Source organism: Mesorhizobium ventifaucium, assembly GCF_935822925.1.
GTDB lineage: Bacteria > Pseudomonadota > Alphaproteobacteria > Rhizobiales > Rhizobiaceae > Mesorhizobium > Mesorhizobium ventifaucium.
In genome coordinates, this window is the sequence record NZ_CAKXZS010000024.1 from 155,633 (window position 1) to 212,660 (window position 57,028).

At 62.8% G+C, this 57,028-nt stretch carries 48 protein-coding genes and 3 pseudogenes (1 of these 51 only partly in view); 28 read left to right on the forward strand and 23 right to left on the reverse strand.

The window, feature by feature from the left end; genetic code table 11:
• Window positions 1-77: 77 nt before the first annotated feature.
• The gene (locus NMG70_RS21500; RefSeq protein ID WP_254026387.1) at window positions 78-710 is read right to left on the reverse strand and encodes a TetR/AcrR family transcriptional regulator; all 633 of its coding nucleotides are present in this window, start codon (window positions 708-710) and stop codon (window positions 78-80) included.
• A 121-nt stretch (window positions 711-831) separates the two neighbouring features.
• Between NMG70_RS21500 and NMG70_RS21505 the strand changes: the two genes are divergently transcribed.
• From NMG70_RS21505 to NMG70_RS33035, 3 genes and pseudogenes are all read left to right on the forward strand, one after another.
• The gene (locus tag NMG70_RS21505) at window positions 832-1,434 is read left to right on the forward strand and encodes an SDR family NAD(P)-dependent oxidoreductase (RefSeq protein ID WP_254026388.1); all 603 of its coding nucleotides are present in this window, start codon (window positions 832-834) and stop codon (window positions 1,432-1,434) included.
• A gap of 299 nt (window positions 1,435-1,733) precedes the next feature.
• Window positions 1,734-2,918 (forward strand): annotated as a pseudogene (locus tag NMG70_RS21510) (MFS transporter); the annotation flags it as partial.
• Window positions 2,919-3,180: 262 nt separating this feature from the next.
• Complete coding sequence (locus tag NMG70_RS33035) at window positions 3,181-3,378, forward strand: LysR substrate-binding domain-containing protein (protein WP_367185572.1); 198 nt, start codon at window positions 3,181-3,183, stop codon at window positions 3,376-3,378.
• A gap of 160 nt (window positions 3,379-3,538) precedes the next feature.
• On the opposite strand, the gene NMG70_RS21515 is transcribed toward NMG70_RS33035, so the two are convergent.
• The 4 genes from NMG70_RS21515 to NMG70_RS21530 all read right to left on the reverse strand — a co-directional run bounded on the left by NMG70_RS21515 (window position 3,539) and on the right by NMG70_RS21530 (window position 8,389).
• The gene (locus NMG70_RS21515; protein WP_091598255.1) at window positions 3,539-4,321 is read right to left on the reverse strand and encodes an ATP-binding cassette domain-containing protein; all 783 of its coding nucleotides are present in this window, start codon (window positions 4,319-4,321) and stop codon (window positions 3,539-3,541) included.
• Window positions 4,314-6,569, reverse strand: a complete 2,256-nt coding sequence (locus tag NMG70_RS21520; protein ID WP_254026389.1) for an ABC transporter permease — start codon at window positions 6,567-6,569, stop codon at window positions 4,314-4,316. Before NMG70_RS21520 ends, NMG70_RS21515 begins: the two co-directional genes overlap by 8 nt.
• Window positions 6,570-6,652: 83 nt before the next feature.
• On the reverse strand, window positions 6,653-7,735 hold the full coding sequence (locus NMG70_RS21525; protein ID WP_254026390.1) for a substrate-binding domain-containing protein: 1,083 nt from the start codon (window positions 7,733-7,735) through the stop codon (window positions 6,653-6,655).
• Between the two features lie 225 nt (window positions 7,736-7,960).
• Entirely contained in the window at window positions 7,961-8,389 is a 429-nt protein-coding gene (locus NMG70_RS21530; RefSeq protein ID WP_254026391.1) for a L,D-transpeptidase, read from the reverse strand.
• 225 nt (window positions 8,390-8,614) lie between these two features.
• On the opposite strand from NMG70_RS21530, the gene NMG70_RS21535 reads away from it, so the two are divergent.
• The 5 genes from NMG70_RS21535 to NMG70_RS21555 all read left to right on the forward strand — a co-directional run bounded on the left by NMG70_RS21535 (window position 8,615) and on the right by NMG70_RS21555 (window position 15,262).
• Complete coding sequence (locus NMG70_RS21535) at window positions 8,615-9,895, forward strand: acetylornithine deacetylase/succinyl-diaminopimelate desuccinylase family protein (RefSeq protein WP_254026392.1); 1,281 nt, start codon at window positions 8,615-8,617, stop codon at window positions 9,893-9,895.
• A gap of 125 nt (window positions 9,896-10,020) precedes the next feature.
• Window positions 10,021-11,496 carry an ABC transporter substrate-binding protein gene (locus NMG70_RS21540; protein ID WP_254026393.1) on the forward strand — a complete coding sequence of 492 codons (1,476 nt, stop codon included), beginning with the start codon at window positions 10,021-10,023 and terminating at the stop codon, window positions 11,494-11,496.
• A gap of 291 nt (window positions 11,497-11,787) precedes the next feature.
• Entirely contained in the window at window positions 11,788-12,735 is a 948-nt protein-coding gene (locus tag NMG70_RS21545; RefSeq protein WP_254026394.1) for an ABC transporter permease, read from the forward strand.
• A complete protein-coding gene (locus NMG70_RS21550) occupies window positions 12,732-13,601 on the forward strand; it encodes an ABC transporter permease (protein ID WP_254026395.1) in 870 nt (289 codons plus the stop codon). The genes NMG70_RS21545 and NMG70_RS21550 overlap by 4 nt, the downstream gene beginning before the upstream one ends.
• Complete coding sequence (locus NMG70_RS21555) at window positions 13,598-15,262, forward strand: ABC transporter ATP-binding protein (protein ID WP_254026396.1); 1,665 nt, start codon at window positions 13,598-13,600, stop codon at window positions 15,260-15,262. The genes NMG70_RS21550 and NMG70_RS21555 overlap by 4 nt, the downstream gene beginning before the upstream one ends.
• A 22-nt stretch (window positions 15,263-15,284) precedes the next feature.
• Here NMG70_RS21555 and NMG70_RS21560 read toward each other — a convergent pair whose 3' ends face one another.
• Window positions 15,285-15,716, reverse strand: a complete 432-nt coding sequence (locus NMG70_RS21560; RefSeq protein WP_254026397.1) for a TerB family tellurite resistance protein — start codon at window positions 15,714-15,716, stop codon at window positions 15,285-15,287.
• Window positions 15,717-16,155: 439 nt separating this feature from the next.
• On the opposite strand from NMG70_RS21560, the gene NMG70_RS21565 reads away from it, so the two are divergent.
• The 3 genes from NMG70_RS21565 (at window position 16,156) to NMG70_RS21575 (ending at window position 17,785) form a co-directional block, all read left to right on the forward strand.
• Window positions 16,156-16,326: a hypothetical protein gene (locus NMG70_RS21565; protein WP_254019239.1), complete on the forward strand. Its 171-nt coding sequence runs from the start codon at window positions 16,156-16,158 to the stop codon at window positions 16,324-16,326.
• A 101-nt stretch (window positions 16,327-16,427) separates the two neighbouring features.
• Window positions 16,428-17,261 carry a helix-turn-helix domain-containing protein gene (locus NMG70_RS21570; RefSeq protein ID WP_254026398.1) on the forward strand — a complete coding sequence of 278 codons (834 nt, stop codon included), beginning with the start codon at window positions 16,428-16,430 and terminating at the stop codon, window positions 17,259-17,261.
• 104 nt (window positions 17,262-17,365) lie between these two features.
• Complete coding sequence (locus NMG70_RS21575) at window positions 17,366-17,785, forward strand: VOC family protein (protein WP_254026399.1); 420 nt, start codon at window positions 17,366-17,368, stop codon at window positions 17,783-17,785.
• Between the two features lie 331 nt (window positions 17,786-18,116).
• On the opposite strand, the gene NMG70_RS21580 is transcribed toward NMG70_RS21575, so the two are convergent.
• Both NMG70_RS21580 and NMG70_RS21585 read right to left on the reverse strand, forming a co-directional pair.
• Complete coding sequence (locus tag NMG70_RS21580) at window positions 18,117-19,589, reverse strand: cobyric acid synthase (RefSeq protein WP_254026400.1); 1,473 nt, start codon at window positions 19,587-19,589, stop codon at window positions 18,117-18,119.
• Window positions 19,589-20,203 (reverse strand): dimethylsulfonioproprionate lyase family protein, encoded by a 615-nt coding sequence (locus tag NMG70_RS21585; protein WP_254026401.1) that lies wholly within the window; start codon window positions 20,201-20,203, stop codon window positions 19,589-19,591. The genes NMG70_RS21580 and NMG70_RS21585 overlap by 1 nt, the downstream gene beginning before the upstream one ends.
• Window positions 20,204-20,356: 153 nt before the next feature.
• Between NMG70_RS21585 and NMG70_RS21590 the strand changes: the two genes are divergently transcribed.
• Both NMG70_RS21590 and mmsB read left to right on the forward strand, forming a co-directional pair.
• Window positions 20,357-21,523 carry an isobutyryl-CoA dehydrogenase gene (locus NMG70_RS21590; protein WP_254026402.1) on the forward strand — a complete coding sequence of 389 codons (1,167 nt, stop codon included), beginning with the start codon at window positions 20,357-20,359 and terminating at the stop codon, window positions 21,521-21,523.
• Window positions 21,524-21,817: 294 nt separating this feature from the next.
• Window positions 21,818-22,702 carry a 3-hydroxyisobutyrate dehydrogenase gene (gene mmsB, locus NMG70_RS21595; protein ID WP_254026403.1) on the forward strand — a complete coding sequence of 295 codons (885 nt, stop codon included), beginning with the start codon at window positions 21,818-21,820 and terminating at the stop codon, window positions 22,700-22,702.
• 351 nt (window positions 22,703-23,053) lie between these two features.
• Here mmsB and NMG70_RS21600 read toward each other — a convergent pair whose 3' ends face one another.
• From NMG70_RS21600 to NMG70_RS21625, 6 genes are all read right to left on the reverse strand, one after another.
• A complete protein-coding gene (locus NMG70_RS21600; protein ID WP_254026404.1) occupies window positions 23,054-23,410 on the reverse strand; it encodes a hypothetical protein in 357 nt (118 codons plus the stop codon).
• Window positions 23,411-23,542: 132 nt separating this feature from the next.
• Window positions 23,543-24,922 (reverse strand): aspartate aminotransferase family protein, encoded by a 1,380-nt coding sequence (locus NMG70_RS21605; RefSeq protein WP_254026405.1) that lies wholly within the window; start codon window positions 24,920-24,922, stop codon window positions 23,543-23,545.
• 53 nt (window positions 24,923-24,975) lie between these two features.
• Window positions 24,976-25,098 carry a capsid protein gene (locus NMG70_RS21610; RefSeq protein ID WP_254026406.1) on the reverse strand — a complete coding sequence of 41 codons (123 nt, stop codon included), beginning with the start codon at window positions 25,096-25,098 and terminating at the stop codon, window positions 24,976-24,978.
• A 60-nt stretch (window positions 25,099-25,158) separates the two neighbouring features.
• Window positions 25,159-27,228: a prolyl oligopeptidase family serine peptidase gene (locus NMG70_RS21615; RefSeq protein WP_254026407.1), complete on the reverse strand. Its 2,070-nt coding sequence runs from the start codon at window positions 27,226-27,228 to the stop codon at window positions 25,159-25,161.
• 99 nt (window positions 27,229-27,327) lie between these two features.
• Window positions 27,328-28,488 carry an MFS transporter gene (locus NMG70_RS21620; RefSeq protein WP_254026408.1) on the reverse strand — a complete coding sequence of 387 codons (1,161 nt, stop codon included), beginning with the start codon at window positions 28,486-28,488 and terminating at the stop codon, window positions 27,328-27,330.
• A gap of 126 nt (window positions 28,489-28,614) precedes the next feature.
• Entirely contained in the window at window positions 28,615-30,483 is a 1,869-nt protein-coding gene (locus tag NMG70_RS21625) for a phospholipase D-like domain-containing protein (protein ID WP_254026409.1), read from the reverse strand.
• 227 nt (window positions 30,484-30,710) lie between these two features.
• On the opposite strand from NMG70_RS21625, the gene NMG70_RS21630 reads away from it, so the two are divergent.
• The 4 genes from NMG70_RS21630 to NMG70_RS21645 all read left to right on the forward strand — a co-directional run bounded on the left by NMG70_RS21630 (window position 30,711) and on the right by NMG70_RS21645 (window position 38,156).
• Complete coding sequence (locus tag NMG70_RS21630) at window positions 30,711-32,282, forward strand: trimethylamine methyltransferase family protein (protein ID WP_254026410.1); 1,572 nt, start codon at window positions 30,711-30,713, stop codon at window positions 32,280-32,282.
• 168 nt (window positions 32,283-32,450) lie between these two features.
• Window positions 32,451-35,036, forward strand: coding sequence for a GcvT family protein (locus tag NMG70_RS21635; RefSeq protein WP_254026411.1), 2,586 nt, complete (start codon window positions 32,451-32,453; stop codon window positions 35,034-35,036).
• 62 nt (window positions 35,037-35,098) lie between these two features.
• Window positions 35,099-36,811 (forward strand): ArnT family glycosyltransferase, encoded by a 1,713-nt coding sequence (locus NMG70_RS21640; protein WP_254026412.1) that lies wholly within the window; start codon window positions 35,099-35,101, stop codon window positions 36,809-36,811.
• A 25-nt stretch (window positions 36,812-36,836) separates the two neighbouring features.
• The gene (locus tag NMG70_RS21645) at window positions 36,837-38,156 is read left to right on the forward strand and encodes a M24 family metallopeptidase (protein WP_254026546.1); all 1,320 of its coding nucleotides are present in this window, start codon (window positions 36,837-36,839) and stop codon (window positions 38,154-38,156) included.
• Between the two features lie 5 nt (window positions 38,157-38,161).
• Here NMG70_RS21645 and NMG70_RS21650 read toward each other — a convergent pair whose 3' ends face one another.
• Together NMG70_RS21650 and NMG70_RS21655 are read right to left on the reverse strand one after the other, a co-directional pair.
• A complete protein-coding gene (locus NMG70_RS21650; protein WP_254026413.1) occupies window positions 38,162-38,962 on the reverse strand; it encodes a phosphate/phosphite/phosphonate ABC transporter substrate-binding protein in 801 nt (266 codons plus the stop codon).
• Window positions 38,963-39,045: 83 nt separating this feature from the next.
• On the reverse strand, window positions 39,046-40,056 hold the full coding sequence (locus NMG70_RS21655; RefSeq protein ID WP_254026414.1) for a fatty acid desaturase: 1,011 nt from the start codon (window positions 40,054-40,056) through the stop codon (window positions 39,046-39,048).
• 228 nt (window positions 40,057-40,284) lie between these two features.
• Here NMG70_RS21655 and NMG70_RS21660 point away from each other — a divergent pair, with 228 nt between their 5' ends.
• On the forward strand, window positions 40,285-41,127 hold the full coding sequence (locus NMG70_RS21660) for a helix-turn-helix domain-containing protein (protein ID WP_254026415.1): 843 nt from the start codon (window positions 40,285-40,287) through the stop codon (window positions 41,125-41,127).
• A 182-nt stretch (window positions 41,128-41,309) separates the two neighbouring features.
• Window positions 41,310-42,326, forward strand: coding sequence for a betaine--homocysteine S-methyltransferase (gene bmt / locus NMG70_RS21665; protein WP_254026416.1), 1,017 nt, complete (start codon window positions 41,310-41,312; stop codon window positions 42,324-42,326).
• Between the two features lie 113 nt (window positions 42,327-42,439).
• Here the strand turns inward: bmt and NMG70_RS21670 are convergent, their stop codons facing one another.
• The 4 genes from NMG70_RS21670 to NMG70_RS21685 all read right to left on the reverse strand — a co-directional run bounded on the left by NMG70_RS21670 (window position 42,440) and on the right by NMG70_RS21685 (window position 47,601).
• A complete protein-coding gene (locus NMG70_RS21670) occupies window positions 42,440-44,536 on the reverse strand; it encodes a VWA domain-containing protein (protein WP_254026417.1) in 2,097 nt (698 codons plus the stop codon).
• Between the two features lie 2 nt (window positions 44,537-44,538).
• Complete coding sequence (locus NMG70_RS21675) at window positions 44,539-45,099, reverse strand: RNA polymerase sigma factor (protein WP_254026418.1); 561 nt, start codon at window positions 45,097-45,099, stop codon at window positions 44,539-44,541.
• A 148-nt stretch (window positions 45,100-45,247) separates the two neighbouring features.
• A complete protein-coding gene (locus NMG70_RS21680; protein ID WP_254026419.1) occupies window positions 45,248-45,919 on the reverse strand; it encodes a hypothetical protein in 672 nt (223 codons plus the stop codon).
• Window positions 45,920-46,026: 107 nt separating this feature from the next.
• Entirely contained in the window at window positions 46,027-47,601 is a 1,575-nt protein-coding gene (locus NMG70_RS21685) for a trimethylamine methyltransferase family protein (protein ID WP_254026420.1), read from the reverse strand.
• A 270-nt stretch (window positions 47,602-47,871) separates the two neighbouring features.
• Between NMG70_RS21685 and NMG70_RS21690 the strand changes: the two genes are divergently transcribed.
• Window positions 47,872-48,570 carry a corrinoid protein gene (locus NMG70_RS21690; RefSeq protein ID WP_095494578.1) on the forward strand — a complete coding sequence of 233 codons (699 nt, stop codon included), beginning with the start codon at window positions 47,872-47,874 and terminating at the stop codon, window positions 48,568-48,570.
• 154 nt (window positions 48,571-48,724) lie between these two features.
• On the opposite strand, the gene NMG70_RS21695 is transcribed toward NMG70_RS21690, so the two are convergent.
• Both NMG70_RS21695 and NMG70_RS21700 read right to left on the reverse strand, forming a co-directional pair.
• Entirely contained in the window at window positions 48,725-48,958 is a 234-nt protein-coding gene (locus NMG70_RS21695; protein WP_254026421.1) for a hypothetical protein, read from the reverse strand.
• A gap of 248 nt (window positions 48,959-49,206) precedes the next feature.
• Window positions 49,207-49,347, reverse strand: a complete 141-nt coding sequence (locus NMG70_RS21700; RefSeq protein ID WP_254026422.1) for an EncA/B family entericidin — start codon at window positions 49,345-49,347, stop codon at window positions 49,207-49,209.
• 57 nt (window positions 49,348-49,404) lie between these two features.
• On the opposite strand from NMG70_RS21700, the gene NMG70_RS21705 reads away from it, so the two are divergent.
• Window positions 49,405-50,034 (forward strand): DUF1638 domain-containing protein, encoded by a 630-nt coding sequence (locus tag NMG70_RS21705; RefSeq protein WP_254026423.1) that lies wholly within the window; start codon window positions 49,405-49,407, stop codon window positions 50,032-50,034.
• A gap of 8 nt (window positions 50,035-50,042) precedes the next feature.
• Here NMG70_RS21705 and NMG70_RS21710 read toward each other — a convergent pair.
• Window positions 50,043-50,965, reverse strand: a pseudogene (locus tag NMG70_RS21710) (NAD-dependent epimerase/dehydratase family protein).
• 123 nt (window positions 50,966-51,088) lie between these two features.
• Here NMG70_RS21710 and NMG70_RS21715 point away from each other — a divergent pair.
• The 7 genes and pseudogenes from NMG70_RS21715 to NMG70_RS21745 form a co-directional block, all read left to right on the forward strand.
• Window positions 51,089-51,660: pseudogene (locus NMG70_RS21715) on the forward strand (DUF4893 domain-containing protein).
• A 288-nt stretch (window positions 51,661-51,948) separates the two neighbouring features.
• Window positions 51,949-52,860, forward strand: a complete 912-nt coding sequence (locus NMG70_RS21720; RefSeq protein ID WP_254026547.1) for a fatty acid desaturase family protein — start codon at window positions 51,949-51,951, stop codon at window positions 52,858-52,860.
• A gap of 241 nt (window positions 52,861-53,101) precedes the next feature.
• Window positions 53,102-53,404 (forward strand): virulence factor, encoded by a 303-nt coding sequence (locus NMG70_RS21725; RefSeq protein ID WP_254021933.1) that lies wholly within the window; start codon window positions 53,102-53,104, stop codon window positions 53,402-53,404.
• On the forward strand, window positions 53,397-53,996 hold the full coding sequence (locus tag NMG70_RS21730) for a methylenetetrahydrofolate reductase C-terminal domain-containing protein (RefSeq protein WP_254026425.1): 600 nt from the start codon (window positions 53,397-53,399) through the stop codon (window positions 53,994-53,996). The genes NMG70_RS21725 and NMG70_RS21730 overlap by 8 nt, the downstream gene beginning before the upstream one ends.
• Window positions 53,993-55,084, forward strand: coding sequence for a methylenetetrahydrofolate reductase (locus NMG70_RS21735; protein ID WP_254026426.1), 1,092 nt, complete (start codon window positions 53,993-53,995; stop codon window positions 55,082-55,084). The genes NMG70_RS21730 and NMG70_RS21735 overlap by 4 nt, the downstream gene beginning before the upstream one ends.
• Before the next feature lie 80 nt (window positions 55,085-55,164).
• Window positions 55,165-56,139: a methyltetrahydrofolate cobalamin methyltransferase gene (locus NMG70_RS21740; protein ID WP_202367176.1), complete on the forward strand. Its 975-nt coding sequence runs from the start codon at window positions 55,165-55,167 to the stop codon at window positions 56,137-56,139.
• On the forward strand, window positions 56,090-57,028 hold the start of the coding sequence (locus NMG70_RS21745) for an ASKHA domain-containing protein (protein WP_254026548.1). Its footprint extends 1,191 nt past the window's final position; only the first 939 of its 2,130 coding nucleotides appear in the window; it begins with the start codon at window positions 56,090-56,092; its stop codon lies beyond the right edge, outside the window. The genes NMG70_RS21740 and NMG70_RS21745 overlap by 50 nt, the downstream gene beginning before the upstream one ends.

A 57,028-nucleotide genomic window follows, 5' to 3' on the forward strand; every position in this document is an offset into this window, starting at 1 on the left:
TGACTCGAGGCGATGGCAGCCTGGCCGCCGATCGTCCGGAGCGCGCCGCCTCCCAAGGCCCTCTCATTTCGATAAGGCTACACGTCAGAGCCAACCGAAGGGGCGCAATAGCGAAGCCCATCCACCAGTAAGCCAACCATGCGTCGTGCTTGGTCGGGGCCGCCACCATAGTGGTCTGGTGAGCAGAGCCTGGCAATCGCGAACAATAATTCTTTAGCATCAACGTCCGAGCGAACATCGCCCGCTTCGGTCGCGGCATCCAGCAAGGTCTGCAGCGCGGGCCGAAGTTTCTCAAGAAAATACAGCGGCAAGGACTCATATGCCGGATCGCCTGAGGAGAAGGCCGCGGCGAGTCCACGCTTGGCAGCGATAAAGTCCACGTAACGCTGCATCCATCGGGCGAGCGCTGGCCCGGGTTGATATTCGGCCGCAATGGCAGATGCAGCATTTGCGCAGGCATCCACTTCGTTACGGAAGACCGCCACGATCAGGTCCGAGCGCTGCGGGAAATGCCGATAGAGCGTACCCACGCCAACGCCGGCTTTATCGGCGATCTCTCGCACCGGAGCATCGACTCCCGAAGCTGCAAACACTGCCATTGCTGCTTCGAGCAGCGCCTTGGAGTTGCGTTGCGCGTCCGCGCGCACGCGCCGATCCGTCGAGTTTAGGGGCTCCAGGCCACCACCCCGCTCCTCCGATTTGTCGTCCATGCTTTTTTCCACTTGATAAACGGAACAATGTTCCGTATAAAACGGAATGAGGTTCCGATTGGGAGAATTAGCACAGCATGGCGCCGTTGCCTACACGTCAATGCAAAAAGAGGAGATCACCATGCGGGTCAAACCCATTGCCCTAGTCACTGCAGCCACCAAGGGAATCGGTCTCCAAATCGCCAAGGATCTTGCGACGCACGGCCTCACCGTGCTCGTAGGGTCGCGCAACCTCGAGCATGCGGAGACGGCTGCAAAGAGCATCGGCGCGCATGCCCGCGCCTTCCAACTCGATGTCACGAACCAAGCCTCGATCGCCGCAGCGGCAAAGCGCATCCGTAACGAGTTCGGTCGCCTCGACGTCCTGGTGAACAATGCGGGCATGTCCCATGCGGGAAAGCAGGGCATCTCGCATGCGGCGTCCCTCGACGAGCTACGCTCGGTGTTCGAGACCAACGTGTTCGGCGTCGTCGCCGTCACGCAGGCGATGTTGCGGCTCCTTGGTGAAGCGCCAGCGGCACGCATCGTCAGCGTCGACCCGTCCAATCCACAGCGCGCATTGTTCGGCTCTGTTTGCAGCCCTTCGAAGACTGCCCTCGATGCGCCGACGCTCGCCTTCGCCATCGAATTTGAGGACGCTGGCGCCAACGCTGCCTGCCCCGGCTTCACTTCGACGAACCTCAACAACTTCGAGGGCACCCGCACGGCCGGACGCGCCGCGTGAGCCCTGCGCCTCGCGGTCCTCGACGCCAACGGTGCGATGGGCACGTTCCCGAACCAGGACGGGCCGTTTCCGCGGCGGTCTCGTCCCGACTGCGTGAAGTCTGACCAGGCAGCGCACTGACCGCCATTCACCGCCCGCGTAAAGCTGCGCTCCCGAGCGACCTCAGGGAAGGCTCGCATCTCGCTGAACTCGTCACGCGGCATTGGTGAGCTCCGTTCACTACGACATGCAGATTATAGCTGCTAGTCGGACAAGACCTGCCCGGCTACCTAGTCTGGCAACGGACAGGAGCGCACGGAATGGCCATCGACCTGACACTGGATGACACGCTGGCGGCTGAAGGGGCGGTAACGCCATGGGCCGCCGTCACCTGCCTCTCGCTTTTGACCTTTCTCCTGGTCGGCTTGGAATTCATGCCGGTGAGCCTGTTGACTCCGATTGCGCAGGACCTGGCCATCTCGGAAGGCCAAGCCGGACAGGCGATCGCCGTGTCGGGGCTCTTTGCCGTGATCACGAGCCTGTTCGGCAACTCGCTCCTCGCCAAGCTCGACCGGAGAACGGTCGTCCTGCTCTACACGACAGTGCTGGTCGCATCGAGTTTGGCCGTTGCCCTCGCTCCCAACTTCTTGGTTTTTCTGGCCGGACGGGCCCTGGTCGGCATCGCGATCGGCGGCTTCTGGTCGCTCTCCACGGCAATTTTGGCGCGCCTGGCCTCAGGCTCCGACCTGCCCAAGGCGATTGCCCTGCTGCAGGGTGGAACGGCATTCGCGATCGTCATCGCCGCGCCGCTCGGAAGCTTCCTCGGCGAACTGATCGGGTGGCGGGGCACTTTCTTCGTCACAGTCCCAATCGGCCTCGCGGCGCTCATCTGGCAGTTCGCCGTTCTGCCGAAGATGCTGCCGATGGAGGCCGTTTCGGTATCCAGCATGTTCCGTCTGCTGCGCAATCGGACATTCACCATCGGCATGGCCGCAACTGGGCTCGCATTCATGGGAATGAATTCGCTGTCGATTTACCTGCGCCCATTCCTGGAAGGGGTCACGGGCCTCGACGTGAACGTCCTGTCGCTGGTGCTCCTTGGCCTGGGCTTAGGAGGCCTGGCGGGACTGTCCATCGCCGGCTTCGTTCTCCGGCGAAACCTCACCGCCGCGCTGATCGGGCTGCCGAGCGCGCTTGCGCTCCTCGCCCTGCTCCTGATCGCAGTGGGACCGGTGCTTTGGGCCACGGCTGCGCTTCTGGTTCTTTGGGGGCTGTTTAACACCCCGATTCCGGCGGCGTGGGGTACATGGATGGCTCAGATCATTCCCGACGATCTTGAAGCTGGAGGCGGGCTGCAGGTCGCATTGATCCAGTTCGCCATCGCCGGCGGCGCTTCCGCGGGCGGCATGCTGTTCGACGCTGCCGGCTGGTGCAGCGCCTTCCTTTTCGCCGCCGTCCTGCTGGCGGGCTCCGCCCTGCTCGCCGCTGCCGCCAGCCCTCGCGCTGCTGCGGTGCAGAACCTTTTGATCGCGGAGGGACAGCGCCCAGGACAGCGCCCCCCTCTGTCCTGCCCTCTTTGCCAAGACTCGGCATCTCCCCCACAAGGAGGGAGATTGGCCTTCATCACTGATTTCGCCGACCACCAGCCTTGCAAAAAGGACGCTGTCCGCGAAGCTGCCGATCTCCCCCCAAGTGGGGGAGATGTCCGGCAGGACAGAGGGGGCGAAGGATCACTACAGAGCGCTTTTATTCTGAACCGCCGCATTCTTGGCTGGGCTGGGCATTGCTGCGCTGCCCGACTTCCTTACCGACCTGCCGATCGCGGAGGGTACATTGAGACAAGTGATGGCGGATTATCCCTCGCCCGAGGCGGGGATCTATGTGGTGCGGCCATCTGGCGGGATTGCACCCAGAAAGGTGCGTGCGCTGATTGACATCCTCATCGAATGGTTCGGCGCTCGTTGAGCGCAATCATTGCGACGTTCGGGTGGTGATCACGGGCAACGGCGAAAAAGCGCAGCCAACACCGGTCCCTTCGCCATCTCGGGCCACAATCTCGATGGACTTAGAGCGGGTGGTTTTAGCCGCATTTCTGCGACGCCAGGAGAAAAGTGATCCTGATCGGTCAAAGCATTGCCTCATCGGCCGTAAGTGCATGCTCTCGCGTGCCGGAGACGATGATCTCCAGGACCTCATGCTCGTCGGTGTTTTTGATGTAGCGATCGCCGACGTTCTCGCCGCGCTTAAGCACCATCACGCGGTCGCCCACAGCGAAGATGTCAACGAGGCGGTGGGAGATGATGATCTGGGCAACGCCCTGCTTTTTCAGTTCCAGCATGGTTTCGAGCAGCCGCTCGGTCGCCATCACTGAGAGATTGGCGGTCGGCTCGTCGAGTATCACCACGCGCGGCTGAAAGGAGATAGCGCGGGCAATCGCCACAGATTGCTGGCGGCCGCCCGAAAGGCTCTCGACCTTTTGATAGACGGAGTTCACGTCGACCTTGAGCCGCTTCAGCACACTGTCGGCTTCCGCGTACATTTTCCGCCGATTGACGAAAAGGCCCCTGCGCGGCCAACGGCCAAGAAAGATATTCTGACCGACATCCATATTCCCGCAAAGAGCGAAATCCTGGTAGATCATCTCGATGCCGGCGTCGCGGCTTTCGTGCGGGCTCTTGAAGTGCACCGGCTGCCCGGCGACGAAGATCTCCCCGCCTGCGTCGCGCTGGTAGGCGCCGGTCAGGATCTTCATCAGCGTCGACTTGCCGGCCGAGTTGTCGCCGACGAGGCCCAGGATCTCGCCGGGATAGAGCACGAGGTCGACGTTGCGGAGCGCCTGCACCGCACCGAAGGCTTTTTCGATGCCCCGCATTTCTACGATCGGTGCAGGCCTGGTCGCGTCACGCATGGGTAGTTTCCGCCGTTCTTGTGCGCCGCGCGAGGCGCGCGCGCAGGCGGCCGAAGATGTTGGCCTGGCGCACCCAGATGTCGATCAGCACCGCCACGATCAGGATGCCACCGATGAAGACGTTGATCCAGTGCTGCGGCATGGTAAAGCCCTGGACGTTGAGCTGCAGCAGCGCCCGGATCAGGGTGATCACCGCCGCCCCGGCGAGCGCCCCGATCACGGTGCCGTAGCCGCCGAAGATCGAACCGCCGCCGATGATCACCGAAGCGATGGCGTCGAGCTCGCGGAACTGGCCGGCTACCGGGTTGAAGCTGCGGAAGTAGGCGACGTTGATGATCCCGGCCATTGTCGCGCAGAGCGCCGCCAGCATGAGCGCTAAGAACCGCACCCGGTTGGTGTTGATCCCGGCATAAGCGGCGGCGCGAATGTTGCCGCCGGTCGCATAGACCTTCTGCCCGAACGGCATGTAGGCGAGCACGACGCCGGCAATGAGGGCGACCAACAGCATCCAGATGGTCTGGACGCTCACCACCTCGGCGATCGAGCGCAGCAGCCCGTCCGGCAGCGAGATGCGGTAGTGCAGCAGGATGTCGTTCACCTTGCGGCCAAGCAGGTTGTAGCCCTCGGGCCAGCCGGTGAGCTGCTGCCCGGCGACGAACCAGGCGGCGAGGCCGCGGGCGATGTAGAACATGCCGAGCGTGGCGATGAAGGCCGGCAGCTTGAAGCCGACGGTGACGATCGCGTTGACGAGGCCGGCGCACATGCCCGCGAGCAGGCCCATTGCCACGGCGGTCACGGGGTCGGCGCCAAGGACCTTGAGGAAATAGGCGGCGGTGCTGCCGGCGAGAGCGAGCACCGCCCCGACGGAGAGATCGATATCGCCGGCGGCGATGACGTAGGTGAGTCCGATGGTGATCAGCGCAAGCTCGGTGTAGTTGAGCAAGATCGCGAAGCTGTTGGACAGGTTCCACCAGTAGTCCGGCCGGAGCGCGAGGCCGGTCAGCCACAGGAGCGCGGTCAGGATGATGGCGAGCGCGTCGCGCCGGGCGAGGAACTTGCCGAACCCGGTGGCCGACAACGCCATGTCGGTCGCCATCGCGCCCTTGGTCTGCACCCCCTCGATCGCGATGCCGCCGATTTCGTAGGCCGGTGGCGGCGGCCGGCCGCGGAGCCAGGCCCAGAGGCGCCCTGCCACCTGGCGGCGGATAAGATAGGGCTCGATGAGCACCGCGACGACGAGCAGCAGCCCGAGGAACACCGGCACCGCGCCGACCGGTAGCGAGAAAACGGCATTGACCGTGATCTCCTCGTCGCCGATCTTGATGATGCGCGTGATCGGCCAGCCCTCGCGCAACACCTTGTCGAGCAGCACCACCAGCAGGGCGCCAAGGCAGGATCCGGCGACCCGGCCGCGGCCGCCGAGGATCGAGGCGCCGCCGATGATCACGGCGGCAATGGCGGTCAGCTCACCGCTGACGCCGTAGAGGGGCGTCACGCCCTTGTCCTGGGCAGCTGACATCAAGCCGGCCAGCGCCGCGCAGAGCGAGGAGATCAGGAAGGCTCGGATGCGCACCCAGTTGGTCGGGATGCCGGCATAGGACGCCGCCTGCTCGTTGCCGCCGGTGGCGAAGGTCTCGTAGCCCCAGCGCGTCTTAGCAAGCACATAGGCGCCGATCACGGCGACAACGAGGAAGATCACGATCTGGTTGTTGAAGCCGAGGAGGTTGGTCTCGCCGAGGTGAAAAAAACCCGGATAGCCGGTCGCCTTGGCAGGATAATAGATCGCCTGGCCGTGAGTGAGCGCCAGCACGAAGCCGCGGCCGATGAAAAGTATCGTCAGCGTGGCGATGAACGCCGGCACCTTCAGAATGGTGACGAGCACGCCGTTAATCAGCCCGATCAGCGTGCCGAGCAGCAGGCAGAGGATCACCGACGTGACGACGCCGAGGTCAAGGAAGTTCGGCGCGAACAGCCTGGCGAAGACGACGGCGACTAGGCCGTAAGTTGAACCGACCGAAAGATCGAGGTCCTTGTTGACGATGACGAAGGTCACTCCGACCGCGATGATGGCAACCCGCGAGGTGTCGCGGAGCAGCGAGTGAAACGCTCCTGTTGAGCCGAAGAACGCGGGATTGACGAGAGCGCCGCCGAGATAGAGCAGCAAAAGCAAGGCAACGAGCCCCACCTCCCAGCCGCCGACAATCTGGGACGGCGCACGGCCGAGCGATGTGGTCGCGGTAAGCGCCATGGTCTCTTCTGGTCGATTTCCTGCTGCCGCATTGCGGGAGAGCCTGCGCCCTCCCGCAATGATGTCAGACGTTCCGAGCGGGCTCAGTTCTCGAAGCGCTTGCCGACGTTCTCGACGGTCTCCTTCGTCACCAGTTGGGCGCGTGTATCGAGGTTGGACGCCGCGATGCCGCGATCAATCTCCAGATAGAGCTGCATGACCGGCCAGAAGCCCTGCAAGAAGGGCTGTTGCCCGAGCGCGCCGGTCAGATCGCCGCTCTTCATCGCATCCTGCTGGGCCGGGCCGAGGTCGAAACCGTAGGCGCAGATCTTGCCGGTCAGTCCAGTCTGAGCGACGGCCTTGGCAAGCGCCGGCGTGAACACGTTGTTGCCGGCGAACGCGCCAACGACGTCGCCTCGCGATTCAAACAGCGTCACGATGCCGTTCACCGGATCATTCGGATTGGTGTCGATACCGGTGTTCTCCGGACCCGCGTCGACCTTGAAGGCATCAAGCTTGCCGGCATCCCTCAAGCCCTTGACGATGGCGTTGAAAGCCGAAGTGACGCGGTTGTTCACCTCGATGTTGCCCATTGCGGTCGACGACGGCAGGACGATCGAACCCTTCTCGATACCCTTGTCCGCGAGGCACTTGACGAGCGCCTCGCCGGCGATTGCGGCAGCGGAGGCGTCCTGGCCGGTGTGGCCGATGCCGCTCCGGTTGAGGATCGTTCCGTCAAAGGAATTGGTCGTAGCGACCGGAATGCCCTTCGCCTCGGCGGCCTTGACGATGTCGTTATAGGCGCCGACCTGGGGCGTTGTCATGATCAGCCCGTCGATCGTCGGATCCTGCACGATCTGGTTCAGGATTTCGATCTCGCGGGCAGGGTCGTCGGTCGGCGATTCCGAGCCGAGCAGCAGGACCTTGGCGCCGATCAGGTTGCCGGCGACGGTCGCGCCGACGTAGACCGGATCGAAGAAGCCATTGCCGGCAGTGTGTGTCACGATAGCGAAAGTGAGGTGACCATCGGCCGAATGGAAGTCCTTGGTACCAGGGGCCTCCTTTGCGGCTTCTTCGAAGCTGTAGCCGCCAACCGCCTTATCGACGCCGCCCGATTGTGCGTAGGCGTTCGATACGCCGAGCGATAACGCCGCGGCACCCGCCGCGAGCGAGAAAATACGTTTCATGATTTTCCTCCCTTGCAACCAACGGTCGGAAGCCGTTCGGGCGCATTTATTCAGTAGATTCCGAATGCTTCCTCCCACCCCGTATATTCTGCCCAAAGCCTGCCCACGTAAATAGTGCTCCCACTTTCACCGACGAATTGGTTCAGAGCGGAAAGCCGTCGTCGCCTCACAAGAAGCGCCCGTTCTGACTTCTTGTAGGAACCGCGAGCTTGCAACCACCTACAGTTAGTTGGTCACGACGATCCGCGTGTTGCGGAAGCCGGCTTGCCGCACCATTGCATAGAAGGCGGCGGCATTGGACGGGTGCAGCCGCACGCAGCCATGCGACGCCGGGCGCCCGAGAGATTTTACCGCGCCGGTGCCATGGATGGCATAGCCGCCGCGGTAGAACACCGAATGCGGCATCGGCGACATGTCGTATTTGCGCGAATACCACATCCGCGCCGTTCGTTGCGGCCGAAAACTGCCGCGCGGCGTGATGTAACCTTTGCGCGCCGTCGATACGCGCCATCGGTAAACCGCCTGGCCGTATCTTACAGTCATCGTCTGCGATGAGACGTCGATTCTTGCAACCAGCTTGGCTGCCCAGCCCTCGACCGAAGAACCGAACAGCATCGTTGCCAGTAACGCTGCCATGAGAACGGTCTTTTTCATGCGATCAGACCCCTTTGATTGCCCTTGCCTGCCTTCACGCTATCCTTCATCTTTTAATCGCAAGTGAATGAGGTAACTACACACCTCTGAGCAATTCACCAATCCAAAGCAGCCAATTTGAACGATTACCCGCGAAAATTGCCGTGACGAGACGTAACCACGTAACTAGGGCGCGACCCGCAAACAGGCTTGCCAAAACGCACCGTTGGCTGCTCAATTCGTCGAATGAACGAGCTCCTGCTGAAAGCGGTCGATGATCGGGTCGACGAACTGGTCGCATTGACCGCCGACCTGATCCGCTTTCCGACCATCAATCCGCCCGGCGAGGCCTATCGGCCGTGCGCCGAATACGTCGGAGCGCGGCTGAAGAAGCGCGGTTTCGAAGTCGAATTCATCCGCGCCGAAGGCACGCCGGGCGACACCGACCGCTACCCGCGCGTCAACGTCGTCGCCCGCTTCGATGGCCGCTCGCCCGGCGCATGTGTGCATTTCAACTCGCATATCGACGTTGTCGAAGCCGGCGACGGCTGGAGCCTCGATCCCTTCGCCGGCATCGTCAGGGATGGCAAGGTCTATGGCCGCGGCGCCTGCGACATGAAGGGCGGCCTGGCCTCCTCGATCATCGCCACCGAAGCCTTCATGGAGGTGTTCCCCGACTTTCCCGGCGCCATCGAGATTTCGGGCACGGTCGACGAGGAGTCGGGCGGCTTCGGCGGCGTCGCCCATCTGGCCAGGCTCGGCTATTTTTCCAAGCCGAGAGTCGATCACGTCATCATTCCCGAACCGTTGAACAAGGACCGCATCTGCCTTGGCCATCGCGGCGTGTGGTGGGCGGAGATCGAGACCAAGGGCGAGATCGCGCACGGCTCGATGCCGTTCCTCGGCGACAATGCGGTGCGCCATATGGGCGCCGTGCTAAGGGCTTTCGAGGACGAGCTGTTCCCGGCGCTCGACCGCAAGGTGACGCGCATGCCGGTCGTGCCCGAGGGGGCAAAGCGCTCGACCATGAACATCAACTCGATCCATGGCGGCCAGACGGAGGATTTCCGGCCCGGCCTGCCCTCGCCCAATGTCCCCGATTCCTGCCGGCTGACCATCGACCGCCGCTTCCTGCTCGAGGAGGACCTCGGCACGGTCAAGAGCGAGGTGACCGATATCCTCGACCGGCTGAAGCGCGAGCGCAAGAAATTCGACTACGAGATCCGCGATCTCATGGAGGTGCTGCCGCTGATGACCGAGCGCGATGCGCCGGTGGTCACGGCGGTGGCGCAGGGCATCATGGAGATATTCGACCGCGAGCCCGACTACGTGATCTCGCCCGGCACCTACGACCAGAAGCACATTGCCGGCATCGGCCACATCTACGACTGCATCGCCTATGGCCCGGGCATTCTCGACCTCGCCCACAGACCCGACGAATGGGTGGGGATATCAGACATGGTCGAATCGGCCAAGGTGATGGCGATCGGGCTGAACGTGCTGCTTAGGGGCGCGGGCGCTCGGTAGTCGGTGATGGGCGGTCATTCCTGCCGGCGCTGCCGGAAACGCGAAACGCAATTTACTCCTTGGTGAAATCACGCTTCTATCCACCGAGTTTTGAGCATGTTTTTGAGCATATCGGGAGTTGCACGATGAAATTGTGGAAAACCATTCTCACAGCTGCGGCCCTGGTGCTGGCCAACGGCGCTTCGGCGCTTGCCGCGCGCGATCTGGTCATCGGCATCACGCTCGAACCTCCGCATCTCGATCCGACCGCAGGCGCTGCGGCGGCGATCGACGAAGTGCTTTACGCCAATGTGTTCGAGGGGCTGACCCGCATCGGTGCGGACGGCGAGGTGCTGCCGGCTCTGGCCGAAAGCTGGACCATTTCCGACGACGGCAAGGTCTACACTTTCAAGCTGCATAGCGGCGTGAAATTCCATGACGGCACCGACTTCAATGCCGACGACGTCAAATTCTCGCTCGACCGCGCCCGAGCCGACAACTCCGTCAACGCACAAAAGGGCCTGTTCGCCGCCATCGATACCGTCGAGGTGGTCGATCCGGCAACAGTCAGGATCACGCTGAAGAACCCGCAAAGTTCCTTCCTCTACAATATGGGCTGGGGCGACGCGGTCATCGTCGCGCCGGAGACAGCCGAAATCAACAAGGAAAAGCCTGTCGGCACCGGCCCGTTCAAGTTCCAGAACTGGGCCAAGGGCTCGTCGATCACCCTGATCAGGTCCGACGCTTACTGGGGTGCCCCGGTGTCCCTCGACAAGGCCGAGTTCCGCATCGTCACGGATGCCGCAGCCGCCGTGCCGGCGCTGCTTTCCGGCGATGTTCAGGCCTTCCCCTTCTTCGATCCCGACAGCGTCGCCCAGATCCAGGGCGACCCGCGCTTCAAGGTGGTGATCGGCGCGACCGAGGGTGAGACCATCCTCTCGATGAACAACAAGAAGCCGCCTTTCGATAGGCTGCAGGTCAGGCAGGCGATCTCGTTTGCGCTCGACCGCAAGGCGATCATCGACGGCGCCTCGGCCGGCCTTGGCGTGCCGATCGGCTCGCATATGTCGCCCGCCAACAAGGCTTATGTCGACCTCACCGGCCTGTACCCGCACAATGTCGACAAGGCCAGGGAACTCTTGAAGGAAGCCGGCCTGGAGAACGGTTTCAAGGCGACGCTGAAACTGCCGCCGCCGCCCTATGCGCGGCTTGGCGGCGAGATCATCGCGTCGCAGCTTCGCGATGTCGGCATCGATCTGCAGATCGTGCCGGTGGAATGGGCGCAGTGGCTGGACCAGGTCTTCACCAAGAAGGACTACGACCTGACCATCGTCTCCCACACCGAGCCCAACGACATCGATGTCTATTCGCGCAAGGATTATTACTTCAACTACGACAACTCGACCTTCGACAAGATCATCGCCGATCTGAACCTCACCTCCGATGAGGCCAAGCGCATGACGCTGCTCGGCGAGGCGCAGAAGATACTGGCCGATGATGCCGTGGTCGGCTTCCTCTACGAACTGCCGAAAGTCGGCGTCTGGGACGCCAAGCTCGAAGGTTTTTGGGAAAATGCGCCGATCCAGGCCAATGATTTGACCAAGGTGAAGTGGACGGAGTGAGGGGCGAAGCTTGCGTTCCCGCCCACCCCCCTCTGGCCTGCCGGGACGCCTGGCCCAAGCCGCAGGACAATCGCTTTCGTTCTGCGCTGCCCCTCATCGCCCTGCCGGGCACTTCTCCCCGTATAGTGACGGGGAGAAGGACGCCTTCGCAAAGGATTTCGCTAACCTCCAGCGTTGCAAAAGGCGTGCGAAGGGTGCGGCCAGCCCCCTTCTCCCCGTCACTATACGGGGAGAAGGTGCCGGCAGTCGGATGAGGGGCGGCGCCGGCATTAACAGAGCGGTCCTCCCCCCATGACCGCCTATCTCCTCAAGCGTCTTGCCATTGCCCTCATCACGCTGGTTCTTGCCTCGATGGTGGTCTTCGCCGTGCTGGAGATCATTCCCGGCGACCCGGCGCGGCTGATGCTGGGCATGAACGCCAGCGCCGACCAGGTCGAGTTGCTGCGCAACCAGATGGGCCTCAACGCGCCCGTTGCGCTGCGCTATCTGCACTGGGCCGGCGGCTTGCTGAGCCTCGATTTCGGCCGTTCCTACACCTATTCGGTGCCGGTCATCGACCTGGTGCGCGAGCGCATCGTCGTCTCTTTGCCGCTGGCGCTGATCGCGCTGGCGCTGTCGACCATCATTGCCATTCCGGTCGGGCTGTTTTCCGCCGGTCGGCACGGACGGGCCGGCGACACGATCGCGATGGGCGCCGCCCAGCTTGGTGTTGCCGTGCCGAACTTCTGGTTTGCGCTGATGCTGATCTACCTGTTTGCCGTCTGGCTGCGGCTGGTGCCGGCCGGCGGCTTTCCGGGCTGGAGCGCCGGCGTCTGGCCGGCGCTGAAATCGCTGGTCCTGCCGGCGATCGCGCTCGCTCTGCCGCAAGCGGCGATCCTTGCCCGCGTCACCCGTTCGGCGCTAATCGAGGTGCTGAACGAGGACTATATCCGCACTGCCCGCGCTAAGGGCCTGCCCTATCGCGCCGTTCTGTGGCGGCACGCGCTGCGCAACGCGATGATCCCGGTGCTGACCATTCTCGGCCTGCAATTCGCCTTCCTGCTCGCCGGCACCATCATCATCGAGAACGTCTTTTACCTGCCCGGCCTCGGCCGGCTGATGTTCCAGGCAATCACCCAGCGCGACCTGATCGTCGTCGAAAGCGTCGTCATGCTGCTGGTCGCCGCCGTCATCGCCGTCAACCTGCTTGTCGATCTCTCCTATGCGGTCGTCGATCCGCGCCTGAGAAGCCGCCAATGACGTCGCGCTTCGACATCCCAGAGGAAAATTTTGCCGACATCCTCGTCAAGGCTTTCACCAACCGCTCGTTCCTCACCGGCTTCGTCATCACTGCATTGGTGGCAGCGGTCGCCATCGTCTCGTTCTTCTGGACGCCTTTTGACGTCACCAGGCTGATCATCGCCGACAAGACCCAGGCACCCTCGCCGGCGCACTGGTTCGGCACCGATCATTTCGGCCGCGACATTTTTTCCATGATCATGGTCGGGGCCCGCAATTCGATCGCCGTGGCGCTGGTGGCGGTCAGTATCGGCATGGGCGTCGGCGTGCCGCTCGGCGCCCTTGCCGCGGCGCGCGGCGGCATCGTCGACGAAGCGGTGATGCGGCTCAACGATCTCGTCTTCGCCTTCCCTGCCCTGCTGTCGGCGATCATGATCACCGCCATCTTCGGCCCGGGCGCGCTCAACGCCATCATCGCCATCGGCATTTTCAACATCCCGGTCTTCGCCCGCGTCGCCCGGGCCGGCGCGCTGGCGATCTGGCCGCGCGAATTCATCCTCGCCGCGCGCGCAGCCGGCAAGGGCAAAACGCTGATCACGCTGGAGCATGTGCTGCCCAACATCGTTACCTTGCTCCTCGTGCAAGGCACCATCCAGTTCGCGCTCGGCATCCTGGCCGAAGCCGGGCTTTCCTATGTCGGGCTCGGCACACAGCCACCGATGCCGAGCTGGGGCCGGATGCTGTTCGATGCGCAGACGCGCATGGTGGCGGCGCCGTGGATGGCGATCTTTCCAGGCATGGCGATCGTCGTCACCGTGCTTGGCCTGAACCTGCTCGGCGACGGTATTGCCGACATCCTCGACCCGAAATCGCGGCGGCAGCGATGAGCCTGCTCGAAATCGAGAAATTGTCGCTGACGATCGGAGACACGCCGATCCTGAGGGATGTCGAGCTCTCCGTCGCGCCCGGCGAGGTGATGGGACTGGTCGGCGAATCCGGCTCGGGCAAATCGATCACGGCATTGACGGTGATGCGGCTTCTGCCTTGGGCAGCGCGCGCCAGCGGGCGCGTCGCCTTCGACGGCATCGACATCCTTGCGGCCAGCGAAGACCAGATGTGCGCGCTGCGCGGCGACGATATCGGCATGGTTTTCCAGGAGCCGATGACGGCGCTGAACCCGGTCAAGACCATTGGCGAGCAGGTCGCCGAAGGCATCCGCTGGCACACCAGGGCAAGCCGCGCCGACGCGGAGGACCGCGCCCGAAAAATGCTCGACCGGGTCGGACTGCCCTCAGCGCAGTTCCCGCTGTCGCGCTATCCACACGAGCTTTCCGGCGGCCAGCGCCAGCGTGTCGTCATCGCCATTGCCTGTGCGCTGAAACCAAAACTGCTGATCGCCGACGAGCCGACGACGGCGCTCGACGTCGTGCTGCAGGCGCAGATCCTCGACCTGCTGCGTGACCTGGTCGCGGAAAACCGCATGGGTCTGCTGTTGATCTCGCACGACCTCGCGGTGGTGACCGAAATGGCGGGGCGCATCACCATCCTGCGCCACGGCGAAGTGATGGAGGCCGGCGACACGGCGCGCACTTTGTCCGAGCAGCTTCATCCCTACACGCGGCAGCTGGCGCAGGCCTCGATGCATGTGCCCGCGCGTGCCAGGACGCACGAAGTCGGCCAAGACCACCCCCAGCGCCAGGCTGCGAACCCTCTTCTTCAGGTGGCCAAACCTCTTCTTCAGGTCGACAGCGTGACGCGGGACTATCCGGGACGGCGCAAATCGCTGCTGAAGCGGGTGGCCCCGATCCGCGCCGTCGACGATGTCTCGTTCTCGATTGATCCCAGGCAGTCGGTGGCGCTGGTCGGGCGTTCCGGTTGCGGCAAGTCCACGCTTGCCCGCATGGTCCTGGCGCTGGACGGGCCGACATCGGGAACGATCCGGTTTCGCGGCGAAGTCATCACCGGCAACAGCGAGGCTGAGCTCAAGCCGGCGCGCCGCGACATGCAGGTGGTGTTCCAGGACCCATACGGCTCCTTCGATCCGCGCCAGAAGGTCGAAAAACTGGTCGCCGAGCCACTGCATGTCCTGGAGAAAAGGCCGACGACTGCAGAGCGGCGCGAGATGGTGGCAAAGGCCTTGCACGAGGTCGGTCTCAGCCCACGCGACATGGACAAATATCCGCACGAATTTTCAGGCGGCCAGCGCCAGCGCCTGTCGATCGCCCGCGCGATCATCACCCGCCCCAAACTGGTCGTCGCCGACGAGCCGGTCTCGGCGCTCGACGTCTCGATCCGCGCCCAGATTCTCGATCTGTTCGCCGAGCTCAACCAGAAGCTCGGCGTTGCCTATCTGTTCATCACCCACGATCTGACCGTTGCCCGCGCCATTACCGACCAGGTGATGATCATGCATGACGGCAAGATCGTCGAGCGCGGCAGGACGAGCGCGGTTCTCGACCATCCGCAGTCCGAAGCCGCGAAGGCGCTGGTCGCTGCCGCCCCGGACCTGCACCGCGCGATTGCCCGGCGGTTACAGGAACAGGGGTGAACAGCCGACCGTTGGGACAGGCTTACTCTTCGGCCTTCACCACATCGGCTGGACTGATGTCGAGCAAGTCGAGCGTGCGGCGCAAGAGCTGCATCTCGGTCCCGGCAAGTTGCGCATCAGCCTTGGCAATCTCGGCCATATGGCGGGCAAGCAGGCTGCGCCGCTCGACGTCGAGGTCACGGAACTGGGCGATGGCCTGCGAGCCGTTGGTCTCGTAGCCGAACTCGTTGAGGTATTCGATGACGCTGTCGATGCTGGCTTCCGGAATGCCGAAGGCTTCCCGGCAGATGCGCCTGAACGCGGCCATTTCGCTCTCGCTGACCGTGCCGTCGGCGAGGATCATGCGAAACAGCATCAGCAGTTCCGCCGACAGCACAGGATCGTCCGCGACCTTGCGCACGCCGGGGTCGCCTTCGAAGATCGAACGTATCTGGTCCAGCAATGCGAATGCCATCAGCGTCCCTTTCCGATTCGTTGCAAAATAGGTAGCGCGGAATCGGCCTTGCGCAAACGGTCGGCTGTGGTTCGAACGGGGCAAATCGCTTCTGGTTTTTGAATTCGGCTCCTCAGCCTTTTCCGGGCGTTGGCGCCGCCCCTCACCTGCCTGCCGGCATCCTCTCCCCGTATAGGGACGGGGAGAGCGGCGCTGTCATCGACGGTTTCGCCAATCACCAGCGTTTACACAGGAAGAGCGCCAACGTTGAGGCCAGCCTCTTCTCCCCGTCACTATACGGGGAGAAGGTGCCGGCAGGCGGATGAGGGGCAGCGCCAACCTCGACAATTGACGGTCTCCGCCACAATCTTCCGGCGAACCCGCTGCGCCCCGCTGATTGGTGTGTGAACGGCGCGCCTGATAGGATGCGGTTGTACGAATCATGTCGGAGGAGCCACACATGAATCTCAGTGCGCCTACGCAGCTTATTTTCATCATATCCCTTGTTATCGCCATCATCGGCCTTCTCGCCGCTCTCGGCGTTTTTGCGTTCATTCCCCTGGCCTCGGTGTGGATCGTCCTCATCGCTTATATCGTGCTTGCCGGCGGCTGCCTGGTTCGCGGCGCTTAAGCCCTCGCATCTCAGGTAATTCGGAGCGCCCGGCCACAAGCCGGGCGCTTTTGATTCTGAGGGCTGGTCTGCTAGACTCCTTGGGCGGAAGGAAAGCACTCATGCCCGCCAAGTGCGAAGACGGCAGCCGACGTGAAAATCCTGGCCTCGACCGGTTCGAGATGGTGCGGCGTGCGCCCGGCCCTTGGCTCCAGGGTTCAGTCACCGACATCTGCTTCTACCGCGAAACGATGCCCGGCCGTTTCCGCAACGTCGAATATGCATCGCTGACCGTGCCGCTGGTTATCAGTTTTGCCGAACCTTTCGCCATCGGGCTCGGCAAGGAGCCGGGCGACAACGACCGCTTCGCCAGTTTCGCCGCCGGCCTCTATGCCGGTCCGGTGGTGATCGAATCCCTCGGCGGCGCCTGCTGCATCCAGGTCAATTTCACCCCGCTCGGCGCCCGACGCTTCTTCGGCCTTGCGATGAGCGAACTGACCGACCGCATGGTCGGCCTCGACGATGTGCTCGGGATTGAAGGCGTCGCGCTGCGCGAAAGACTTGGCAATGCGCACGGCTGGAGCGCACGTTTTGCCATCGTCGAGACGTTCGTCGCCGCGCGGCTGACTGAGGCCCGCGAAACGCAGGCCGAAATCGCCTGGGCCTATGACCGGATCATCGTCTCGGGCGGCCGCATTCGCGTCTCATCGCTGGCCGACAGGCTGGGCTGGAGCCGCAAGCATCTTGCGGGAAAATTTTCCGATACGATCGGCGTCGGCCCCAAGACGCTGTCACGCATCGTCCGCTTTAACCGGGCGCTCGCCCTGTCAAGGCAGGGCAAATCCGATTGGGCTGATATCGCCGCCGATTGCGGCTATGCCGATCAGGCGCATCTGGTGCGCGAATTCCGCGACCTTGCCGGCGAAACGCCGACGGCGCTAGCCGCCCAGGCGTAGACGCGCAGGGCTCTTTTCAGGCGCACAAGTAACATTTCTTCAAGACGTGGGAACAGCCTTCGCCCAGACTGGATTATCGTCCAATCCAATTGAAGGAGATCGTCATGACCATGTCAGTCGAACCGCCCAGGCTCTATCCCACCTTGCGCTACCGCAATGCCGCGAAAATGATCGACTGGCTGGGTGAAGCCTTCGGCTTTGGCGTTCATGCCCGCTACGGCGAAGGCGACATTGTCCAACACGCCGAACTGACTTTCGGCTCCTCGATGATCATGCTGGGCACTGCACGCGACGACAAGTTTGGCCAAATGATCGGCGCACCGGGCCCGGGTGGCGGCAAATCGATCTATGTTGCCGTCGACGATGCCGATGCCGCTTATGCCAGAGCCAAGAAGGCCGGCGCCGAAATACTGGAAGAGCTCACCGACCGCGACTATGGCAGCCGTGAGTTCATCTGCAGCGATCCGGAAGGCAATGTCTGGTCGTTCGGCACCTATTGGCCGAAGGTTGGCGAAAAGGCGTGAACTGGTAACGCTGCACAGGAGTGGACCATAGACGTTCGGAATTGGCCGAAGCCTCCCAACTTCGTCTTCCCTGGGCGAAGCAGGAGCGAAGCTCCGTCGCGGAGACCCTGGGATCCATGCCGTAGCCTTAACCGAAGAGTGCAGCGGAGCAGAATTCTGCACTGCTGCAGCGCTCTGAAGTCGCGGCATGGATCCTGGGGTCTGCGCCGCGTCGCTTCGCTCCTTGCTCCGCCCCAGGATGACGAAGCGGTGGGCGTTTCCGCTAATCGCCAAGGTATGCAGTCAGTCAACGCCAGCACATCTGGCCTGTCAAAACTCCTTCGCCGAGGAGCTACCGCGCCAAACCAAAAATCGCGTCGCAGTCGAGGTGGGTTTCCAGCTCGGCTGCGATCTCGTCGAGCGCCCGTTCTACCTCGGCGCGATAATTGATGCCGCCGCCTTTGACGCCGAGATTTTCCAGGAATTTCGCCCGAAAAGCGTCGGCGGAAAACAGCCCGTGCAGATAGGTGCCCGACACCTTGCCGTCGGCCGAGACGGCGCCGTCGTCGGCGCCGTTGATGACGGCGGATGGCCGCAGCGTGTCCGGACCGGTGGTGCGGCCGAGATGGATCTCGTAGCCTTCGAGCGGCAGGTCGAACTGCAGCGAGCGCGCGCTGACATTGCGCACCGTCTTTTCCGGCTCCATCACCGTTTCGACGTCGAGCAGGCCGAGCCCGTCGGTCTCGGTAACGCTGCCTTCGATGCCGTCGGGATCGCGCACGACACGGCCGAGCATCTGGAAGCCGCCGCAGATGCCGACGACATGGCCGCCGCGCTTGCGATGGGCAAGCAGGTCGCGATCCCAGCCATTGTCGCGAAATTTCAGGAGATCGCCGACCGTCGACTTGGAGCCGGGAATGATCACCAGCCCGGCGTCCTCGGGCAAGTGCTGGCCGGGGGGCACGAAGACGACCTCGACCTGCGGCTCGGCCTTGAGCGGGTCGAGGTCGTCGAAATTGGCGATGCGCGAAAGCATCGGCACGGCGACCTTCAACGCGCGCTTCTCGCCTGACGCCAGGCGTTCGAGGACCACGGAATCTTCCGAGGGCAGCCGCGCCGCTGCTTTCAACCACGGCACGACGCCGAAGCAGCGCCAGCCCGTGAATGTCTCGATCGCCTTGATGCCGTCGTCGAACAGCGAGACATCGCCGCGGAACTTGTTGATGAGATAGCCGACGATCATGCGCCGGTCCTCTTCCGGCAGGATCAGATGGGTGCCGGCGACCGAGGCGATGACGCCGCCGCGATCGATGTCGCCGACGAGGATCACCGGCACGTCAGCGCGCGTCGCAAAGCCCATATTGGCAATGTCGCGGCTCCTGAGATTGATCTCGGCCGGCGAGCCGGCGCCCTCGACGATGACGAGGTCGGCACCCTCGCCGACCTTGGCCCAGGAGTCGAGCACGGCATCCATCAGCCGGGCTTTCAGCCCCTGGTAGTCGCGTGCCCGCGCCTCGCCGAACACCTTGCCCTGCACCACCACTTGCGCGCCGATATCGGTCTGCGGCTTGAGCAGCACCGGGTTCATATGGACGGTGGGCACAACGCCACAGGCGATCGCCTGCAGCCATTGGGCGCGGCCGATCTCGCCGGCGAGTTTGTCGCCCGGTATATTGGCGACGGCGGCGTTGTTCGACATGTTCTGCGGCTTGAACGGCCGCACGCTCAGCCCACGCTTTTTCGCCGCGCGACAGAGGCCCGCGACCAGCACCGTCTTGCCGACATCGGAGCCTGTGCCCTGCAGCATGATCGCCTTGGCGGCCATTAATTCCTGTCCTGTGAAACGGTGCCGCTGATCGTGGATTTCGCGGCCAATGGTCCGCCGCGCCAGATGTAGAGCGCCAGCAGAGGCTCCTTGCCGGTGCGCATAGCGTGGCTGACATCAGAGGCATGGTGGATCACCTCACCCGCCTCCCGCCTGCGAAAATCGCCTTCGCCCATGCGCCAATCCGTGCCGCCGGTCAGCGGAATGTATATCTCCTCGGCGACATGATGGTGGTCGGGATAGACGATTTCGGGCCCGAGGATCAGCAGACCGGCCGCAACCTCGTCGTTGACGAAATGGCCGCGCGTGCCGAAGACCTCCAGCCAGCCGTAATTGTCGATGAATGTCTTGCCGAAATCCGCCTCGCTGTAGGTCTGCCCCCAGCGCAGATCGCCGCGACGCTCCGCAAGCAGCCGCGCCAGCGGCTGAGCGTCGGCCGGAGCGAGCTCGACGATGCGGTCGAGCTGGCGCAGGCAGGCCAGCGGGTGCGGCTCGAGCGGACGCGCCGGCATGGCCCAGCCGATCCGGGCCACGGCATCGCGCACCAGCGCACCATCGAATGTTTCGAGAGTGGCGTGGAACCGCTCGAGCAGTTCATCGAAATTTGTCGTCACTTTTTGCCCCAGACACGCATTCTCACACAGCCGCTGCCCAGATGGTTGGATGGAGATGGTCGGCTTGCGCGGCGGCATCATTGGTCTAGATTGAACCGCGCGCAAAGCCAAAAACGACAGGCCAGCAGGCCGAAGAACATCAGGGAGGACGCCATGGACGCCGCTGTCAATGCGGGCAGCAGCCAGTTCGAACTCAACGAGGACCAGCGCGCCATCCAGCAAATGGCCGAGGCCTTCGCTGCCGATCGCGTTGCGCCGAACGCGCTCGACTGGGACCGCAACAAGCATTTTCCGGCAGACGTGATCCGCGAGACAGGCCCGCTCGGCCTCGGCGGCATCTATGTCAGTGACGATGTCGGCGGCTCAGCGCTCGGCCGGCTCGACGCAGTGCTGATCTTCGAGGCGCTTTCGCGCGCCGATCCGGCCTTTTCCTCCTTCATCTCGATCCACAATATGGTGGCGTCGATGATCGATCGCTTCGGCAATGACGAGCAGCGCCAGCACTTCCTGCCGAAGCTGACTTCGATGGAGTGGCTGGCGAGCTATTGCCTGACCGAGCCGGGTTCGGGATCGGATGCGGCGGCGCTGAAGACGCGCGCGATGAAGAGCGGCGGCGACTACGTGCTGAACGGCGTCAAGCAGTTCATCTCGGGCGCCGGCGACAGCGACCTCTATGTCGTCATGGCGCGCACCGGCGCCGACGGGCCGAAGGGCATTTCGACCTTCGTCGTGCCGAAAGATGCGCCCGGCCTGTCTTTCGGCGCCAACGAGCAAAAGATGGGCTGGCACATGCAGTCGACCCGTCAGGTCGTCTTCGAGGACTGCAAGGTGCCGGCGCAAAACCTGCTCTCGGACGAAGGTGCCGGCTTCGGCATAGCCATGGCCGGGCTCGACGGCGGCCGGCTCAACATCGCCGCCTGTTCGCTGGGCGGCGCGCAATCGGCGCTCGACAAGGCGCTGTCCTACACCGCCGAACGCAAGGCCTTCGGAGCCAAGATCAACCAGTTCCAGGCGCTGCAATTCAAGCTGGCCGACATGGAGACCGAGCTGCAGGCTGCACGGATATTTCTCTACGCCGCTGCCTCGAAGCTCGACCGCAAGGCCCCGGATGCCTCAAAATGGTCGGCTATGGCCAAGCGCTTCGTCACCGACATCGGCTTCAACGTTGCCAACGACGCGCTGCAACTGCATGGCGGCTATGGGTATCTGCACGATTACGGCATCGAGAAGCTAGTGCGGGATCTGCGCGTCCACCAGATTCTTGAAGGCACCAACGAGATCATGCGAGTCATCATCGCACGCGCCCTGATCGGGCGGTAGGCGGTAGGCAGTAGGCAGTAGGCAGTAGGCAGTAGGCAGTAGCAGTAGCAGTAGCAGTAGCAGTAGCAGTAGCAGTAGCAGTAGCAGAAAAATGACCGGCAGGATCAATTCGTACAAGGATCTTATCGTATGGCAGCAGGCGATAGATCTGGCGCATGATCAAGCTTATCAGGTGCTGTTAGCGACCTAGGGCACGGAAAATGCTTCGCCAACTTATCAGCAAACTAGCGCCCGATTAGGCTGCCTACTGCCTAACTGCTGCCTACTGCCTTACCCAAACCACGGAGTGCCATTATGACCACCATCGCCTTCATCGGCCTCGGCAATATGGGCAATCCGATGGCAGCCAACCTCGTCAAGGCGGGATATGCCGTTCACGGCTTCGACCTGATGCCGGAAAATCTCGTCATCGCCAAGGAGCATGGGGTCGTCGTCATGGCCAATGCCGTTGCCGCGGTGAAGGAGGCCGATGTGGTTATCACCATGCTGCCGGCCGGCAAACACGTTCTGTCGGTCTATGAGGACATCGCGCCAAAGGCGAAAAAAGGCGCGCTGTTCGTCGATTCCTCGACCATCGACGTCGAATCGGCACGAAAAGCCCACGCCATTGCCGCCAGACATAAGCTTCTGTCGATCGACGCGCCGGTTTCCGGCGGCACCGGCGGCGCCACCGCCGGCACGCTGACCTTCATGGCCGGTGGCTCGAAGGAAGCCTTCGCCAAGGCCGAACCAATCCTCAAGCCGATGGCCGGCCGCATCGTCCATTGCGGCGACGACGGCGCCGGACAGGCGGCGAAGATCTGCAACAACATGATTTTGGGCATTTCGATGATCGGCGTCGCCGAAGCCTTCGTTCTGGCGGAAAAGCTCGGCCTGTCGCATCAGGCGCTGTTCGACGTCGCCTCGACCTCCTCCGGCCAGTGCTGGTCGCTGACCACCTACTGCCCGGTCCCCGGCCCGGTGCCGACATCGCCGGCCAACAATGGCTACAGGCCGGGGTTTGCCGCGGCACTGATGCTGAAAGACCTGAAACTGTCGCAGGAAGCCGCGCAAAGCGCCGGTGCGGTGACGCCGCTCGGCGCCGAGGCCGCCCAGCTTTATGCGCTGTTCAACGCTCAGGGACATGCCGGCGCCGACTTCTCCGGCATCATAAATTTCCTGCGCGGTACCCCGGCGTAATGCAGGTCGCCCAAAGGCTTGGGCTTAACCCCCCAAGGGTGCGCAAAGCGTGCGCAGCAGACGCGACCCGCTTTAAGTCTCGAACTCGACCGGCTTTCGGTTTCCGGCAAAGAAACATCGAAATTTAGATTTGATTAAACTATCGATAACCACCCGGTAACGATGTCCCTGTAGAACGGAGTGCGAGGCGGCATATCGCATCCGCCCGGCGCTCCGGATCAGGTCTCGCGTCCCGGAGCCCGTAAGTTTCGCCAAGTGTTCAGTCAGCGAAGCGCCATGCGTATCTGGCAAAGCCGCGTTCCCGATGGAGCGCGGTTTTTGCGTTTCTGCACCACGCGTCCGCATCGAAGGTCAGGACTTGGTCGACAGCCGGCGAAAATTGGCCTTTACGGCACGGCTGGCCGGCTTTAGTGCCGCGCTGATCGACCGCTCCACCGCAATACCGTTGAACAGGGACGGCGTGCGGCCGGAAAAAACCTCAGGCCAAAAGCGCGATGCCGACTGCAGCAGCGCCAGTTGGGCCGCAAACGCGCCCTCGACCATAGCGACGGTCTTCTCGTTCACCGCCTGTGTGGCCTCGACGCCCCAGCTCTGACCCTTTCGTGCGTCCGCTGCCATCAGCGGCAAACGCATCATCGCCACCAATGGTGCCAGCATCAGATCACGACCTATCGCCGCCGCTCGACGGCTCTTGACAGTCTTTTTCATTGAAATCCAAACCCCATTGTGGCCGGTATGGCCGGCACCAGAATATTACGCGCGGCGAGGCTATTTGTTCCTTCGACACAATCGCATTGCATTTGGGGGGCGCCCTTTCCGAAAGGCGCCCCGCCATTTGCCTTACCGCTTGCGCAAATCGGCTTTTGCCAGATCAAGTGCCTTGGCGATGCGGCCGCAGGCCATGTCGATCGTCTCGCGCGTCCAGATCAGCGGCGGCGACAGGATCATCGTGTCGCCGGTGGCGCGCAGCATCATGCCCTGGGCAATTGCGTGGTCGCGGACAAGCACCGCCGCGCTCCCGGCCGGCAGGAAGCGCTCCTTGGTCGCCTTGTCCCGAACGATCTCGATCGCCGCCATCAGCCCGATCGAGCGCACCTCGCCGACCAGATCGTGCCCGCCGATATGCTCCTGCAGCGCCTTGGCGAAATAGGGTCCGGTGTCGTTCCTGACCCGATCGACCAAACCTTCCCGCTCGATGATCTCGAGGTTCTTCAGCGCCACGGCGCAGGCCACGGGGTGGCCGGCATAAGTATAGCCGTGATTGAACTCGCCGCCCTTCTCGACCAGCGTCGCGGCGATGCGGTCACCGACCAGCAGCGCCGACAGCGGCTGATAGCCGGAGGTCAGCGCCTTGGCGGTGGTGATCGTATCGGGCTCGATGTCGAATGTCTGCGCCGCGAACCACTCGCCGGTGCGGCCATAGCCGGTGATGACCTCGTCGAGCATCAGCAGGATATCGTATTTGCGACAGATCCGCTGCACTTCCGGCCAATAGCTCATCGGCGGTATCTTCACGCCGCCTGCTCCCATCACCGGCTCGCCGATGAACGCGGCGACCTTGTCGGCGCCGGCTTCGAGGATGGCATCCTCGACGGCCTTGGCCGCGCGCAGGCCGAAATCATGGTCGCTTTCGCCGGGCAGAGCCAGCTCATAGGCATAAGGCATCATCACATGGACGATATTGGGAACCGCGCCGTTGAGCTGCTTGTGCATCGGCTCCATGCCGCCCAGCGACGTGCCGGCGATGGTCGAGCCGTGATAGGCGCTCTTGCGCGAGATGATGCGGTTCTTCTCCGGCTGGCCTTCCAATGCCCAATAGTGGCGGACGAGGCGCAGCGCAGTGTCGTTGGCCTCCGAGCCGGACGAGCCGTAGATGACCTGGTTGACGTGCTTCGGCGCCAGCTCCGCCAGCTTTTTGGCCAGCAGCACCGGTGTCGGGGCCGAGCATTTGAAGAAGGAATTGTAATAGGGCAGTTCCTTCATCTGGGCGTAGGCCGCTTCGGCCAGCTCATCGCGGCCGTAACCGATGTTGACGCACCATAGCCCGGCCATGCCGTCGAGGATTTCCGTGCCTTCGGAATCGTAGATGAACGGCCCGTTGGCGTGGGTGATGATGCGTGAGCCGGCCTCGCGCATCTCCTTGTGGTCGGTGAACGGATGCAGGTGATGCGCAGCATCGATCTGCTGAAGCTGCTTCAGCGAATAATTCTGATAGGTCATGTCCGATGTTTCCTCTTGAACCAATCCGGCGTTTTGCTGCCGGGGCGGATTCGTCAGAGGAAGGCGGGCGGCGAATAGCCGATGCGGGCGCAAAGCCGCAAAAGCTCGGCGCGAAGCGTGCGCGGCGACGGCGTCACCGCCACCCCAAGCGCGCGACATATCTGCATCCGAGCCATGGCAGCATCTTAGGCGGTTCGATGCGACCAGTTCAAGCCGTTACGTTCAAGTCGTTCCATTCAAGCAACGCCGGTCAGGGCCCGTTGCAGAAAAACATATTTCATCGCCGCCTGTGCCGCTTGTGGCCGGCGATCGCCGCGCCCGCCATGGCCGCCCTCGGTCTCCTCGAAGAACAGCGTCTTCGCGTGGCCGGCAGCCTGCAGCCGCGCCGCCATCTTGCGCGCATGGCCGGGATGGACGCGGTCGTCGGCGGTCGATGTCGTCAGCAGCACCGGCGGATAGGCGGTGTCGGGCTCGACATGCTGATAAGGCGAGTAAGCCGCCAGCCACGCGGCCTCTTCAGGCTTCGCCGGATCGCCATATTCGGCCATCCAGGATGCGCCGGGCGGCAGCTCGGTATAGCGCAGCATGTCGAGCAGCGGCACGTCGATGATCACCGCGCCGAAAAGCTCGGGATGCTGGGTCAGCGAAACGCCGGTCAGCAGGCCGCCATTCGAGCCGCCCTGGATGCCGAGCGTCGGCGGCGCGGCGATGCCGCGTTTCACCAGGTCTTGCGCGACCGCTACAAAATCGTCGAAGGCGTTCTGGCGATTGGCCTTGAGCGCGGCCTGGTGCCAGTTCGGGCCGAACTCGCCGCCGCCGCGGATATTGGCCTGCACATAGGCATTGCCTTTTTCCAGCCACAGCTGGCCGCGCACGCCGGCATAGCCTGGCAGCAACGGCACTTCGAAGCCGCCATAACCGTAAAGCAGCGTCGGCACCGGCCCGTCCTGGTCGCGCCGCCTGACGACGAAATAAGGAATTTTGGTGCCGTCCTTCGAGCGTGCCTCGAACTGTTCCGAGACCAGCGACGACGCGTCGAAACGCGCCGGCTGCGATTTCACCGTTGCCAGCGTCGCAGCATTGTCGTCCGACCAGATGATCGAGCTCGGCGTCAGGAAATCGGTGAAGGAGAAGGACACGCTGGAGCCGAAACGCTCGGCGTGGCTGATGCCGACACTGCCGTTTTCGGGCAGCGCCACCGGATGCAGCGACCAGCCGCTGCCGCTGCGATCGCAGGCGACGACCTTGCCGCGCACATTGTCCATCAGGCTGATGAACAACCGGTCCCGCGTGCGGGCAATGCCGGCGATCGAGACACGATCCGCCGGCGCGAGCACGGTCTCGACAGGTCCGAGCGCATTGGTCTCGATCCAGCCAACGAAGTCCAGCGAATAGAGGCCATCAGGCTTGCACAGCGTGCCGTCCGGCGCCGTCCACGGGCTGCGCACCCCAAAGACGAGCTGATCCCTGAACAGCACTGTGTCAGTCACATCTTCCGGCAACGGGATGCGCCTGTTTTCACCGGAGGGCAGACGCAGAAAACTGTGCGAGGCAAAGAAATCGAGCGTCCTGCTCAGCAACAGATGACGCTTGTCGCCGTCGAATTCGAGGGAACCGCCGGCGGCGAGATCCTGCTTCTGCGCCTCGAAGATCGGCGTCGCATCCTCCAGCCGGGTGCCGCGCTGCCACAGCTTGACGATGCGCGGATAACCAGACTGGGTCTTTTCGTCCTCTTCGAAGGCAGCCGAGACGATGACCGTGTCCTTGTCCAACCAGTTGAAGCTCGACTTCGAGGCGGGCGCGCAAAAACCGCCCTCGACGAAGGACTTGCTGTCGATGTCGAATTCGCGCATTTCGCTGGCGTCGCCGCCATCCGGCGACAGGCTGAGCAGGCAGCGGCTGAAATCAGGGTAAAGCCGGTTGGCGCCGCTGAATACCCATTTCACGCCCTCTTTCGCGGACAGGCTGTCGAAGTCGATGATCGTCTGCCAATCCGGCTTCTCGGTCTTGTAGGAAGCGACCGCAGTGCGCCGCCAGAGGCCGAGCACGTTGGTCTTGTCCTGCCAGAAATTATAGACGTGGCGGTTGAGCGCAGACCCGACCGCAATGTTGTCTTCTGCGGTCATCAGGTCGAGCGCGGTTTGGAAATAGGTCTGGTAAGACGGATCGCCCTGCAACTCGTCGACCGTGATCTCGTTCTGACGGTGAACCCAGTCGAGCGTTTCCTTGCCCGTTCTGTCCTCCAGCCAGAGAAAGGGATCGTCAGTCGCCGAATTCGGCCGCGTCTTTGTGCTCGACTTGGTCATGTGGTCTCCGGTTGAATCAGGCGTCGGCCCGCCAACATCGATATGGCGGCGCCAATGTTCAAGGCACCCAATGTTCAAAGATTCGGGCCTCTTTTAGGATTACGCCATCCGCCCCCGCAAGACGGTTGTAAGCGCCAGCGCCAGGCAAATGGCGCCAAGCGTGATCGGCAGGCCGTTCGCGCCGAACACATCCATGGCGCCGCCCGCCAACGGCGGCACGGCGATGCCGCCGACGCCCCACATCAGCGAGAAGGCGGCGTTGCCGGCGACCAGCGCCGAGCCGGTGAACCGCTCGCCGAGCTCGACGATCGACATCGTGTAGATGCCGTAGGAGACCGCGCCCCAGACAAACACGCACGGCCAGATCAGCGGCGTCTCGATGAGAACCGGCAACAGCACGCATCCGAGCACCGTTAGCGATACACAGATAAATCGGACCAGACGCGCTGTCAGCCGTTCCGCCAGCAGACCGAGGGGCACCTGCATGGCGATGTTGCCGGCGATCATCATCGACAGCAGCGCCGACATGCGGGTTTCCTCAATGCTGTAATACGCTCCGTAGACCGGCAGCAGCGCCAGCACCCCCTGTTCGAAACCGGCCGCCACCACGACCGCCGACAGCAGCAGCCATGCCATCGGCATGAACCCCATCACCGAAACCCGGTGCCCGGCTTCATCGACCTTTGGCAGCCGTCCCAGCACCAGCGCCAGGCAGGCGCCGCAAAACACGAATGCGGCGATGCCGACGAGAAACGGCGGCCACCCGTCGGTGCCGACGGCAAGCAGGCACAGCGGGCCGGCGGCAAAACCGGCCGAAATGACTGTGGAATAGATCCCCATCAGGCGACCACGGCGCGCCGGCGGCGCCAGCGCGATCACCCAGACCTCGCTCAGCACATAGAGCGGATTGGTCACCACGCCGATCAGGAAGCGCAGTGGAAACCACAGATAGACATTTTGCGTCCAGCCGATCAGCGCCAGCATGATCGCGGAAAGGGCCGCGCAGGTGAGCGCCGTGCGCCCTGCCCCGAACCGGCGCGCCAGTGCCGGGATGAGCGGCGACGAGACGATAAAGCCGACCGGCGTCATTGCCGCCGACAGGCCGATCATGGCCGGCGAGACGCCCTGGCGCTGCAGGATGAAGCTCAGCAGCGGGTAGCTCAGCCCTTGCGCGATGGCGAACACCGAAACGGTGGCGATCACGCCGGTGATCGCCGCCCACTGCATTGTCCCATCACTGTTCTGTTCCGCCAGGTCCATGATCCGCACCAAAGGGAAGCTGCACGATTAGCGTTTCGGGAGCGTGCCGGGAAGCACCGGCGGCAAGAACCGCTTGCGCCAGCCAGGGGATGCCTTGTTCAAGGGTCCGCGGCGCCATTCAGGCCACTACGGAAAATACCGGGCAATCGCCCCCTTCCTGCCGTCGGCGTAAGGCTTCAGCCACTTGTCGTCGATGGCAAGCCCGTCATTGTCCGACGGCCCTTCACCAATCGTTCTGCGCCAGGCGCGGAACTTGTAGTGGTCGAACACGTCGAGCATATGCACCGCAAAGGCCGCAGCGAAGGTCCTGTCGCCTTCGACGATCACCATGTTCTCGTCGTTTTCATAGGACGCCTTGTAGCCAAGGTTGTGGCTGCCGGCGATGACGGTCGCATTGTCGGCCATCGGATCGATGATGACGATCTTGTCGTGCACGATCGCATGGCCGACGGTCAGCACTTCCGCCTGGAAATCGCGCGCAACGGAGGCCCCCGTCAGGTTGGCCGCCCTGACGATGGAGACGTTCGGCGTCTCCCAGACCTTCTCCGGAAAGACGAATGGCGATTTGCCGTCCCTGTTCGATTTTTTGGTGACTGGATCCCGGGTCGGGGCAACGTAGTTGGGCATGGCGGTGTGATCGCTGATTGCGCCTTGCACGATCAGCTTTGGATTCGCTGTCGCCGCCGCGACCGCCTGATCGATGACCGAATTGTTGCCAAGCCGCGACGGATTGAACACCAGAAACAGCACCGCCTCCTTTGCCGCCTTGATCCGTGCGAAAACGTCTTCGAGATCGACAGGCCGCACCGAGATGTCCTTTTTGCTGCGGTCGGGATCGTTTGGCGAGAACCAGATGGTGGTGCCATCGACATGGTTCGGTGTGCGATTCTTCAGGCGAAACGGCCTGCCTTGCTTCTGCGCCACACGTCCGGCAGCACTTTCGCTTGCCGGCGGCGGGAACAAATCGGCCTTCATCCGCTCCCAATAAGCATCGAACACTTCGGCCATGGCAGGGTCGTCGCGGATGAAGGCGTTGTTGGACTGTCCGCAAATCCCGGTCGACGTCCAGTTGGTGCTGCCGGTCATGACCGCTTGCGGATTGCCCTGGGCATCGCGGTAGACGGCAAACTTGTTGTGGCCGATATGGTTGTTGTTGAACAGACGGTTCGTCAGCACGACGCCGGCGTCACGCAGCCGCTTTCTGAACGGCGCGTTGCCCGCGTCCCACGCCTTCGTTTGTTCATCCCTGCCCGAATTCGACAGAATGACTTCGACGACATCCCTGGCGTCGATGATCGCGTCGCAAAGTTCGTCATCGCCAAGCTCATACAGGGCAAGCCTGACAGTGCCGCCCTCGGCCTTGGCCCGTTTCATCAGGCTGGTGAGCACGTCCGGAACCTCGCCGTGAAGATAGGCGCGTATCTTGCTGCCGGGACGCTGAAGCTCGGCCCTGATCTTATCGCGTTGCCCGACCTTGATGCCGGCGTCTTCCAGGGCGCGCGACAGCCATTGCGTCGAGAGCACGCCGTTGGTGAAGGCGAGCCGCGCCTTGCCGAACATCGATCCCAGGAAGATGGTCGGGCTGACGGCGCCTTGTCCGAGATAGCCGAGCGGCCGCACCGCTCCGGTATAGGCTTTCTCGGGCCGCACCGGCACCGGATCGAGGCCGGGCCGCATGTCGCCGACCGGACGCACCCGGTAGGCGACCATTTCGCCATCCGGCCTGATTTCAACGCTGTCGCGGCGCCGCCGCACCGTAAGATCGCGCCAGAATGTCTTCTGCACCGGCCAGACGCCGGTATCCTGCGGAATCCAGTCCTTGTTGCGTTGCCCCTTGAAAGGAACCCAGGACGCCAGGCAGCGTTCCTCGCCAGTGCCGGGATAGATGCGGACGATCTCGAAGCCGAGGCAGCCGTCGATCATTCCGTCAATATCCCAGGCAATGAAGGCGACTTCGTTGTTGGTCGCTGCACGCACGCTGACAACATCAGACACGGAAATAGTCTCCCCCAGGACGGTTTGTATTCAATGTACTTACTCAATATGACGTGATCGCAACGTGACATATTTCACAGTTCGGGCACAGATCTGGTTTCGCCCTGGTGCGTCTGGGGGCGAACGTCCATGTCGCTTCCCTCGCCCTAGTGGTCGCCGCCTCCGCAATGGCCGGGCGGCGGTCGGTCCATTATGCCGCCGCACTGTCGCAGCGTACGAGGCCTGTCATGACCGCCGCCCTTCATCCCGCCGAACCGGCATTGGCAAACCCCCGTCGCGGCGGCCGCGCAGGCAAGCGCGCCGGCGCAGCGGCGGCATTCGAGCAGCCGCCTTTCCGTCAGCTGAAAATCCCGCTGACGCCGACCAGGCTGGTCTCCGACGACGAGCTGGAATCGATCCACCTCGCCTCGCTGCGCGTGCTCAGGGAAATCGGCGTCGACGTGCTGCACGACGAGGCAAGGCGGATCATGAAGGCGCATGGCGCGGATGTCCGCGAGGGCAGCGAGCGGGTGCGCTTCGACAGCGACATGATCCTCGAGCTGGTTTCGCACTGCCCGTCGGAATTCACCATCCATGCCCGTAATCCGGCGCACAATATCCGCTTCGGCGGCGACAACCTGATCATCTCGATGATGGCGTCGGCGCCCAATTGTTCCGACATCGACCGCGGCCGCCGGCCGGGCAACCAGCAGGACTACCGCAACTTCCTCAAGCTTGCGCAGATGCACAACATCCTGAACTGCACGGGCGGCTATCCGGTCGAGCCGATCGACATCCATCCGTCGGTCCGGCACCTCGAATGCATCCGCGATTTGAGCGTGCTCACCGACAAGGTGTTCCACATCTATTCGCTCGGCAAGGAGCGCAATGTCGACGGCATCGAGATCACCAGGATTGCGCGCGGCATCAGCGACGAACAGCTTCTCGAACAGCCGTCGGTGTTCACCATCATCAACACCAATTCGCCGCTCAAGCTCGACGTGCCGATGATGGAAGGCATCATCCAGATGTCGAGCAAGGGCCAGGTCGTCATCGTGACGCCGTTCACCCTGTCGGGCGCCATGGCGCCGGTGACCATCGCCGGCGCGCTGGTGCAGCAGAATGCCGAAGCGCTGTCCGGCATTGCCTTCGCCCAGATGGTGCGCAAGGGCGCGCCCGTCGGCTATGGCGGCTTCACCTCCAACGTCGACATGAAGTCCGGCGCGCCAGCCTTCGGCACGCCGGAATACATGAAGGCGCAATTGGTCGGCGGCCAGCTCGCCCGCCGCTACAACATCCCCTACCGCACTTCCAACACCTGCGCCGCCAACACGGTCGACGCACAGGCCGCCTATGAAAGCGTGTTCTCGCTGTGGGGCGCCATCCAGGGCGGCGGCAACTTGATGATGCATGCGGCCGGCTGGCTGGAAGGCGGCCTGCGCTGCTCCTACGAGAAGACCATCCTGGACATCGATCTGCTGCAGATGGTGGCCGAATTTTTGACCCCGCTCGACCTTTCGGAGGAAGCACTGGCTATCGACGCCATCCGCGACGTCGGTCCGGGCGGCCATTTCTTCGGCACCCAGCATACCCAGGACCGCTACAAGACCGCGTTCTATTCGCCTGTCATCTCCGACTGGCGCAATTTCGAGACCTGGGCGGAAGCCGGATCGCCGACAGCTATCGAAAAGGCCAATCGGGTGTGGAAGGAGCGGCTGGCCTCCTACGAAGAGCCCTACATGGACCCGGCTATCCGCGAGGAGCTCAACGCCTTCGTCGACAAACGTCGGTCCGAAGGCGGCGCGCCGACTGATTTTTGATCATTTGATGAACAGTCGACCCCCACTCCGTCGAGCTTCGCTCGACACCTCTCCCCCGATCGACGGGGCAGAGGAAGGGCGTGAGATTATTCCAGCCGGAGCGCTTCTCCACTTTGCTTTCACGCCCCGCTCACTCGATTCAATCTCTTCAAAAACGGAACTATCTTCATGAAATCTCATGCAAAAGCGGTTGTCATCGGTGGCGGTGTCGTCGGCTGCTCGGTGCTTTACCATCTGGCCAAGGCCGGCTGGACCGACATCATGCTGATCGAGCGTTCGGAGCTCACCTCCGGTTCGTCCTGGCATGCGGCGGGCGGCTTCCATACGCTCAACGGCGATCCCAATGTCGCCAAGCTGCAGGCCTACACGGTGCAGCTCTACAGGGAGATCGAAGAGCTTTCCGGCCAGTCCTGCTCGCTGCACCTGACCGGCGGCGTGATGATGGCCGACACGCCCGAACGCATGGACTTCCTGCGCCTTGCCCACGCCAAAGGCCGCTATCTCGGCATGGACACCGAGCTGATCACGCCGTCAGAGGCCAAGGCGATGTTCCCGCTGATGGACGAGACGAACTTCGTCGGCGCCATGTGGGATCCGGTCGAAGGCCATCTCGATCCTTCCGGCACCACCCACGCCTACGCCAAGGCCGCCAGGAAGCTCGGCGCCGAAATCGTGCTGCGCAACCGCGTCGTCGAGCTGACGCAGGAGGTCGACGGCACCTGGAACGTCGTTACCGAGCAAGGCACGGTCAAGGCCGAGCATGTCGTCAACTGCGGCGGCCTATGGGCGCGCGAGATCGGCCGCATGGTCGGCGTCGAGCTGCCGCTGCTGGCCATGGAGCATATGTACCTTTTGACCGAGCCGATGCCGGAGGTCGAGGAATTCAACAAGTCGACCGGCCGTGAGATGATTGGCGTCATGGACTTCAAGGGCGAGATCTACACCCGCCAGGAACGCAACGGCATCCTGCTTGGCACTTATGAAAAAGCCTGCAAGCCGTGGTCTCCGGTCAACACGCCGTGGGATTTCGGCCATGAGCTGCTGCAGCCCGACATCGACCGCATCGCGCCGTCGCTGGAAATCGGCTTCAAGCATTTTCCCGGTATCGAGAAGGCCGGCATCAAGCAGATCATCAACGGTCCCTTCACCTTCGCGCTCGACGGCAATCCGCTGGTCGGCCCGGTGCAGGGCCTGACCAATTTCTGGTGCGCCTGCGCCGTCATGGCCGGTTTCTCGCAGGGCGGCGGCGTCGGGTTGGCGCTGTCGAACTGGATGGTCCATGGCGATCCCGGCTTCGACGTCTGGGGCATGGACGTCGCGCGTTTCGGCGAATGGGCGACGCTGCGCTACACCAACGCCAAGGTGCGCGAAAACTATTCGCGCCGTTTTTCCATCCGCTTTCCCAACGAGGAACTGCCGGCGGCACGCCCGGCCCAGACAACCCCGCTTTACGACACGATGCAGGCCAACAACGCCGTCATGGGCGATAGCTGGGGCCTCGAAACCCCGCTCTGGTTCGCACCGAAAGGCACCGAGCCGAAGGACATCGTTTCCTTCCATCGCTCCAACGATTTCGGGCCGATCGGCGAGGAAGTGCGCGCCACCCGCGAAAAGGTCGGCGTCACCGAGATCGCCAACTTCGCCAAATACGAAGTCTCCGGGCCGGGATCGGAAGATTTCCTCAACCGGCTGATGACCAACCGCATGCCGAAGACCGGCCGCATTGTGCTGACGCCGATGCTGAACGAGTTCGGCAGGCTGATCGGCGACTTCACCATCGCCAACGCGGGTGAAGAGCGCTTCATGATCTGGAGCTCGTCGGCGGCGCAGAAATATCATATGCGCTGGTTCGAAAAGCACCTGCCGAAGGATGGTCCAGGGGCGTCACAGGTCCTCATCCACCGCTTCGACCAGACTCTGGTCGGCTTGTCGATCGCCGGGCCGAAATCACGCGACCTGCTGCAGAAACTGGTTGATATCGATATCTCGACCAAGGCCTTCCGCTTCATGGATTTCCGCGAGATGGCGGTCGGCGGCGCGCCTTGCATGGTCAATCGCATCACCTATACCGGTGATCTCGGCTACGAAATCTGGATGGCGCCGGCCTATCAGCGTCTCGTCTACAAGGCGATCAAGGATGCCGGCGAAGAGTTCGGCCTGGTCGATTTCGGCATGCGCGCCCTGCTCTCGATGCGCCTGGAGAAGAATTTTCCGACCTGGTTCCGCGAGCTGCGCCCGATCTACGGGCCGTTCGAAGGGGCAATGGACCGCTTCGTCAAGCTGGAGAAGAACGACTTCATCGGACGCGAAGCGGCAGCCAGGGAGCAGGCAGAAGGGCCAAAACTGCGTCGAGTCTCCTTCATCGTCGATGCCGCGGGTGCCGATGTGATGGGCGACGAACCAATCTGGGCCAAGGTCGGCGGCAAGGACTACGGCACGGTGGAAAAGCCGCATGGCTATGGCGCGCCGCGTTTCGACACGGACGGCAAGGAAGTGCGCGGCTCCCGGGCCGCGGAAAGCGCATCGGCCGTGCGCGGCATCGTCGACGGCGAGTGGCGCGTGGTCGGCTGGGTCACCTCCGGCGGCTATGCCCATTACGTCCAGAAATCGATGGCGCAAGGCTATGTGCCGGCGGCCCTGGCCGGGGACGAAAGCGCCGGACTGTTCGAGATCGAAATCCTCGGAAGCCGACGACCGGCCTGCATCAATGTCGAGCCGCCTTTCGACCCGAGCGGCGAGAAGATGCGGACCTAAAGCGCCGGACCCAAAGGCCGGCCTCGCGCTTGACCCGGGCGCGACCGATTTCGGGAAATCCGATGTCCAGACAAGAAGACAGGGTGGCGGCCACGACTTCAAGCCCGCCGCTCCGGCAGCGATCAGGCGACGTTGCGCGGGGCATGGTCTTCATGCTAGCGGAGCCGGCGGCAACCGGCACCGGCGATGAGAACGCGTTGAGATATTCGATGAAATGGGCCGAATGGCTTGCCGAGGGCAGGATCGGCCCCTTCCCGGCGGCGATCGTCATGGTCGCAACCTATTTGGCGTTGCAAACCGTCATATTGTCCGTTCTGGCCAGTTGGGCAGGAACCGGCGTCGGCATCGATGACGCGGAGCAACTGATTTATCTGCCATATCTTTGGGCTGGATATGGCGGCTCGCAACCGCCTCTCTACACATGGATCAACTGGCTGGCCGCGCAAGTTTTCGGCACCAATATTTTCACGCTGAAGCTCGTCAAATACTCAGTGCTGTTCCTCGCCGCCTGCAGTGTGTTCGCCGCCATGCGGCGGTTCGGCTACACGAAAGCGACGGCCGCAGCAGCCACGCTCGGACTTTTCACAATCCCGCAAATCGCCTGGGAATCGCAGCGGGCCCTGTCGCATTCGGTCGCCGTTGTCGGCTTCTGCGCGCTGCTGCTGCTGGCAATGGCTAATTTGATCAAACGGCGAAGCGTCATCGCCTATGCGATGTTTGGCTTGGCAACAGCTGCGGCAATTCTTGCCAAATACAACGATTTATTCCTGGTGGCAGCGCTTGTTGCGGCGGTGCTGTCGCTGCGCGAGCTGCGCAGCGCGATCCTCGATCCGAAATTCGCAATCAGCGTTGCCGTCGCGATATTAGTGCTGGCGCCAACCGCATATTGGAGCCTGATGCATCCTGCCGATTTGCTGGCGAGAGGCGAAAAATTCGGAATAGACCTGCAGCAGGAGCGCATGATGGCCGCAGCCACCGGCGCCGGCAAGTTTATCATGGGGACTTTCAATTTCGCTGTCTTGCCGGTGCTCGTTTGCGCGCTGGCTTTCGCGCTGACCGGATTCCGTTTCTCCGATCGTCAACCCAAGGCTCCGGCCAGGGAAGTTCTCGTGTGGCGTACCTTGGCGATCGGCTTGGCCATGCTGGCGATAATTGTGCTGGCCACCGGCGTGACCGAGGTCAAGGCCCGTTGGCTGGTGCCGGTCATGGTCCTCTTGCCGCTGGCGATGGCCGCCTATATGGAACGGCGCGCACCGCGCGGCAGGGACGCCCAGCTGCTGGTGATCGCGGCCGGAGCGATCATCGCCGTTCTGCTGGCGCCCGCCACCTGGTACTTCCAGATAAACGGGACCAGTGGTCTCTCGCGGATGATCAGGGTGGATTACCCGGCCTTGTATCGCCAGCTGACTGCTGACGGGCCGGTGAAAACCGCAATATCCGACGGTGCATGGGTCGGCAATCTGCGGCTGGTCGACGAAAAATTGGTCGCGCTTAATCAGGAAGTGCCAAATTTCGACAGGCTGGTGCAAGAGCCGGCCGTACTCGTCTGGCTCGACCGCGACGATCCGCGGCCGGTCATTGTGGAGCAGCTTAGAAAAGCCGGCTATGAGCTGGAAGGCCAACCAAGGCAAATCATGGTTCCGCTAGTGCCTGGCACCAACGAGCCCGCCCGGCCCGGCGCATATGCAAGATTGAAGAGAACGGCTGCGGAAAAAGCCACAGCGCCCGGCGAAGGCCTCAGCAAAGGAGCCGAGGGTGGACAGGAACCCGGCTGATCGGCCTCCTCGTCATCGCAAGATCATGCCGTTCGAGCCGGACCAAGCAGGCTCAATCGATGCGCTGCGCCTGAAGTCGCGGCAGAAGGCCGCTGAGCTCAACCAGCATGTGCTTGGCTACGGCGCACTGGCGGAAGCCGAGTGGCAAGCCGCCGGCATTGCTGCTCCCGACCTGCCCGCCATGCGCCAATACCGGCTCGACCGCATCCGCGCCGAGTTGAAGCGCCGCGGCTACGCGGGAGCTTTGCTCTACGATCCGATCAACATCCGCTATGCGACCGACTCGACCAATATGCAGCTCTGGGTCGCGCACAATCCGACAAGGCATTGTTTCGTTGCCACCGAAGGCCCGGTGGTATTGTTCGACTATTTTTCCTGCGAGCACCTTTCCGACCACTCCGGCGTCGTCGACGAGGTGCGGCCGGCAGTGTCGTGGATCTATCTCTACAGCGGCGAACTCACCGAGCAAAAGGTCCGCCGCTGGGCCGCCGGGATCGCCGATCTGGTCAAGGAGCATGGCGGTGGCATCAGCCGCATCGCCGTCGATCACATCAATCCCGAGGGCGTCGAAGAACTTGCCCGCCTCGGCATCTCGATCGGCAATGGCGAAGCGCTGATGGAAAATGCGCGTCTGATCAAATCGCCCGACGAAATCCTGGCCATGCGCCGGTCGATCATCGCCTGCCAGGCAGCGATGGGCGAGATGGAAGCAGCATTGAGGCCAGGAATTTCCGAAAACGAATTGTGGGCCGAACTCCACCGCGGCAACATCGCGCGTGGCGGCGAATGGGTCGAAACCCGGCTCTTGACGTCTGGCCCGCGCACCAATCCCTGGTTCCAGGAATGTTCGTCGCGAGCGATCGCAGCCGGCGATCTCGTCGCTTTCGATACCGATCTGATCGGCCCTTACGGTTTCTGCGCCGACCTGTCGCGCACCTGGCTCTGCGGCGACACCGAGCCGTCCAACGAGCAACGCGAGCTGTTTCGCATCGCCGCCGATCAGATCGCCCACAATATCGGCCTGATGCAGCCGGGCACATCGTTCCGCGATCTTGTCGAACGCTCGGCGGTGCCGCCCGGAGATTGTTTCCCGACACGTTACGGCGTGCTCTACCACGGCGTCGGCCTGGCCGACGAATATCCGACGCTGCCGCATGCGATCGACTGGACCGAAGACACGCCCGACGGCGTGCTTGTGTCGGGCATGGTGCTTTGCGTCGAGAGCTATATCGGCCGGCTTGGCGGACGCGAGGGCGTCAAGATCGAAGAGCAGGTCCTGATCACCGAAACCGGCAACGAGCAGCTTTCGACCTATCCGCTCGACGAGCGGCTGCTCGGCGGCTGACCGTTTTATGCGATCGCCGCGACCGCCTCGCGCAGCGCCACCACGATCTTTTCCGGTGTCGTCCTGGCGGTGATGAACGGCAGGCCCTTGCGCCGCCTTGTCCAGCCGACGACCGTGACCGCTTCCGCTGCCGGCTCGAAGCGCCGCGCCTTGGCCCAGCTCTGGCAGTCGATGGCCGCGACATCGGCCTTGCCCTCGGCAATGGCGACGATCGAGGCGCGGTGGCCACCGCTTTCGCTGCGCTCAGAGAAGATGTCCAGGCTTTCGCCCAGCGCCTCCAGGTCACGCGTCAGCGCGATAATGCCCGACATGGAATCGAGGCTGTTGAAGGTAAAATGCTTGCCACGCAGGACATCGAGCGGGATGAGCGGGCTGCCATCGGACGGTGAGGTAACCGTTGGCGCCTCACCTGCACGCATCACGAGCGCGCTCGAATAGAGTTCATCCTGCCCGCCCTCGAACGCGTCATAGCGCGGCTGGCCGATCACCTGGACATGTTCCAATAGGCCGAGTTCCAGCGGACCCCAGCAGGCCTGTGCGAACAGCAGCGCTGGATGCAGCCAGAGGCCGTGAAAATCCAGTTCGTCGGGCGGCAGCGTCGCCGGATCGGGCGCGATCACCTTTCCGGCGGCGTCGCGGATGCCGCCTTCGACAGGCCGCAGATCGGCATTGACGCGAGCGACGGTTTGCGGCGCGTCGATGCCTTTTTGCCGGAAGGCATCACGCAGCCGCGCCCATTGGGCATCGACCTCGTTCTTCTCTTCAGGCCAGTCATACATCGGCAAGGCGGCAATGAAATCGCTCATGCCGGGATTTTGATCGTTCCGCTGAGAAATTGACAAGGCCATTGACGCGCACCTGGGCATCGCCGCCGGCGATGCCGCAAAGTTCATTCTTTCGGCGGCTCGGCCGGCACCGGCGCGCTGCCAAGCCCATTGAGGCTGCGCGCCCTGACGCGTGGCTTGAACGCGCGGCCTGGTTCCGGCGTGCGCCGCAGCACCGGGTGGACGATCGGCTCCTTCGCCTTGAAGGCATATGCCCTAAGCAGCGCGAAATAGTTCGGATAGGCATAGCCATTGTTCATCCGCAGCCACTCGTCACGGCGCTCGGCAAACAGCTTCGGCAGCCGGTACCAGGCCACCGTCGGGCTCTTGTGATGGACGAAATGCAGATTGTTGTTGAGGAACAGGAAAGACAGCGGCGAACGCTCGACGATCACGGTGCGGCCTTCCGGATGCTCCGACCACTGATGCTCGGCGAAGGTGCGGATCGAGATCAGCGACTGGCCCAGCCACACCGGCACCAGGACGTAGAGCCATAGCGGGATGCCGAAGCTGAACTGCACGACCGCCAGCACCACGGCGAGGCCGATGGCGTGCAGCAGCCATGCCTTGCGGATCACCTTGTCGCCGGCGAGCACCTGCCTGGCATCGTCGATGAAGAAGCCGATGCATGACAGCCACGGGCCGAGAATGAGCCGACCGATCATGGTGTTGTTGATCTTCAGCAGGAACTTCATCGCCGCCGGCAATTCGTCATGGCGCCACAGCGCCTTGTAGTAGCTTTCAGGATCGTCAAGCGGATCGGTCAGCCGTTCGTCGGCATGATGGCGCAGATGAATGGTCTTGAACCGCCGGAACGGCCAGACGAGACCAATCGGCAGGAAGACGAAAGCTTCGTTGAGCTGGGCATTGCGGGTCGGATGGCCGTGCAGGACTTCGTGCGCCAGCGAGGACTGCAGCGCCGCCATCAAGGCCAGAACGACGAGCGCCAGCAGCGGATAGGACGGCCACAGGAACAGGCCAGCTGCAAGCCAGGTGCCGTAACAGAAAAACGCGAGGAAGATGGTCGGCCATTCGATGGCCGGTGCATTGCTTCGTCTGTTATTCCTGCTTGTCATGGATCGACCACTGCCCTTCCAGTCGCCGGAACCGTTTTGATTCCTGACAGCATTGTGTCAGGAGCACTGTGATGCTGCAACGCGACAAAGCGAACAAAATGTTGCGATTGCGCATTTTCAGCCGCATGTGTTATCTATTGTAAACAACCTGGAGGATTCATTTACGCTCAAAGTGCCACGTTGGCGGATTCGGCGGATTTTTTTCCTCTTAATGGCGGGAATGACGATATGGACAAACGCGACCTATCGACGGTCTTTCGGGAGCGCTTGAAAATGCTCCTGACACGGTCCGATTTGAAACAGTCCGCTTTCGCGACGGCGGTGGGCATCGACCGCTCGGCGCTTTCGCAGCTGCTGTCCGGCGCCTCGACGCGCCTTCCCCGCGCCGAAACGCTGCTCAACATCGCCGCCGAATTCAAAGTGTCGCTCGACTGGCTGCTCGGCCTCAGCCAGGACGAAGGCGTCACCGGTGAAATCCGCGAGAGCCTGGAGATCGAGGAAGCGCCTGATGGCTTCGACCGCACGCTGCTGGCCAGATGGCATGCCGAGGCCGCGGGCACGAAAATCCGTTACGTGCCGGCCGGCATTCCCGATCTTCTGCGCACCGAAGCGCTCGTCGACTACGAGGCCGGTATCGCCAACAAGAGCCGTGAGGCCCAGGCCGGCGAGACGCAGTACCGCATCGACTACAACCGGCGGCCGGAAACCGACATGGAAGTCTGCATGCCGCGCCACACGCTGGAGATCTTTGCGCGCGGCCTGGGCGTCTGGGACCGTTTCCCTGAGGCCGCCCGCCACCAGCAGCTTCTTCACATGGCGACGCTGCTCGACGACCTTTATCCCACCTTCCGCCTGTTTCTCTATGACGGACGGATGCGTTATTCGATCCCCTACACCATCTTCGGGCCCTATCGCGCCGCCATCTATGTCGGCGACATGTATCTGGTGCTGAACGCGACCCAGCCGGTCCGCACGCTGACCAGCCATTTCGACAATCTGATCCGCGCCGCCGATATCAATGCGCACGAAGCAGCCAGCTTCACCCAAAGGCTGGCGGAAATGCGATTTTGACGACTTGCTTCCTGCACCAACATTGACGCGATATAAAGATTTCTTTATATCCTTATCTCGACCAGCAGGTTCCGCAAAAGTGCCTCGCGGTTTTGCGACGAGAACCTGCGGCAATACAAAAACCTAAGCAGACGTAGCGGGCGAGCGAAGTCCGCTTGGAATCCCGGAAGGCGTAATTTCCAATGACCAATCCAATTGACGCTTTGCTTGCCGAAAAGGGCGTTCTGCTCTCCGATGGCGCCACCGGCACCAATCTGTTCGCCATGGGGCTCGAGGCCGGCGAGGCTCCAGAGTTGCTGAACGAGACGGCGCCTGACATCATCACCAGTCTGCACCAGAACTTCGTCGATGCCGGCGCCGACATCATCCTGACCAATTCCTTCGGCGGCACCCGCCACCGGCTGAAGCTGCACCATGCGCAAGACCGCGTGCATGCGCTGAACCAGCGCGCCGCCGAGATCGCCCGCGCTGTCGCCGATAAAGCCGGCCGCAAGGTCATCGTCGCCGGCTCGGTCGGCCCGACCGGCGAGTTGCTGGTGCCGCTCGGCGCCATGACCTATGACGAGGCGGTCGAGGCCTTTGCCGAACAGATCGAAGGCCTGAAGGCCGGTGGCGCCGAAGTCGCCTGGATCGAGACCATGTCGGCGCCGGACGAAATCCGCGCCGCAGCCGAAGCCGCAATCCGCGTCGGCCTGCCCTATACCTACACCGGCTCCTTCGACACGGCCGGCCGCACCATGATGGGGCTGTTGCCGAAGGACATCCACGGCGTCGCCGATGGACTGTCGCAGCCGCCGCTCGGTGTCGGCGCCAATTGCGGTGTCGGCGCCTCCGACATCCTCGCCTCGCTGCTCGACATGACCGAGGCGAAGCCGGAGGCGACGGTAATCGTCAAGGGCAATTGCGGCATTCCGGAATTCCGCGGCGCCGAGATCCACTATTCCGGCACGCCCGAATTGATGGCTGACTATGTCAGGCTGGCCGTCGATGCCGGCGCAAAGATCGTCGGCGGCTGCTGCGGCACCTCGTTCGCCCACCTCGCCGCCATGCGCAAGGCGCTCGATGCGCATACAAGGTCGGATCGCCCGAGCATCGAGAGAATTGTCGAGCGCATCGGCCCGATGCGCAACAAGCAAGCCACAGTCAACACCGTCGAGACCAGCGAAGCCCGCCGCGAGCGCCGGCGCAGCCGCGCCTGACGTAATGTTGAAATAGGCCGGCAAGGTTTCCCCTGCCGGCCTGCCTCACCCGCCCGTAGGTCGGTTTCCCGTATCAGGCGATCCCATCTGAGGAAAACCGGCCGTCACACCCACTACCGGTTACCGCCGAGTGCTGAGGCGAGGCGCACCAGCGAGAGGAACTCGGACCGGTAGCCAAACGGGTCGGCTCCCCGGGCGGCAGTGGCAATCTCCATGATCTTGTCGTAGCCGAACTTCGCGGTCGCATCCTCGTCGCGCAGCTTCTGGCCGAAGGCCGCGACGGCAACGGAGAAACGCTGGTCAGTGCTGGCCTGGTCGAAATCAGCCACTTCATTGGCCGATGTCACCGGCGTGGCGATCAGCTTCGAGCCATCCTCATTTGGCAACTTGTAGCGGACCTTGACGAACGCATATTCGTCGGCATTGGCGATGCCGCCATTGTTCACTGCGGCCTGGCCGTAGCGCAGCGGATCGATTTGCTCGCCGCCGCTGCCTTTCGGCGTGATCTCGTAGATCGCGGTGACCGAATGGCCGGAGCCGATCTCGCCGGCGTCGACGCGGTCGTTGTTGAAATCCTCGCGGTTCAAGGCGCGGGTCTCGTAGCCGATCAGCCGGTATTCCGAGACTTTTTGCGGGTTGAACTCGACCTGGATCTTCACGTCCTTGGCGATGGTGAACAGCGTCGAGGACGCATCCTCGACCAGCACCTTCTCCGCCTCGGCCAAAGTATCGATATAGGCGGCGGTGCCGTTGCCGTTCTGGGCGATGGTCTGCATCATCTGATCGTTCAGATTGCCGCGACCGAAACCGAACACCGACAGGAATACCCCGGTCTTACGCTCCTTTTCGATCAATCGCTTCAGTTCGTCGTCGTCGGTCTGGCCGACATTGAAGTCGCCGTCCGTGGCGAGCATCACCCGATTGATCCCGTCGTTGACAAAGGATTTCTGCGCCAGCCGATAGGCTTGCCTGATACCCGCCTCGCCGGCCGTGCTGCCGCCGGGCGCCAACGTGTCGATGGCATTGAGAATCTTGTCCTTCTCCGAAACCTTCGTCGGCTCCAGGACAGTGCCGGCATCGCCCGCATAGGTGACGATGGAGACGGTGTCGTCGGGCTTCAACTTGTTGACCAGCAGCCGGAAGGCCGACCGCAGGAGCGGCAACTTATCCTGCTCGTTCATCGAGCCCGACACGTCGATCAGGAAGACCAGATTGGCCTTGGGCTGCTCAGCCGGCTTGGCGTCGAAACCCTTGATGGCGAAATGCATCAGCCTGGTGTGCTCGTTCCACGGCGTCGGCATGACGCTGACGGTCGAGTTGAACGGGATCGAGGCAGAGTCCGGTCCTTTCCAGTCATAGGGGAAGTAGTTGATCATCTCCTCGACGCGGACCGTGTCGGCCTGCGGCACAACACCTTCCCTGAGCGAACGCCGCACGAAGGTATAGGAGGCCGTGTCGACATCGATCGAGAAGGTCGACACCGGGTCTTCGAGCGCGGCACGCACCGGATTGCTCTTGAAGTCCTCGACGCGGTCGCGGTTTTGCTCTTGCGGCAGCATCTGGTCGGCCGGCATAGCGGCAGGCGGCTGCACCATGAGTTTGGATTCGGCTGTTGTGCCGGCCATACCCTTGACCGCTGGGGCGCTTGCGCCGCCGTCCTGTGCGAACTCGGCGCTCGCCGCCGGCGGAGGCGCATTGCCGGTCGGCGCACCCTGCCTTGCCAAGCCGCCGGCGGCAGCTGATTGTGGCTTCGGCGATGCCGGGGCAAGCGCCTCGGCTGCGTCGCGGCTTTCGGCGTCGGCATCGGCTTTCTTCGGTTTGTCGGCCTCGGCCACGGTGAGCGGCCTCACCGTGGCCGGATCTTTAGCCAGCGGTCTATCGGCCAGCGTTTCGGTGATCTTCTCGTCCCCACCGGAAGGGAACGGCTGCTCCTGCAGCATGTAGATCGTGGCGTATCCGGCGATCGGCAGGGCGACGAGCCCGGCAATGGCCGGGGTGGCGAAGTGTTTCTTTTGCATGATCTCGCTCCAGAGCTTTTGTGCTCGCTCTGTGAGACGAAGCCCTTTCGCAGTTCCTTGGGCGGCAGGTGAAGTTATTTCGTCCAGGTCGTAAGCCCGCATGGCGGCCTCGAAGGCACGCGTCTTCGCGTCGGTGCCCGGTGCCGGTGCTGCGATGCCGCGCAGCCTGTTGAGTTCGTTGTCTTCGACCATGATCACACTTCCCCGGCTGAAAGCATAAGCGTCTTCAACCGTTTCTTCGCTTCATGGATGTGCCAGGAAACCGTCGTCTCCGAGATGCCCATCGCCTCGGAAGCGAGTGCGTGGCTCAGCCCTTCGCCATAGACGAGCAGCACCGCGTCGCGCTGCTTGTCCGGTAGCATCCGCACCGCCGCCCAAAGCGCCTCGGCTGGATCTTCGGGCTCGGCCGGGGCCTCTCCCCAGATCAGCTCGTAGGCCCCGTAGGCTTCGGTCTTGATCGCCTCGCGGACGGTCTTGCGCATCATGTCGCGTGCCGCATTCAGCGTCATGGTGTAGAGCCAGGTGGTGAAGGCGCCGCTGCCATGATAGTCGCGGATCGCCCGGCCGAGCCGGACGCAGACTTCCTGGGCGATATCCTCGGCGTCGGCCTTTTTCCCGCACCAGCGATAGGCGGCGCGATAGATGAAGTCATAGTGCCTTTCGAGCAATTTGCCGAAAGCCCCCCTGTCCCCGCCCTGCGCCCGCCCGATCAGCTCGGCGTCGGAGGCTTCGCTTTCGTCCAGCATCATCGCCATCATTTGCCTGTTGGACGAAGGCTAGTGGCGATTCCTTGGGCAATGGAAAGAATTTTTTGTCGACCGTCAGACGACGACCACGGTCGCGCAGGCCAACAGGGCAAGTCGCAATGAGGCAACCCGCAAATTCGTGCGCCATTTGGCGACGCTACAGGCCCGCGAACGCGGCCATGTGGAAGGCTTGAACCTGTGGCGGATAGCGATAGGCCGCACCGTAAGGACAGGCGTTGCGGTCGAGACAACCGCCGGTTCGGCAAGGCGCGCCGTTTTGCCCGCGCACATGCGCCAGACAGGCTTTGTGCGCGAAACCGTCAACAGAATAGGCGTTGACCGGGCAGGTTTTCAGGCAAGGTTTGTCGACACATGCATCGCAAAGGTGAATCACGCCGCGGGGTTCGTGAAGCGCTATTTCGACCTCGAACAGCAGCGCGCCGCGATAGGCGTGCCAGAGTCCGTATTGCGGATGCATGAGGATGCCGAGCGGCGACGGCTTCAGCCCCTCCGCCCGCATCGCCCATTGCTGGAACGGCAGATACGGCCTGTCGGACGGTGACACGGCACGCGCGCCGAAGTCGTTCGCCACTGCGCCGATCACTTCGCGCGACCATGTGTCGAGCGGATTGGCGATGAGCCCCGATTGGCCTTCCCGCCAGCGCAGGAAATGCGGCCATGGCGCGGCGCCCGCCTGCCCCACCAGCAGCACGGATCCGGCAGAAGCACCGGAGAGACCGGAGGGTGTTTCATCACCGCCTGCAAAATTGAAGCCGCCGCGCAGGATGAGGCCATGAGCGGAAAGCGCCTTCGCTATATCTTCGACCATGCTGGGCGCAGGAGTCACCCCTTCCTGTCCGGCTCGGAGAAGGCGCTCCGCCAGACTTCCTTGTGGATGATGTTGGCGACTTTAGCCCCGCCTGACTCGGGCTCCTTTCAGGTGAAGGCGTCGGCCATCGACGCCTTCTTGCTGGCGATGAAGTCCTTCAGCCCATCGTCGATGCCCTGATCGAGGTGCGGCGCCTCGTAGCTTTCCAGCCAGCGGCGGGCGAGTTCGTTGGCGCGCTGCGGCGCGGTTTTTTCGCCCTCGGCCAGCCACTGCTCGTAGGAATTGTTGTCGGCGATGTTGGAACGGTAGAAGGCCGTCTGGAAATTGGCCTGCGTATGATCGCAGCCGAGATAGTGGCTGCCCGGGCCGACCTGGCGGATGGCATCCATCGCCTGGCCGTTTTCCGACAGGTCGACGCCTTCGGAGAACTTCTGCGTCATGCCGAGTTGGTCGATGTCCATCATGAACTTTTCGTAGCAGGAGGCGAGCCCGCCCTCGAGCCAGCCGGCCGAATGCAGCACGAAATTGGTGCCGGCGAGGATCGTCGAGTTCAGCGTGTTGGCGCTCTCATAGGCCGCCTGCGCGTCCGGGATTTTCGAGGCGCAGAGCGAGCCGCCGGTGCGGAACGGCAGGCCAAGCCGGCGGGCGAGCTGCGCCGCGCCATAGGAAACCAGCGACGGTTCCGGCGTGCCGAAGGTCGGCGCGCCCGACTGCATCGAGATCGACGAGGCGAAGGTGCCGAACAGCACCGGTGCGCCCGGCCGGATCAGCTGCGTGAACGACGCGCCAGCCAGCACTTCGGCCAGAACCTGGGTCAGCGTGCCAGCGACCGTCACCGGGCTCATCGCGCCGGCGAGGATGAACGGCGTCACGATACAGGCCTGGTTGTGGCGCGAATAGACTTTCAGCGCCCCCAGCATGGTCTCGTCGAACACCATCGGCGAATTGGCGTTGATCAGGCTGGTCAGCACCGTGTTGTTCTCGACGAAATCGTCGCCGAACACGATCTTGGCCATCGCCACCGTGTCTTCGGCGCGCTCCGGCGCGGTGACCGAGCCCATGAACGGCTTGTCCGAATATTTGATGTGGCTGTAGATCATGTCGAGATGGCGCTTGTTGACCGGCACGTCGACCGGCTCGCACACCGTGCCGCCCGAATGGTGGATCGACGGTGCCATATAGGCGAGCTTCACGAAATTCTGGAAATCCTCGATCGTCGCATAGCGCCTGACGCCGTCGAGGTCGCGCACGAAGGGCGGGCCGTAGACCGGTGCGAACACCGTGGCGTTACCACCGATGTGCACCGAGCGTTCGGCATTGCGGGCATGCTGGGTATAGACGGACGGCGCGGTTTTCAAAAGTGAGCGGCAGAGCCCCTTCGGAAAGTGCACGTGCTCGCCCTTGACGTCGGCGCCGGCCTCTTTCCACAGCTGCAGCGCCTCGGCGTCGTCGCGAAAGATGATGCCGATCTCTTCGAGCACCGTGTCGGTGTTCTGCTCGATCAGTGCCAGCCCTTCCTCGTCCAGCACCTCATAGACGTTGATCTTGCGCTTGATGTAGGTCAGCTGGGTGCCGGGGCCGCCACCTGAGCGCGCCGCCCGCCGGGCAGCGGCGCCACCGCTGGCGGCGCGTCCGCGCCGCGCGTTTGACGCTTCCTGGTCGACCGGCGCGTTCTCACTCATGATCGTTCTTCCCTGACTTTGTTCTGGCGCAATTATTACGGCCGCATATCGCGGCTTCTGGCCGGATCGTAGTCATGCACCCTATTCGAAACGGCCCGCCAGCGCCAACGCCTGTCGCAAAATCGACAAGAATTCCAATAGATTTGCAGTCGCTTTCCTTTTGCGGGAAGTCGCAAATCAGCTATGGACGCAAGCCTGTAGCGGGTTAGGTATTGACGTGATATTTGAGGCCCCGCAATTGCATCTGTGCGGCAAGGAGCTGGATTAAAAATGGCCGACGACGAGATCATCCTTTCCGAGCTTTCCGACGACGAACTCGTGCAGCAGATGCATGACGACCTTTATGACGGGCTGAAGGAAGAGATCGAGGAAGGCACCAACATCCTTCTCGAGCGCGGCTGGGCGCCTTACAAGGTGCTGACCGAGGCACTGGTCGAAGGCATGCGCATCGTCGGCGAGGATTTTCGCGACGGCATCCTGTTCGTGCCGGAAGTGCTGTTGTCGGCCAACGCGATGAAGGCGGGCATGTTCATCCTGCGTCCGTTGCTTGTAGCCACCGGCGCGCCGAAGCAGGGCAAGATGGTGATCGGCACCGTCAAGGGCGACATCCACGACATCGGCAAGAACCTTGTCGGCATGATGATGGAGGGCGCCGGCTTCGACGTCATCGACCTCGGCATCAACAATGCGGTGGAAAAATATCTCGACGCCATCGAACAGCACCAGCCCGACATCATCGGCATGTCGGCGCTGCTGACGACGACGATGCCCTACATGAAGGTCGTCATCGACACGATGAAGGAAAAGGGCATCCGCGACGACTACGTCGTGCTGGTCGGCGGCGCCCCGCTCAACGAGGAATTCGGCAAAGCCGTCGGCGCCGACGCCTATTGCCGCGACGCAGCCGTGGCAGTCGAGACCGCCAAAGACTTCATGAAGCGCAAGCACAACGTCCGCGCTTCGGCCTGAGCTGACGAGGAGAAGAACAGGAGCATAAGTACGGAAGCCCGTACTTATGCTATGACGCAGGCCGATGCGGCTCGTGACGCCGGCATGTCGCAACCTTTGAACGGGAAGTTGAGCACGGCAAGCCTGGCTCGGAGCGTTTAGGCGATAGAAGCGGCTATTCTGATTCTTTCGCCTCTTCCTTCAGGATCGGCGTGTCGGCGGTTGTATTCGCGACGCTTGCGACCTTGGTTTGCTGATCTACGCTTGCGACCTTGGTTTGCTGATCTACGCTTGCCGCTTTGGTTTGCTGATCTACGGAAGCCGTCGTTTTGTTGTGGCCAACACATTCCGCTGCGGCGCCGGACACCGAAAGGCCCAGAGCGGCGACAACTAAGAGAGCGGTCTTCATCCTATGCTCCTATCTTCGTTGTTGAGGTACAGGGAAAGATTACCGGCATGTCCCGAATTCGAGAAGTCAACTTTTCGTGCCTCCCGTAGGTGGACACCAAGCCCGCGCTTCAGCCTCTCATCTCCGTGAATTCGGCATGGACAACAGGCCGAAGCGTGCCTTGCGGCGCGGCTTTGTTGTTCCAATACAAGGACTAACGCGCATCGCTTGAACTATCTGTAGCGATGCGCCTTGTTGATGTCGCGGGATCAGGGATTTTCGACCGTATCCTCGACCGCGTTGGCTGTCGATTTGACGTCCCTGCCGACGCCGCGGACGGTGTTGGCGCAGGCCGAAAGTGCCAGGGCGCAAGCGAGAATGGCGATGGGTGTTAGGCGCAACAGTTTCATGGACGGTGTCTCCCTTGTTCGATAGATTCGAATCCAATAGCAACGAAACCCGCTTCTATGGGCGCCATGCGAAAACTACAACCCGATCAAGGCGACAGGCTGCTTGTCATCGCTTGCGGGATGATTGCGCGCGAAGTTCTGGCCGTCAAGGCGCAGCTCGGGCTCGACCATATCGACCTGACCTGCCTGCCGGCGGAGTTCCATTTCTACCCGGACCGCATCGCGCCGGCCATGGACAAGGCGATCGAAAAGGCCAAGGCGGACGGCTACAGAAACATCTTCGTCGGCTACGCCGATTGCGGCACCGGCGGCCTGCTTGACCGTGTCTGCGAGAAGCATGGCGTCGAGCGCATGGCCGGCCCGCATTGCTTTGCCTTCTACCAGGGTATGGATGCCTATGCGAAGATCGCCGACGACGACATGATGTCGTTCTACATGACCGACTTCCTGTGCCGGCAGTTCGACGCCTTCTTCATGAAGCCGCTCGGCCTCGATCGGCATCCGGAGCTCATCAAGGACTATTTCGGCAATTACCAGAAGCTGGTCTATATCGCCCAGACCGATGATCCGGAACTCGACAAGGTCGCCGCGAAAGCCGCGAAAATGCTCGGCCTCGCCTATGAGCGCCGCTCGACCGGCTATGGCGACCTGACGACGGAGCTGGCCAGCGCCGCCGGACACGGCTGACCGTTCGATCAGGCGGCTCCTTCTTCCGCTGCAAGCCCGGCGAGCACAGCGGCAAAGCTCGTCTTGCAGACGAAGCCCAGCCTGTCCCGCGCCCGTGAGGCGTCGTAGACACGATCGATCGAGGAAAACATCGTCCAGCCTTTTCGCGCATAGAGCGCCGGGAACTCCGGAAAATAACGCGCCACGACTGACGGGGCGTCGGCGATCAATGCCTCGCAATCATTGGGCTGGAACGGCGTTGGCGCCGAGACGATGAAGATATCGAAGCCCAGTTGCGGCGCCTTCTCCAGTGCCGCGACATGGGCCTCGGCGGCATCCTCCACGGTCAGCCGGCGGAACAACAGCTCATTGGCCTTGGTGTTGGCGTCCGACTGCTCGATCGCATGCGCCATGTCGTCTGCTTCGGGAAAGAACCGGGCGGTGCGCAGCACGATCGCCGGCAGTCCGGACTGGATGTGATAGAGGCGGCAAAGATGTTCGGCCGAAAGCTTGGTTACGCCGTAGATGTTGCGCGGCTCGGGCGACATGTCTTCCGTCAGCCAGGCGGCCTTGCGCGCACCGCCGGTGAGGCCGGCGCGTATGGCTTTCGAGATCATCAGCGAGGTCGTCGACGTGAAGACGAAGCGCTGAACGCCTGACACCACCGCCGCGTCGAGCAGGTTGAGCGTGCCGCGCACATTCGTCTCGATGAAATCCTCATTGCGGTGGAGTTCGATATCAGGTTTGTGCAGTGCGCCGCTGTGGACGATCGCCTCGATGCGGTTTTCCCCGACCGTCCGCATCACCAGATCACGGTCGGCGACCGAGCCGATCATCTGCGTTTGCGCCGACGGGACCGGATCTAGCCCGATGACGTCATGGCCAAGGGCCCGCAGGCGCGGCGCGAGCGCGCTGCCCAGCCAGCCTGACGACCCGTAAGCAAGATCCGCATCGGTGAAACCACGAGTTTTAACCTGATCGCTGTTAAGCACGGATGACAGGCGGCCGCGAACGGGTAAGTTGTATGCCAAACGAGAAAACAGGCTGTTCCAGCCGTCGACCGGGAAACGCACCGATGATCGCTCGCCTCTTGATTGCCGCAGGCGTTTTCTGCTTCGCCCTGCCCGCGCTCGCCGATGGCGAGGTGCAGAAGCTGATCACGCCCGCCGACAAGGTGCGGCTCGACAAATATGACGAGACGCGCAAGGCAGCCCTTGACGAAGCCAGGGCTGGCGACGCCGCCGATGTCAAGCGGCTCGACGCCTTGCTGGCAAAGCCGTTGGTCTCGTTTTCCGACAAGGACCTGACCGGCAACTGGCAGTGCCGTACCATCAAGGCCGGCGGGCTGAGCCCGCTCGTCATCTATGGCTGGTTCAAGTGCAAAGTGAGCGACGATGGTTCGGGCTGAATGCTGGAAAAAATCGCCGGTTCGCAGCGCACCGAGGGGCGTTTCTTCGACGACGGCGAACAGCGCTCGATCTATCTCGGCTCGCTTTCCGTCAATGACGATCCCGCAAAACCCTATGGTAGCGGCCCGCAAAGCGACCAGATCGGCTATGCCTTTGCAACAGCGTCAATGAATGGCGCATCGAGTTCCCGGCCCCCTACTACGAATCGAAGCTCGACATCCTCGAATTCAAACGCTGAGCCCGCGATTCCTAGCTTGCGGCGTGCTGCGGCAGGTGCGCGGCAAGCCTGAGGCAGGCCGATACGATTTCAAGCTACGCGCTGCGGCAGGCGGCATTCTCACGCGACATCTGCATCGAGGCGTTCAGGGATGCGCAGCCGCAAGCTTGCCATATCATATCCCGGCCTGGCCTCGAAACAGTGGTATCATCCGACGATCTGTTTCTAACTCTGGACCGGCGTAAAAACCGGCGTCTGGCAACGAGCGCCGATTTACCGGACAGCGCCCCGGCGATAAGCTTGGCCATTATGAGCGAAATCGACCACCGCACCATCATCGCCAGCCTTTCGGTCGAGGATCGTCGCGACCTCACCGCCAAACTGGACAGGCCCGGCATTGTCCGGCTGGCTGTTCACGGCGGGCTGGTTGTCGTGCTGGGTGCGCTGATCGCCTCCCGCATTCCGTTCTGGCCGGTTCTCATGCTGCCGCTGGGAATCCTGATCGTCTTTTTCTTCACGCTGTTGCACGAGACCGTCCACGAAACGGCCTTCAGGACGCCGTGGCTCAATCGCGCCATCGCCACCGTGACCGGCTTCCTGATCCTGCTGCCGCCGGCATGGTTCCGTTATTTCCATTTCGCGCACCACCGCCACACACACGATCCGGACAACGACCCCGAACTGATGGCCCCAAAACCGGAGTCCATAGCTCAGTACCTGCGCTATCTCTCCGGGATCCCTTACTGGACCGGCATGGCGCGCGTCGTCGTTACCAACGCCGCCGGCCGCAACCGCGACGGCTTCGTGCCGGAAAAGGGCCGCGACAAGGTGATTTCGGAAGCACGTTGGTTCCTGATCGTTTATGCAGTGCTGCTGGCGGCCTCGCTGGCCGTGCAGTGGGCGCTGTTGCTGTGGGTGTGGATCGTACCGGTGCTGGTCGGCCAGCCCTTCTTGCGGGCCTATCTGCTGGCCGAGCACGCGCTCTGCCCGCATGTCGCCAACATGCTCGAAAACACCCGCACCACCTTTACCACAAGACTAGTGCGCTTCGTGGCGTGGAACATGCCCTACCATTCCGAACATCACTCCTATCCGGCCGTTCCCTTTCACCGCCTGCCGCGTTTCCATCAGATTGTCGCCGAACATCTGCGCACGACCGAGCGAGGCTATGTCCGCTTCCACAGGAAGCTTGTCGGCAGCTTCGATCGTCGCGCCGGCTGATCGTAACCAAGCCAAGCATCGAAAATTCTCGCGTTTCCTTTTGCGGCCTCCAATTTCGTCGCTTTTGAATGCGCGCGCGTCGTCCCATAACAAGCAGCCCAACAGCGCTTCCGGCAATGCTCGGAACCACTGCATCGGCCCGAAGATCGACTCCGGAAAGCACGGTGCAGCTGAGTCAAAGTGGTAGAGCGTCCTTTGTCCATCCGATTGGACGCAGAGCGCTCTACGGGAGCAGGAATTCATGGCCGATCTGATCGTCGTCTACTGGCGCGACATCCCCGCCCAGGTCATCGTTAGGAAAGGCCGGCAGAACGCCAAGCGCGAACTGCCGCTGCGCTTTACCGAGGCGATCGACATGAGCGCGATGCGCACCGGCGCCGGCGGCACCGACGACTACCTGGCCGAATGGCGCAAGGCCGACCCGGTGCCGGTCAGCGACGATCTTGAAGCCGAGGCGGAAAAGGCCCTTCAGGACATCGACGCGAAATACGACCGCGAACGGCTGGTCGCTCTGGTCAAGGCGGGCGGAAAAGAAGATGTCTGAAACGACCCCGGCGATTACCCAGGCCACTCTGGTCAAGAAGGCAGCGCCAAAATCCGACTACAAGCCGGCCGACGTGTCGCCGCAGCGGCGCGTGCAGCGTTCGTTCGCGGTCAGGCTGTGGTCCGTCCGCCACTCGCGACTGCTCGAATGGTTCTACGCCAGATTCTCCGACACGTTTTTGCTCCTCCATCCGCTGTGGAAGCGCATCGGTTACGGCCGCGTCGAAGGTCCGATCAAATTCGTCGAAAGACGCGTCAAGGGCTTTATGTTCGACTGCCGCATGTGCGGTCAGTGCATCCTTTCTTCGACCGGCATGTCGTGCCCGATGAATTGCCCCAAGCAATTGCGCAACGGCCCTTGCGGCGGCGTGCGCGCCAACGGCAATTGCGAGGTCGAGCCTGATATGCCGTGCGTCTGGGTCAAGGCCTGGGAAGGTTCGCGAAACATGGTGCATGGCGACAAGATCCTCGACGTGCAGAAGCCGGTCGACCAGTCGCTGCGCGAGACCTCGGCATGGCTGCGGGTGACCGCACAGGCCGCCGCCGCCCGTGAAGCCGCGCGCAACTCTGCTAACCCCGGCGCACTGGCATGATCGGCCGCCAGCCCGACGAGAACCCGGCCGGCATCCATCTGCCGCTCGACCCGCTGCCCGGCCACACCTCGCGCGGCCGGCTGGAGCGCGTCCTGAGGCGCGGCGAGTTCGCGGTGACGACCGAGCTCAACCCGCCCGACAGCGCCGATCCGGAAGACGTCTACAACCGCGCCAAAATCTTCGACGGCTGGGTCGACGCCATCAACGCCGTCGACGCCTCGGGCGCCAACTGCCACATGTCGTCGGTCGGCATCTGTGCGCTGCTGACCCGCATGGGCTATGCCCCGATCATGCAGATCGCCTGCCGCGACAGGAACCGCATCGCCATCCAGGGCGACGTGCTGGGCGGGGCGGCGATGGGCGTCGCCAACATGCTGTGCCTGACCGGCGACGGCGTGCAGGCCGGCGACCAGCCAGGCGCCAAGCCGGTATTCGATCTCGACTGCATGTCGCTCCTGGAAACCTGCCGCATCATGCGCGACAACGGCAAGTTCCTGTCCGGCCGCAAGCTGACGACGCCGCCTCAGCTTTTCCTCGGCGCGGCGATCAACCCTTTCGCGCCACCGATCGATTTCCGCCCCTACCGGCTGGGCAAGAAGATCGCCGCCGGCGCGCAGTTCGTGCAGAGCCAGTACTGCTTCGACGTGCCGATGTTCCGCACCTACATGCAGCAGGTCCGCGATCTCGGTTTTACGGAAAAATGCTTCATCCTGTGTGGCGTCGGGCCGCTGGCCTCGGCCAAGACGGCCAAATGGATCCGCTCCAACGTGCCGGGCATCCATATCCCCGATTCGATCGTCAAGCGGCTGGAAGGCGCCCAGGACCAGAAGAAGGAAGGCAAGCAGCTCTGCATCGACATCATCAACGAGGTGAAAGAAATTCCCGGCGTCTCCGGCGTCCATGTGATGGCTTATCGGCAGGAGGAATACGTCGCCGAGATCGTCGATGAATCGGGCGTGCTGAAGGGCCGCCAGCCCTGGAAACGCGAAATCCGCCGCGACGACCAGCTCGTCGCCGAGCGGCTCGACCACATATTGCACGACGAGATCACCGAAACGCAGGTCGACATGGTCAAGACCGCGCATTGATGGCGCGGACGGGTCACCATTCGCTTGATCGAAATCAGAAACGATATAAAGAAGTCTTTATATCATGAGGGAGAGATTTCATGACCCGGACGATCGTCGCCTCGGCGACACGAGAAATCATTATCGGCTTCGATCAGCCCTTCTGCGTGATCGGTGAGCGCATCAATCCAACCGGGCGAAAGAAGCTCGCCGCCGAGATGATCGCGGGTAATTTTGAGACAGTCATAAAAGACGCGCTGGAACAGGCCGCCTGCGGCGCGACCATGCTCGACGTCAATGCCGGAGTCACCGCCGTCGATCCCAACGCCACCGAGCCGGCGCTGCTGGTGCAGACGCTGGAGATCGTGCAGGGCCTGGTCGACCTGCCGCTGTCGATCGACAGTTCGGTGACCGCGGCGATCGAGGCGGCGCTCAAGGTCGCCAAAGGCCGGCCGCTGGTCAACTCCGTCACCGGCGAGGAAGAAAAGCTCGAAGCCATCCTGCCGCTGGTCAAGAAATACAATGTTCCGGTTGTCGCCATCTCCAATGACGAGACAGGCATTTCGATGGATCCGGATGTGCGCTTCGCCGTCGCCAAGAAGATCGTCGAGCGCTGCGCCGATTTCGGCATTCCGGCGCATGACGTCGTTGTCGATCCGCTGGTCATGCCGATCGGCGCGCTGGGCGACGCCGGCCGCCAGGTCTTTGCGCTGCTGCGCCGGCTGCGTGAAGAGCTCAAGGTCAACACCACCTGCGGCCTCTCAAACATCTCGTTCGGCCTGCCGCACCGCCACGGCATCAATGCTGCCTTCATCCCGATGGTGATCGGCGCCGGCATGACCTCGGCGATCATGAACCCGGTGCGGCCGCAGGAGATGGAAGCGGTGCGCGGCGCCAACGTGCTGAACGGCACCGACGAGAACTGCACCAACTGGATCAGGACCTACAAGGACTACAAGCCGGCCGAAGGCGGCCAGGCGATCGCAGCGCCCACGCAAGTCAATGCGCCGGGCGAAGGCAATGGCAATGGCGGCCGCCGGCGCGGTGGCCGTGAAGCCCGTATGGCTCGAGGATAAGCGCGCAATCGTGAACTCTCCTGCCAACATCACCGATCCGCTCGTGCTGTTCATGCCGTCCGGCAAGCGCGGGCGGTTTCCGGTCGGCACGCCGGTGCTCGATGCCGCGCGCCAGCTCGGCGTCTATGTCGAGAGCGTGTGCGGCGGACGCGCCACTTGCGGGCGCTGCCAGGTCGAGGTGCAGGAAGGCAATTTCGCCAAACACAAGATCGTCTCTTCCAACGACCACATCTCGCCCAAGGGCGCCAAGGAGGAGCGCTACGAACGCGTTCGCGGCCTTCCCGAACGGCGCCGCCTGTCCTGCTCGGCGCAGATCCTCGGCGATCTCGTGGTCGACGTGCCGCAGGATACGGTCATCAACGCACAGACCATTCGCAAGGACGCCGACACCAGGGTCATTGCCCGCGATTCGGCAATCCACATGTGCTATGTCGAGATCGAAGAGCCCGACATGCACAATCCATCCGGCGATCTCGATCGCCTGAAGATCGCGCTGATGAAGGACTGGGGGCTCAAGAGCCTCGATTTCGATTTCCATCTACTGCCGCAGGTGCAAGGCATCTTGCGCAAAGGCAACTGGACCGCGACCGCCGCCATCCACAAGGATGCCGAAAGCGAGACCGCGCGGGTCATCTCGTTGTGGCCCGGCCTCAAGAACGAGGCCTACGGGCTTGCCTGCGATATCGGTTCGACCACCATCGCCATGCATCTGGTGTCGCTGCTGTCGGGCCGCGTCGCCGCCTCGTCGGGTACGTCGAACCCGCAGATCCGCTTCGGCGAGGATCTGATGAGCCGCGTTTCCTATGTGATGATGAACCCGGACGGCCGCGAAGGCATGACGGTCGCGGTGCGCGAGGCGATCTCGGGTCTTGTCGACAAGGTTTGCGCG

Excerpts from the sequence above, each read along its gene's own strand:
- NMG70_RS21500 (WP_254026387.1), bottom strand. The coding sequence starts at position 710 with ATGGACGACAAATCGGAGGAGCGGGGTGGTGGCCTGGAGCCCCTAAAC.
- NMG70_RS21505 (WP_254026388.1), top strand. The coding sequence starts at position 832 with ATGCGGGTCAAACCCATTGCCCTAGTCACTGCAGCCACCAAGGGAATC.
- NMG70_RS21515 (WP_091598255.1), bottom strand. The coding sequence starts at position 4,321 with ATGCGTGACGCGACCAGGCCTGCACCGATCGTAGAAATGCGGGGCATC.
- NMG70_RS21520 (WP_254026389.1), bottom strand. The coding sequence starts at position 6,569 with ATGGCGCTTACCGCGACCACATCGCTCGGCCGTGCGCCGTCCCAGATT.
- NMG70_RS21525 (WP_254026390.1), bottom strand. The coding sequence starts at position 7,735 with ATGAAACGTATTTTCTCGCTCGCGGCGGGTGCCGCGGCGTTATCGCTC.
- NMG70_RS21530 (WP_254026391.1), bottom strand. The coding sequence starts at position 8,389 with ATGAAAAAGACCGTTCTCATGGCAGCGTTACTGGCAACGATGCTGTTC.
- NMG70_RS21535 (WP_254026392.1), top strand. The coding sequence starts at position 8,615 with ATGAACGAGCTCCTGCTGAAAGCGGTCGATGATCGGGTCGACGAACTG.
- NMG70_RS21540 (WP_254026393.1), top strand. The coding sequence starts at position 10,021 with ATGAAATTGTGGAAAACCATTCTCACAGCTGCGGCCCTGGTGCTGGCC.
- NMG70_RS21545 (WP_254026394.1), top strand. The coding sequence starts at position 11,788 with ATGACCGCCTATCTCCTCAAGCGTCTTGCCATTGCCCTCATCACGCTG.
- NMG70_RS21550 (WP_254026395.1), top strand. The coding sequence starts at position 12,732 with ATGACGTCGCGCTTCGACATCCCAGAGGAAAATTTTGCCGACATCCTC.
- NMG70_RS21555 (WP_254026396.1), top strand. The coding sequence starts at position 13,598 with ATGAGCCTGCTCGAAATCGAGAAATTGTCGCTGACGATCGGAGACACG.
- NMG70_RS21560 (WP_254026397.1), bottom strand. The coding sequence starts at position 15,716 with ATGGCATTCGCATTGCTGGACCAGATACGTTCGATCTTCGAAGGCGAC.
- NMG70_RS21565 (WP_254019239.1), top strand. The coding sequence starts at position 16,156 with ATGAATCTCAGTGCGCCTACGCAGCTTATTTTCATCATATCCCTTGTT.
- NMG70_RS21570 (WP_254026398.1), top strand. The coding sequence starts at position 16,428 with ATGCCCGCCAAGTGCGAAGACGGCAGCCGACGTGAAAATCCTGGCCTC.
- NMG70_RS21575 (WP_254026399.1), top strand. The coding sequence starts at position 17,366 with ATGACCATGTCAGTCGAACCGCCCAGGCTCTATCCCACCTTGCGCTAC.
- NMG70_RS21580 (WP_254026400.1), bottom strand. The coding sequence starts at position 19,589 with ATGGCCGCCAAGGCGATCATGCTGCAGGGCACAGGCTCCGATGTCGGC.
- NMG70_RS21590 (WP_254026402.1), top strand. The coding sequence starts at position 20,357 with ATGGACGCCGCTGTCAATGCGGGCAGCAGCCAGTTCGAACTCAACGAG.
- mmsB (WP_254026403.1), top strand. The coding sequence starts at position 21,818 with ATGACCACCATCGCCTTCATCGGCCTCGGCAATATGGGCAATCCGATG.
- NMG70_RS21600 (WP_254026404.1), bottom strand. The coding sequence starts at position 23,410 with ATGAAAAAGACTGTCAAGAGCCGTCGAGCGGCGGCGATAGGTCGTGAT.
- NMG70_RS21605 (WP_254026405.1), bottom strand. The coding sequence starts at position 24,922 with ATGACCTATCAGAATTATTCGCTGAAGCAGCTTCAGCAGATCGATGCT.
- NMG70_RS21610 (WP_254026406.1), bottom strand. The coding sequence starts at position 25,098 with ATGGCTCGGATGCAGATATGTCGCGCGCTTGGGGTGGCGGTGACGCCG.
- NMG70_RS21615 (WP_254026407.1), bottom strand. The coding sequence starts at position 27,228 with ATGACCAAGTCGAGCACAAAGACGCGGCCGAATTCGGCGACTGACGAT.
- NMG70_RS21620 (WP_254026408.1), bottom strand. The coding sequence starts at position 28,488 with ATGGACCTGGCGGAACAGAACAGTGATGGGACAATGCAGTGGGCGGCG.
- NMG70_RS21630 (WP_254026410.1), top strand. The coding sequence starts at position 30,711 with ATGACCGCCGCCCTTCATCCCGCCGAACCGGCATTGGCAAACCCCCGT.
- NMG70_RS21635 (WP_254026411.1), top strand. The coding sequence starts at position 32,451 with ATGAAATCTCATGCAAAAGCGGTTGTCATCGGTGGCGGTGTCGTCGGC.
- NMG70_RS21640 (WP_254026412.1), top strand. The coding sequence starts at position 35,099 with ATGTCCAGACAAGAAGACAGGGTGGCGGCCACGACTTCAAGCCCGCCG.
- NMG70_RS21645 (WP_254026546.1), top strand. The coding sequence starts at position 36,837 with ATGCCGTTCGAGCCGGACCAAGCAGGCTCAATCGATGCGCTGCGCCTG.
- NMG70_RS21650 (WP_254026413.1), bottom strand. The coding sequence starts at position 38,962 with ATGAGCGATTTCATTGCCGCCTTGCCGATGTATGACTGGCCTGAAGAG.
- NMG70_RS21655 (WP_254026414.1), bottom strand. The coding sequence starts at position 40,056 with ATGACAAGCAGGAATAACAGACGAAGCAATGCACCGGCCATCGAATGG.
- NMG70_RS21660 (WP_254026415.1), top strand. The coding sequence starts at position 40,285 with ATGGACAAACGCGACCTATCGACGGTCTTTCGGGAGCGCTTGAAAATG.
- bmt (WP_254026416.1), top strand. The coding sequence starts at position 41,310 with ATGACCAATCCAATTGACGCTTTGCTTGCCGAAAAGGGCGTTCTGCTC.
- NMG70_RS21670 (WP_254026417.1), bottom strand. The coding sequence starts at position 44,536 with ATGGTCGAAGACAACGAACTCAACAGGCTGCGCGGCATCGCAGCACCG.
- NMG70_RS21675 (WP_254026418.1), bottom strand. The coding sequence starts at position 45,099 with ATGGCGATGATGCTGGACGAAAGCGAAGCCTCCGACGCCGAGCTGATC.
- NMG70_RS21680 (WP_254026419.1), bottom strand. The coding sequence starts at position 45,919 with ATGGTCGAAGATATAGCGAAGGCGCTTTCCGCTCATGGCCTCATCCTG.
- NMG70_RS21685 (WP_254026420.1), bottom strand. The coding sequence starts at position 47,601 with ATGAGTGAGAACGCGCCGGTCGACCAGGAAGCGTCAAACGCGCGGCGC.
- NMG70_RS21690 (WP_095494578.1), top strand. The coding sequence starts at position 47,872 with ATGGCCGACGACGAGATCATCCTTTCCGAGCTTTCCGACGACGAACTC.
- NMG70_RS21695 (WP_254026421.1), bottom strand. The coding sequence starts at position 48,958 with ATGAAGACCGCTCTCTTAGTTGTCGCCGCTCTGGGCCTTTCGGTGTCC.
- NMG70_RS21700 (WP_254026422.1), bottom strand. The coding sequence starts at position 49,347 with ATGAAACTGTTGCGCCTAACACCCATCGCCATTCTCGCTTGCGCCCTG.
- NMG70_RS21705 (WP_254026423.1), top strand. The coding sequence starts at position 49,405 with ATGGGCGCCATGCGAAAACTACAACCCGATCAAGGCGACAGGCTGCTT.
- NMG70_RS21720 (WP_254026547.1), top strand. The coding sequence starts at position 51,949 with ATGAGCGAAATCGACCACCGCACCATCATCGCCAGCCTTTCGGTCGAG.
- NMG70_RS21725 (WP_254021933.1), top strand. The coding sequence starts at position 53,102 with ATGGCCGATCTGATCGTCGTCTACTGGCGCGACATCCCCGCCCAGGTC.
- NMG70_RS21730 (WP_254026425.1), top strand. The coding sequence starts at position 53,397 with ATGTCTGAAACGACCCCGGCGATTACCCAGGCCACTCTGGTCAAGAAG.
- NMG70_RS21735 (WP_254026426.1), top strand. The coding sequence starts at position 53,993 with ATGATCGGCCGCCAGCCCGACGAGAACCCGGCCGGCATCCATCTGCCG.
- NMG70_RS21740 (WP_202367176.1), top strand. The coding sequence starts at position 55,165 with ATGACCCGGACGATCGTCGCCTCGGCGACACGAGAAATCATTATCGGC.